This window comes from Pseudomonas sp. FW305-E2 (genome assembly GCF_058782925.1).
The window spans coordinates 1-46,612 of the sequence record NZ_JBYSYE010000045.1 but is presented as its reverse complement, the minus strand read 5'-3'; the positions used below and the strand labels follow the sequence as shown (position 1 = coordinate 46,612).

Annotated in this window: 50 protein-coding genes, 1 pseudogene and 1 riboswitch; of the genes and pseudogenes, 27 read left to right on the top strand and 24 right to left on the bottom strand. The window is 62.4% G+C overall.

Features of this window, described 5'->3' with window-relative positions:
• Positions 1 to 326 precede the first annotated feature (326 nt).
• Together AC3WLP_RS23875 and AC3WLP_RS23870 are read right to left on the bottom strand one after the other, a co-directional pair.
• A complete protein-coding gene (locus tag AC3WLP_RS23875; protein ID WP_003252855.1) occupies positions 327 to 707 on the bottom strand; it encodes a hypothetical protein in 381 nt (126 codons plus the stop codon).
• A gap of 215 nt (positions 708 to 922) precedes the next feature.
• A complete protein-coding gene (locus tag AC3WLP_RS23870; protein ID WP_088513080.1) occupies positions 923 to 2,110 on the bottom strand; it encodes an MFS transporter in 1,188 nt (395 codons plus the stop codon).
• A gap of 106 nt (positions 2,111 to 2,216) precedes the next feature.
• Between AC3WLP_RS23870 and AC3WLP_RS23865 the strand changes: the two genes are divergently transcribed.
• Complete coding sequence (locus AC3WLP_RS23865; RefSeq protein WP_012053333.1) at positions 2,217 to 3,101, top strand: LysR family transcriptional regulator; 885 nt, start codon at positions 2,217 to 2,219, stop codon at positions 3,099 to 3,101.
• Between the two features lie 38 nt (positions 3,102 to 3,139).
• Here the strand turns inward: AC3WLP_RS23865 and AC3WLP_RS23860 are convergent, their stop codons facing one another.
• A complete protein-coding gene (locus AC3WLP_RS23860) occupies positions 3,140 to 3,889 on the bottom strand; it encodes a 3-oxoacyl-ACP reductase family protein (RefSeq protein ID WP_003252861.1) in 750 nt (249 codons plus the stop codon).
• A 118-nt stretch (positions 3,890 to 4,007) separates the two neighbouring features.
• Here AC3WLP_RS23860 and AC3WLP_RS23855 point away from each other — a divergent pair, with 118 nt between their 5' ends.
• Positions 4,008 to 4,946: a LysR family transcriptional regulator gene (locus AC3WLP_RS23855; protein ID WP_012053332.1), complete on the top strand. Its 939-nt coding sequence runs from the start codon at positions 4,008 to 4,010 to the stop codon at positions 4,944 to 4,946.
• A 114-nt stretch (positions 4,947 to 5,060) separates the two neighbouring features.
• Here AC3WLP_RS23855 and AC3WLP_RS23850 read toward each other — a convergent pair whose 3' ends face one another.
• Together AC3WLP_RS23850 and AC3WLP_RS23845 are read right to left on the bottom strand one after the other, a co-directional pair.
• Entirely contained in the window at positions 5,061 to 5,531 is a 471-nt protein-coding gene (locus tag AC3WLP_RS23850; RefSeq protein ID WP_003252864.1) for a GreA/GreB family elongation factor, read from the bottom strand.
• Between the two features lie 2 nt (positions 5,532 to 5,533).
• A complete protein-coding gene (locus AC3WLP_RS23845; protein WP_088513081.1) occupies positions 5,534 to 5,932 on the bottom strand; it encodes a hypothetical protein in 399 nt (132 codons plus the stop codon).
• Positions 5,933 to 6,061: 129 nt separating this feature from the next.
• On the opposite strand from AC3WLP_RS23845, the gene earP reads away from it, so the two are divergent.
• Both earP and efp read left to right on the top strand, forming a co-directional pair.
• Positions 6,062 to 7,195 (top strand): elongation factor P maturation arginine rhamnosyltransferase EarP, encoded by a 1,134-nt coding sequence (gene earP, locus AC3WLP_RS23840; protein WP_088513082.1) that lies wholly within the window; start codon positions 6,062 to 6,064, stop codon positions 7,193 to 7,195.
• Between the two features lie 48 nt (positions 7,196 to 7,243).
• Positions 7,244 to 7,813 carry an elongation factor P gene (gene efp / locus AC3WLP_RS23835; protein WP_003252871.1) on the top strand — a complete coding sequence of 190 codons (570 nt, stop codon included), beginning with the start codon at positions 7,244 to 7,246 and terminating at the stop codon, positions 7,811 to 7,813.
• Between the two features lie 233 nt (positions 7,814 to 8,046).
• Here the strand turns inward: efp and AC3WLP_RS23830 are convergent, their stop codons facing one another.
• The 3 genes from AC3WLP_RS23830 to AC3WLP_RS23820 form a co-directional block, all read right to left on the bottom strand.
• Positions 8,047 to 8,475 (bottom strand): organic hydroperoxide resistance protein, encoded by a 429-nt coding sequence (locus AC3WLP_RS23830; RefSeq protein WP_012053329.1) that lies wholly within the window; start codon positions 8,473 to 8,475, stop codon positions 8,047 to 8,049.
• A 140-nt stretch (positions 8,476 to 8,615) separates the two neighbouring features.
• Positions 8,616 to 9,071 (bottom strand): MarR family winged helix-turn-helix transcriptional regulator, encoded by a 456-nt coding sequence (locus tag AC3WLP_RS23825; RefSeq protein WP_012053328.1) that lies wholly within the window; start codon positions 9,069 to 9,071, stop codon positions 8,616 to 8,618.
• Between the two features lie 58 nt (positions 9,072 to 9,129).
• Positions 9,130 to 10,083, bottom strand: coding sequence for a LysR family transcriptional regulator (locus AC3WLP_RS23820; protein ID WP_088513083.1), 954 nt, complete (start codon positions 10,081 to 10,083; stop codon positions 9,130 to 9,132).
• Between the two features lie 113 nt (positions 10,084 to 10,196).
• Here AC3WLP_RS23820 and AC3WLP_RS23815 point away from each other — a divergent pair, with 113 nt between their 5' ends.
• The gene (locus AC3WLP_RS23815) at positions 10,197 to 10,946 is read left to right on the top strand and encodes a sulfite exporter TauE/SafE family protein (protein WP_003252877.1); all 750 of its coding nucleotides are present in this window, start codon (positions 10,197 to 10,199) and stop codon (positions 10,944 to 10,946) included.
• Between the two features lie 28 nt (positions 10,947 to 10,974).
• Here AC3WLP_RS23815 and AC3WLP_RS23810 read toward each other — a convergent pair whose 3' ends face one another.
• The gene (locus AC3WLP_RS23810) at positions 10,975 to 11,826 is read right to left on the bottom strand and encodes a LysR substrate-binding domain-containing protein (RefSeq protein WP_003252879.1); all 852 of its coding nucleotides are present in this window, start codon (positions 11,824 to 11,826) and stop codon (positions 10,975 to 10,977) included.
• 96 nt (positions 11,827 to 11,922) lie between these two features.
• On the opposite strand from AC3WLP_RS23810, the gene AC3WLP_RS23805 reads away from it, so the two are divergent.
• Positions 11,923 to 12,141 (top strand): DUF1127 domain-containing protein, encoded by a 219-nt coding sequence (locus AC3WLP_RS23805; RefSeq protein ID WP_003252881.1) that lies wholly within the window; start codon positions 11,923 to 11,925, stop codon positions 12,139 to 12,141.
• Between the two features lie 773 nt (positions 12,142 to 12,914).
• Here AC3WLP_RS23805 and AC3WLP_RS23800 read toward each other — a convergent pair.
• Positions 12,915 to 13,020 (bottom strand): annotated as a pseudogene (locus tag AC3WLP_RS23800) (3-deoxy-7-phosphoheptulonate synthase); the annotation flags it as partial.
• Positions 13,021 to 13,809: 789 nt separating this feature from the next.
• Here AC3WLP_RS23800 and hemA point away from each other — a divergent pair.
• The 6 genes from hemA to AC3WLP_RS23770 all read left to right on the top strand — a co-directional run bounded on the left by hemA (position 13,810) and on the right by AC3WLP_RS23770 (position 19,160).
• Positions 13,810 to 15,087, top strand: a complete 1,278-nt coding sequence (gene hemA, locus AC3WLP_RS23795) for a glutamyl-tRNA reductase (protein WP_003247394.1) — start codon at positions 13,810 to 13,812, stop codon at positions 15,085 to 15,087.
• A complete protein-coding gene (gene prfA, locus AC3WLP_RS23790; RefSeq protein WP_003247392.1) occupies positions 15,084 to 16,166 on the top strand; it encodes a peptide chain release factor 1 in 1,083 nt (360 codons plus the stop codon). Before hemA ends, prfA begins: the two co-directional genes overlap by 4 nt.
• Positions 16,166 to 16,996: a peptide chain release factor N(5)-glutamine methyltransferase gene (prmC, locus tag AC3WLP_RS23785; protein ID WP_004575885.1), complete on the top strand. Its 831-nt coding sequence runs from the start codon at positions 16,166 to 16,168 to the stop codon at positions 16,994 to 16,996. Before prfA ends, prmC begins: the two co-directional genes overlap by 1 nt.
• A complete protein-coding gene (locus AC3WLP_RS23780; RefSeq protein WP_014755324.1) occupies positions 16,990 to 17,745 on the top strand; it encodes a molybdopterin-synthase adenylyltransferase MoeB in 756 nt (251 codons plus the stop codon). Before prmC ends, AC3WLP_RS23780 begins: the two co-directional genes overlap by 7 nt.
• Positions 17,738 to 18,535, top strand: coding sequence for a glutamate racemase (gene murI / locus AC3WLP_RS23775; protein WP_088513049.1), 798 nt, complete (start codon positions 17,738 to 17,740; stop codon positions 18,533 to 18,535). The genes AC3WLP_RS23780 and murI overlap by 8 nt, the downstream gene beginning before the upstream one ends.
• A 106-nt stretch (positions 18,536 to 18,641) precedes the next feature.
• Positions 18,642 to 19,160 carry an acyloxyacyl hydrolase gene (locus AC3WLP_RS23770; RefSeq protein ID WP_003247385.1) on the top strand — a complete coding sequence of 173 codons (519 nt, stop codon included), beginning with the start codon at positions 18,642 to 18,644 and terminating at the stop codon, positions 19,158 to 19,160.
• A 123-nt stretch (positions 19,161 to 19,283) separates the two neighbouring features.
• Here AC3WLP_RS23770 and AC3WLP_RS23765 read toward each other — a convergent pair whose 3' ends face one another.
• The 5 genes from AC3WLP_RS23765 to AC3WLP_RS23745 all read right to left on the bottom strand — a co-directional run bounded on the left by AC3WLP_RS23765 (position 19,284) and on the right by AC3WLP_RS23745 (position 24,359).
• On the bottom strand, positions 19,284 to 19,982 hold the full coding sequence (locus tag AC3WLP_RS23765) for an SDR family oxidoreductase (RefSeq protein WP_088513048.1): 699 nt from the start codon (positions 19,980 to 19,982) through the stop codon (positions 19,284 to 19,286).
• A gap of 11 nt (positions 19,983 to 19,993) precedes the next feature.
• Positions 19,994 to 21,421 (bottom strand): deoxyribodipyrimidine photo-lyase, encoded by a 1,428-nt coding sequence (gene phrB / locus AC3WLP_RS23760; protein WP_088513047.1) that lies wholly within the window; start codon positions 21,419 to 21,421, stop codon positions 19,994 to 19,996.
• Positions 21,412 to 22,311: a MerR family transcriptional regulator gene (locus AC3WLP_RS23755; protein WP_047605069.1), complete on the bottom strand. Its 900-nt coding sequence runs from the start codon at positions 22,309 to 22,311 to the stop codon at positions 21,412 to 21,414. The genes phrB and AC3WLP_RS23755 overlap by 10 nt, the downstream gene beginning before the upstream one ends.
• Positions 22,301 to 23,269, bottom strand: a complete 969-nt coding sequence (locus AC3WLP_RS23750) for a YbgA family protein (RefSeq protein ID WP_003247377.1) — start codon at positions 23,267 to 23,269, stop codon at positions 22,301 to 22,303. Before AC3WLP_RS23750 ends, AC3WLP_RS23755 begins: the two co-directional genes overlap by 11 nt.
• Positions 23,270 to 23,372: 103 nt before the next feature.
• Positions 23,373 to 24,359, bottom strand: coding sequence for an NAD(P)/FAD-dependent oxidoreductase (locus tag AC3WLP_RS23745; protein WP_014755328.1), 987 nt, complete (start codon positions 24,357 to 24,359; stop codon positions 23,373 to 23,375).
• A 187-nt stretch (positions 24,360 to 24,546) separates the two neighbouring features.
• On the opposite strand from AC3WLP_RS23745, the gene AC3WLP_RS23740 reads away from it, so the two are divergent.
• Positions 24,547 to 25,452: a TIGR01777 family oxidoreductase gene (locus AC3WLP_RS23740; protein WP_012051189.1), complete on the top strand. Its 906-nt coding sequence runs from the start codon at positions 24,547 to 24,549 to the stop codon at positions 25,450 to 25,452.
• 13 nt (positions 25,453 to 25,465) lie between these two features.
• Positions 25,466 to 26,482 (top strand): ferrochelatase, encoded by a 1,017-nt coding sequence (gene hemH, locus AC3WLP_RS23735; protein WP_088513046.1) that lies wholly within the window; start codon positions 25,466 to 25,468, stop codon positions 26,480 to 26,482.
• A 35-nt stretch (positions 26,483 to 26,517) separates the two neighbouring features.
• Here the strand turns inward: hemH and AC3WLP_RS23730 are convergent, their stop codons facing one another.
• Both AC3WLP_RS23730 and upp read right to left on the bottom strand, forming a co-directional pair.
• On the bottom strand, positions 26,518 to 27,783 hold the full coding sequence (locus AC3WLP_RS23730; RefSeq protein ID WP_070096898.1) for a uracil-xanthine permease family protein: 1,266 nt from the start codon (positions 27,781 to 27,783) through the stop codon (positions 26,518 to 26,520).
• A 2-nt stretch (positions 27,784 to 27,785) separates the two neighbouring features.
• Positions 27,786 to 28,424, bottom strand: coding sequence for a uracil phosphoribosyltransferase (gene upp, locus AC3WLP_RS23725; protein WP_003247366.1), 639 nt, complete (start codon positions 28,422 to 28,424; stop codon positions 27,786 to 27,788).
• A gap of 162 nt (positions 28,425 to 28,586) precedes the next feature.
• Here upp and AC3WLP_RS23720 point away from each other — a divergent pair, with 162 nt between their 5' ends.
• From AC3WLP_RS23720 to AC3WLP_RS23705, 4 genes are all read left to right on the top strand, one after another.
• Positions 28,587 to 29,144 carry a hypoxanthine-guanine phosphoribosyltransferase gene (locus AC3WLP_RS23720; protein WP_010951990.1) on the top strand — a complete coding sequence of 186 codons (558 nt, stop codon included), beginning with the start codon at positions 28,587 to 28,589 and terminating at the stop codon, positions 29,142 to 29,144.
• A 2-nt stretch (positions 29,145 to 29,146) separates the two neighbouring features.
• Positions 29,147 to 29,620: a WbuC family cupin fold metalloprotein gene (locus AC3WLP_RS23715; protein ID WP_088513045.1), complete on the top strand. Its 474-nt coding sequence runs from the start codon at positions 29,147 to 29,149 to the stop codon at positions 29,618 to 29,620.
• 51 nt (positions 29,621 to 29,671) lie between these two features.
• Entirely contained in the window at positions 29,672 to 30,142 is a 471-nt protein-coding gene (locus tag AC3WLP_RS23710; RefSeq protein ID WP_003247361.1) for a hypothetical protein, read from the top strand.
• A 68-nt stretch (positions 30,143 to 30,210) separates the two neighbouring features.
• Complete coding sequence (locus AC3WLP_RS23705) at positions 30,211 to 30,501, top strand: PA4642 family protein (RefSeq protein ID WP_003247360.1); 291 nt, start codon at positions 30,211 to 30,213, stop codon at positions 30,499 to 30,501.
• Between the two features lie 177 nt (positions 30,502 to 30,678).
• On the opposite strand, the gene mqo is transcribed toward AC3WLP_RS23705, so the two are convergent.
• Both mqo and AC3WLP_RS23695 read right to left on the bottom strand, forming a co-directional pair.
• Positions 30,679 to 32,187 carry a malate dehydrogenase (quinone) gene (mqo, locus tag AC3WLP_RS23700; RefSeq protein WP_003247357.1) on the bottom strand — a complete coding sequence of 503 codons (1,509 nt, stop codon included), beginning with the start codon at positions 32,185 to 32,187 and terminating at the stop codon, positions 30,679 to 30,681.
• Positions 32,188 to 32,788: 601 nt separating this feature from the next.
• Positions 32,789 to 33,022, bottom strand: a complete 234-nt coding sequence (locus tag AC3WLP_RS23695; protein ID WP_014755333.1) for a hypothetical protein — start codon at positions 33,020 to 33,022, stop codon at positions 32,789 to 32,791.
• A 145-nt stretch (positions 33,023 to 33,167) separates the two neighbouring features.
• On the opposite strand from AC3WLP_RS23695, the gene AC3WLP_RS23690 reads away from it, so the two are divergent.
• On the top strand, positions 33,168 to 33,752 hold the full coding sequence (locus AC3WLP_RS23690; RefSeq protein WP_010951995.1) for a YajG family lipoprotein: 585 nt from the start codon (positions 33,168 to 33,170) through the stop codon (positions 33,750 to 33,752).
• 74 nt (positions 33,753 to 33,826) lie between these two features.
• On the opposite strand, the gene AC3WLP_RS23685 is transcribed toward AC3WLP_RS23690, so the two are convergent.
• A complete protein-coding gene (locus AC3WLP_RS23685) occupies positions 33,827 to 34,033 on the bottom strand; it encodes a hypothetical protein (RefSeq protein ID WP_003247353.1) in 207 nt (68 codons plus the stop codon).
• A gap of 160 nt (positions 34,034 to 34,193) precedes the next feature.
• On the opposite strand from AC3WLP_RS23685, the gene AC3WLP_RS23680 reads away from it, so the two are divergent.
• A complete protein-coding gene (locus AC3WLP_RS23680; protein WP_012051192.1) occupies positions 34,194 to 34,454 on the top strand; it encodes a hypothetical protein in 261 nt (86 codons plus the stop codon).
• Between the two features lie 123 nt (positions 34,455 to 34,577).
• On the opposite strand, the gene AC3WLP_RS23675 is transcribed toward AC3WLP_RS23680, so the two are convergent.
• Complete coding sequence (locus AC3WLP_RS23675) at positions 34,578 to 35,747, bottom strand: 1-acyl-sn-glycerol-3-phosphate acyltransferase (protein ID WP_003247351.1); 1,170 nt, start codon at positions 35,745 to 35,747, stop codon at positions 34,578 to 34,580.
• A 122-nt stretch (positions 35,748 to 35,869) separates the two neighbouring features.
• Between AC3WLP_RS23675 and AC3WLP_RS23670 the strand changes: the two genes are divergently transcribed.
• From AC3WLP_RS23670 to AC3WLP_RS23655, 4 genes are all read left to right on the top strand, one after another.
• Positions 35,870 to 36,055: a CPXCG motif-containing cysteine-rich protein gene (locus AC3WLP_RS23670; RefSeq protein WP_003247349.1), complete on the top strand. Its 186-nt coding sequence runs from the start codon at positions 35,870 to 35,872 to the stop codon at positions 36,053 to 36,055.
• Positions 36,055 to 36,315, top strand: a complete 261-nt coding sequence (locus AC3WLP_RS23665; RefSeq protein ID WP_003247348.1) for a putative signal transducing protein — start codon at positions 36,055 to 36,057, stop codon at positions 36,313 to 36,315. The genes AC3WLP_RS23670 and AC3WLP_RS23665 overlap by 1 nt, the downstream gene beginning before the upstream one ends.
• 15 nt (positions 36,316 to 36,330) lie before the next feature.
• The gene (locus tag AC3WLP_RS23660; RefSeq protein WP_003247346.1) at positions 36,331 to 36,951 is read left to right on the top strand and encodes an SOS response-associated peptidase; all 621 of its coding nucleotides are present in this window, start codon (positions 36,331 to 36,333) and stop codon (positions 36,949 to 36,951) included.
• Positions 36,952 to 37,178: 227 nt separating this feature from the next.
• The gene (locus tag AC3WLP_RS23655) at positions 37,179 to 37,997 is read left to right on the top strand and encodes a M48 family metallopeptidase (protein ID WP_003247344.1); all 819 of its coding nucleotides are present in this window, start codon (positions 37,179 to 37,181) and stop codon (positions 37,995 to 37,997) included.
• A 43-nt stretch (positions 37,998 to 38,040) separates the two neighbouring features.
• On the opposite strand, the gene AC3WLP_RS23650 is transcribed toward AC3WLP_RS23655, so the two are convergent.
• The 3 genes from AC3WLP_RS23650 to AC3WLP_RS23640 all read right to left on the bottom strand — a co-directional run bounded on the left by AC3WLP_RS23650 (position 38,041) and on the right by AC3WLP_RS23640 (position 40,912).
• Entirely contained in the window at positions 38,041 to 38,625 is a 585-nt protein-coding gene (locus AC3WLP_RS23650) for a TMEM165/GDT1 family protein (protein ID WP_003247342.1), read from the bottom strand.
• A gap of 87 nt (positions 38,626 to 38,712) precedes the next feature.
• Positions 38,713 to 38,853, bottom strand: a riboswitch (yybP-ykoY riboswitch).
• 40 nt (positions 38,854 to 38,893) lie between these two features.
• Positions 38,894 to 39,892 (bottom strand): methyltransferase, encoded by a 999-nt coding sequence (locus AC3WLP_RS23645; RefSeq protein WP_014755338.1) that lies wholly within the window; start codon positions 39,890 to 39,892, stop codon positions 38,894 to 38,896.
• A 54-nt stretch (positions 39,893 to 39,946) separates the two neighbouring features.
• Positions 39,947 to 40,912, bottom strand: coding sequence for a 2-hydroxyacid dehydrogenase (locus AC3WLP_RS23640; protein WP_010952003.1), 966 nt, complete (start codon positions 40,910 to 40,912; stop codon positions 39,947 to 39,949).
• Positions 40,913 to 41,205: 293 nt separating this feature from the next.
• Between AC3WLP_RS23640 and AC3WLP_RS23635 the strand changes: the two genes are divergently transcribed.
• From AC3WLP_RS23635 to AC3WLP_RS23625, 3 genes are all read left to right on the top strand, one after another.
• Complete coding sequence (locus tag AC3WLP_RS23635) at positions 41,206 to 42,888, top strand: fatty acid--CoA ligase (protein WP_012051196.1); 1,683 nt, start codon at positions 41,206 to 41,208, stop codon at positions 42,886 to 42,888.
• Positions 42,889 to 43,219: 331 nt separating this feature from the next.
• Entirely contained in the window at positions 43,220 to 45,106 is a 1,887-nt protein-coding gene (locus AC3WLP_RS23630; protein ID WP_012051197.1) for a DUF1302 domain-containing protein, read from the top strand.
• Between the two features lie 25 nt (positions 45,107 to 45,131).
• Positions 45,132 to 46,496: a DUF1329 domain-containing protein gene (locus AC3WLP_RS23625; RefSeq protein ID WP_014755342.1), complete on the top strand. Its 1,365-nt coding sequence runs from the start codon at positions 45,132 to 45,134 to the stop codon at positions 46,494 to 46,496.
• The last annotated feature ends 116 nt before the right edge of the window (positions 46,497 to 46,612 follow it).

The following is a 46,612-nucleotide window of genomic DNA, read 5'->3' as shown; positions in this document are numbered from 1 at the left end:
GGCGGGGGTGATGCGGGGGCATGCGGTGGGGCTCCTGGATGCGCGATACCTGTACTGGCCCTTTCGCGGGTAAACCCGCTCCTACACTGGTTGGTGGTACACCGGTTGGGATACACCCGTTGGTGATGCACCGGGCGGCGGTACACCCGTTGGTGATGCACCGGGTGGCGATACACCGGTTGGTGATGCACCAGGTGGTGATACACCGGTTGGTGATACCCCTGTAGGAGCGGGTTTACCCGCGAAGAGGCCGGCACAGGCCATGAAAAAGGCGGCATCTTACCAGCCGCCCTCTACATAAAACGATCCAGGCCCGGCGTATTCAGTCAGCCTGTCTTGATCGGCCGCTTGTGCTGCCGCCAGTTGTCATCGATCTTCGACCACGTCTTGCCATCGGTAATGGCCATCAGCTTGCGTCCATCCTTGAAGGTGGCCAGAAAGGTTGCTTCTTCTTCCTTGCCACCCAACCACAGCCCGGCCAGCAGCCCTACTGGCCCTGCCACCAGGGCGCCGGCCACGCCCCAGCCCAAGGCGCTGCCAAGGCTGCGGTTGGTTTCCAGGCTGGCCAGCCGCAAGTCGCTGATGCGTGCCAGGGAAATCCGCTCACCGGGTGAGGGGCTGCGCGCGGTCTTGAGTGTGAGCGATCCATTGCGATACTCGCCTTCACCTTGCAAGAAATCGCCGGACTGTACCGTGAGTCTTGTCATAAATTCATCCTGTCAGGGAAAGGGCATTCCAGCGCTTAATGAGCGCTGCCCCGGCAGGCAAGTCAACGGCATTGCGACGGAGGGTAGTGCGGTACTTTGTCGCCGTGGCTGGCCTCTTGGCGGGCACACCCGTACCCACAGGCGTATCAGTGCCCTGAGGTTTGTGAGGCACCTGTGGGAGCGGGCGTGCCCGCGAAGAATCCAGCGAGCGTTTTTCAGGCCACCTGCAAGGCATTCTTGCGCTTGCGTTCGGCCCATCCCCAGGCCAGCAACGCCAGCACGCCAATCACCAGCCCGGCCACCACGATCCCCATCCAGCCCTGGCGCTGGAACAGCTGGGTGCCCAGCAACGACCCAAGCGCCCCGCCAATGAAGTAGCAGGTGATATAACCGGCATTCAGCCGCGTACGTGCCTCGGGCCGCAGGGCGATCACTGCGTTCTGGTTGCTCACATGCACCAGCTGTACCGCCAGGTCGAGCATCAGCACCCCCAGCAGCAAGGCGAGCAGGGACTGTTCGGCAAACCCCAGCGGCACCCACGACAGCAGCAACACCACCAGGCCCACGGTGGTACCCAGCGCGCCCTTGCCGCGGTCTGCCAGGCGCCCGGCCCAGTTGGCCGACAACGCACCCGCCGCACCGGCCAGGCCGAACAGGCCGATCACTGCATCCGAATAGTGGTAGGGGCCTTTCGCCAGCAGAAACGCCAGGGGTGTCCAGAACAGGGCGAACAGGCTGAATGCCAACAGACCGAGCAGCGAGCGCAGGCGCAGCACGGGCTCTTCGATGAACAGACGGAACACGGAGCCGATCAGCGCCGGGTATTTCAGCCCGGCGTGGCTGTGGTGCTGTGGCAGGCTGCGGTACAGCGCCACGGCGGTAACTGCCATCAGCACGGCGGCCAGCACGTAGATACTGCGCCAGCCACCCAGCTCGGCCATAAAGCCGGCAGCAGTACGCGCCAGCAGGATGCCCAGCAGCAGGCCGCTCATCAGTGTGCCGACCGCGCGCCCACGCTGATGCGGCTCGCTCAGGGTCGCTGCCATCGGCACGAGGATCTGTGCCACCACCGAGAACAGCCCGGTCAGCGCCGTGCCGAGCAGCAGCCAGGGCAGGCTGGGTGCACAGGCGCTGATGACCAGGCCCAGGGTGGAGACAACGGTCATCACGGTAATCAGCCGGCGCTGCTCGAACAGGTCGCCCAACGGTGCCAGCAACAACAGGCCGGCGCCATAGCTGAGTTGCGCGGCAATCACAATGCTGCCGGCGCTGGCGGTGCTCAAGCCAAACTGCTGGGCGATGCTGTGCAGCAGCGGTTGGGCGTAATAGTTGCTGGCCACGGCCAGGCCTGTGGCGGTGGCCATCAGCAGGATCAAGGCGCGGCTGAGAGTGGGGGTGTGCATGCAATTCTCGTGGGGGCAGTGGTGTGTGGTGATGATTATCAGGAAGTGTCAGGCATGACACCAATGTATAGTTTTCAACCTATTCATCTTGAAAGCAGATAAATCGATGAACCTCAAGCAGCTCGAATATGCCCTTGCCGTGGCCGACACCGGCAGTTTTACCCGCGCGGCGGAGCGCTGCCATGTGGTGCAGTCGGCGCTTAGCCATCAAGTGGCGCGGCTGGAGGCGCAGCTGGGGGTGAGCCTGTTCGAGCGTAGTTCGCGGCGGGTACGCCTGACACCTGCGGGGGAAGCCTTTGTACTCAGTGCACGGCCCGCGGTGGAGGCGGCCCGGCGCATTGCCGATGACGTGGCAGCGGCCTGCGGCCAGGTGCGCGGGCGGCTGGCGATTGGTGAAATCAGCTCGCTCACTGCGCTGGACCTGGTCGACCTGTTGGCGGTGTTTCACGGTCGTTTCCCGGATGTGGATGTACGCTGGCTCACGGCCAAGAGCGAATTGCTGATCGCTGATGTGCTCGAGCGGCGCCTGGACGTGGGCTTTATCGGGCTGTGGCAGGGCGAGGTGCTGCAGGGGGTGCAGCATCGGTTGCTGGCTCGGGAAGAACTGGTGGCGGTGTTGCCGTTGGGGCATCGCCTGGCGGGCAGGGCACAGCTGGCGCTGGCTGACCTGGCAGGTGAAGTGTTGGTGGATTTCCCCGAAGGCACCGGGGCGCGACGACAGACCGACGAGGCGTTTCAGGCGGTGGGGTTGCAGCGCAGGGTGCAGTTCGAGATCGGGCATGTTCGTCTGGTGGAGAAGTTCGTGCAGCGGGGCATGGCCGTCGGCCTGGTGCCCGAGCGGGTGGCTCAAGGCATCGAAGGTGTAGCAGTGGCGCGGTTGGTGGATGCGCCGGTGCGGCACTTGTATGCGGTGTGGTCGTCCAGCCCCACACCGGCTGCCCGGGCTTTTCTGGACGTGATGGAGCAGTGCCTGGGGGCACAGAAAGGCTAGCCTGTGCCGGCGTTGTCGCGGCACAGGCAACCGTTCAATCAGGCTGCAAACCCACCATCTACAGTCAGGCTGGCCCCGGTGATATACCCGGCTTCAGGGCCGGCCAGGTATGCCACAAAGCTGGCAATTTCTTCCGGCTCGCCATACCGCCCAATGGCCATCAGCGGAATTAGGCTCTCGGCAAACTCGCCACTGGCCGGGTTCATGTCGGTGTCCACTGGGCCGGGCTGCACATTGTTCACGGTAATGCCCTGTGGCCCGAGGTCGCGTGCCATGCCGCGGGTCAGGCCAACCAGTGCCGACTTGCTCATGGCGTACGGTGCACCACCGGCAAACGGCATGCGTTCAGCGTTGGTGCTGCCAATGTTGATGATACGACCCCCCTGGCCCATATAGCGTGCGGCGGCCTGGCTGGCGACGAACACGCTGCGTACGTTCACGGCCAGCATGCGATCGAAGTCGGCCAGGTCGAACTCTGTCACCGGGGCCACTGCCAGCACGCCGGCGTTGTTGACCAGGATATCCAGCCGGCCCAAGGCTTTTACGGTGTCATCCACCGCCAGTTGCACGGCCGCGGCATCAGCGCTGTCAGCCCGCAGGGCCAAGGCTTTGCCGCCGTTTTCGGTAATTTCTCGAGCCAGTTCTTCAGCCGGGCCGGCAGAGCTGACATAGGTGAAGGCCACTTGCGCGCCTTCGCGGGCCAGGCGCCGCACGATGGCTGCACCAATGCCTCGGGAACCGCCCTGAACCAGGGCCACTTTGCCTTCGAGTGTAAGTTGCTTGGACATGCTGTTCTCCTGCTGGAAGCCAGGCCGAAATGCCTTGGATGGGCACAGTATCGGCGCTCGATTGCCTACTGATAAGATGGTAATCACTATCAGCAGAGTAAACCTTTGGTTGCTAATCATGGCCATGGAATCATTCAGCGCGTTGGAGTGCTTCATCCGCAGTGCCGAGGTCGGCAGTTTTGCCGAAGCCGCCAGGCGCCTGAGCCTTACCCCGGCTGCCGTGGGCAAGCACGTTGCGCAGCTGGAAGCGCGCCTGGGTGTGCGGTTGTTCCAGCGTAGTACCCGCAAGCTGACCTTGACCGAAGCGGGGCAGCGTTTTCTTGGCGAGGTCAGTGACAGCTTTCGCACCATTCAGTACGCCGTGGCCAACCTGGCCAGTGCAGAAGGCCAGCCGGCCGGGTCGTTACGGGTGAGTATGGGCACGGTGTTCGGGCGTTTGTACGTGCTGCCGTTGCTGGGGGAATTCTTGCGCCGTTACCCGGCGATTACCCCGGATTGGCATTTCGACAACCGCCAGGTCGACCTGATCGGCCAGGGTTTCGATGCAGCGATTGGCGGTGGTTTCGAACTGCCGCCAGGGGTGGTGGCGCGCAAGCTGACCCCCGCGCACCGGGTGTTGGTGGCGGCGCCGGCTTATCTGCAGCGGCACGCGCCGATAGAAGACCCGCAGGCGCTGCAACGCCATGACGGCATCCTGGTGCGGTCACCGCAGACCGGGCGGGTGCGCTCGTGGCCGTTGACCAGCCGTTGGCAGGCGCAGCAGCCGCTGCAATTGCGTCAGGCGATGACCATGAGCGATTCGGACGCGGCGTGCGCGGTTGCCGAGCAGGCGCTGGGCATTGCCCTGGTGAGCCTGCCGTTTGCCGTGCCCTATTTGCTGGCCGGGCGCCTGCTGCGGGTGTTGCCGGACTGGTATGTGGATGATGGGCATATCAGCCTGTATTTCGCCGAGCACAAGCTGTTGCCGGGTAAGACCCGGGCGTTCATCGATTTTGTGGTGGAGCAGTTTGCCGAGCAGGGGCTGGCGGTGCGGTTCGATGCCTTGCAGGCCCTTTAGAGAATTATTGCCTGTGCCGGCCCTTTCGCGGGCCCGCCCGCTCCCACAGGGATATCTCAGCCCTGAAGGCAGTGGGATCCTTGTGGGCGCGGGCGGGCCCGCGAAGAGGCCGGTTCAGACAACATCGACAATGAACGATACCTGTGCGCCCAGGTTCACCTCGTCATCCACGCGCTTGCCCAGCAGTTGCTGCCCCAGCGGCGATCGTGGGGTAATCACCGTCACCAGTCCGTCACCCTCGCCAATCTTCAACCCCGCTGCCTCAGGCCCGAGAAACAGCCGGCGTTGCGCGCCATCTTCATTTTCCAGGGTCACCAGGTTGCTTACCTGCACACCGCGCGCTGGGTCGTAATCACGCAGCAGCAACTGCTGGTAGATCACCAGCGCCTGGCGGATCTCGGCACTGCGGCGGGCCTGGCCGGTGGCCAGGTACGAGGCCTCCAGGCCCAGCGTGTCATACTTGTTCTCGGCAATGTTCTCTTCGGCGGTGGCGGCCTCGTAGGCGGTTTGCGCCGCGCGGGTCAGCACGTCCAGGTCATGCGCGAGGGTGGCGACAATCAGCGCCAGCAGGTGGGGCTTGTCCATGGTCAGTAACAGAACTCCAGCACGTTGGCCTGGCTTTTTTCGGTGGGCGCGGTACGGTTTTGCTGCAGCCAGAACTGGCACTTGGGGCTGTTGAGGTTGCGCGGGTTGCCTTGGGCGACATCGGCGGCCTGTTGCAGCGCCTGTTTGTGCAGGATGTCCTTGTAGCGTTCGAACATCTCGGCCTGGGCATCCTGGGCAGTGGCCGGTGCAGGCGTTGCAACGGGGCGGCCTGCGTGCGGGGCTACAACCTGGGCCAGAGGTTGCACCTGCTGTGGCCACAACTGCTGGGCCAGCCACAGGCTCACGGCAATGGCCATGGCGCCCAGCCACAGGCCCAAGGCAACGCACATGATCAACGGCAACGGCTTGAGGGTGATCTTCAATTCACGGTGGCGCGGCATGGCAGCCTCCTGGCAGCGTGGTAGGGGGGCATTGTCGCATGCGCTTGGGCATTTTTCTGCGCAGGTGCTTTTGTCTGCGCCAATTTATGCGCAGAATTCGCTGTTTTTGCACCCGCACGGGAGGGGCGCATGAAAGCCACCTGGGACATCTTCTGCAGCGTCGTCGACAACTACGGCGATATTGGCGTGACCTGGCGCCTGGCCCGGCAGTTGGTGGCCGAGCACGGCCTGGCGGTGCGCCTGTGGGTGGATGACCTCAACGCTTTCACGCCCATGTGCCCTGGCGCCGATGCCACGGCGGCGCAACAGTGGCAGCACGGTGTGGATGTGCGCCACTGGCCGGCAGCGTGGTTGCCGGTGGCGCCGGCCGATGTGGTGATCGGCGCGTTTGCCTGCCAGTTGCCCACAGCGTATGTCGAGGCCATGCGCGCCCTTCCGCAGCCGCCGCTCTGGCTCAACCTCGAGTACCTGAGTGCCGAGGACTGGGTGGAGGGTTGCCATGGTTTGCCTTCGCCGCAGCCCAACGGTTTGCGCAAGGTATTTTTCTTCCCGGGTTTTACTGACAAAACGGGTGGTTTGCTGCGCGAGGGTTCGCTGCTGGCCCGGCGTGACGCGTTCCAGCAGTCGGCGGAGGCGCGCCGTGCCTTTTTGCAGGGGCTTGGTGTAGACCTTGTGCCGGATGCGCTGCTGATCTCGCTGTTTGCCTATGAAAACCCGCAGCTGGGCAACTGGCTTGATGCCCTGGCTACAGCTGACCAGGCCTGCCACCTGTTGGTCCCGCAAGGGCGCATCGTCGCGGGGCTCAGCCAGTGGTTGGGCGAGGGGCCGCTGCACGTGGGTGATGTGCGCACCCGTGGGGCGCTGACCGTTCAGGTGCTGCCTTTCGTCAGCCAGGACGACTTCGACCGGCTGTTATGGAGCTGCGATTTCAATGCCGTGCGTGGCGAAGACTCGTTCGTGCGTGCGCAGTGGGCGGGGCAGCCGATGCTGTGGCACATCTATGTGCAGGACGAGAATGCCCATTGGGAAAAACTCGAAGCGTTCCTCGCGCATTATCGCTGCGGCCTGTCAGACGATGCCGATGCAGCCCTGCTGGGCCTGTGGCGTGCCTGGAACATGAATATCGACATGGGCCAGGCCTGGCGGGCGGCCCGCCAGCATTGGCCGGAACTGCAGCAGCATGCCCGCCTTTGGGGGGCGCGACAGGCCGCTCAGCCGGACCTTGCCACAGCGCTAGTACACTTTTACCGAAATTCGCTATGATACGCGGCCTCGATTTTTATAAATCCATCCAGATTCGGATACTTCGTAATGAAAACTGGTAAAGAACTGAAACCCGGTACCGTCCTGCGGATCGACAACGACCCGTGGCTGGTTCAAAAAGCTGAGTTCACCAAGTCGGGCCGTAACAGCGCGATCATGAAGACCAAGCTGAAGAACCTGCTGACCGGCTACAAGACCGAAACCGTATACGGTGCGGACGACAAGCTGGACGACGTGATCCTGGATCGCAAAGAAGCGACCCTGTCGTTCATCAATGGTGACGAGTACACCTTCATGGACACCACCGACTACACCATGTACGAGCTGAACGCCGAGGACATCGAAGCCGTTCTGCCGTACATCGAAGAAGGCATGGAAGACGTCTGCGAAGCCGTGTTCTTCGAAGGCCGTCTGGTGTCGGTTGAGCTGCCGACCACCATCAGCCGTAAAGTTGTCTACACCGAGAACGCTGCTCGCGGTGACACCTCCGGCAAAGTCATGAAGCCTGCCAAGCTGGCGAACGGTACCGAGATCTCGGTTGCTGACTTCATCCAGATCGACGAGTGGATCGACATCGACACTCGCGACAACAGCTTCAAAGGCCGCTCCAAGAAGTAATGCTTCTTGCGAGACGCAAAAAACCCGGCGCAAGCCGGGTTTTTTTATGCCTGTGCTTTCCCAATCCTCAGCGCGTGCTTGTGCTCGCGCTTTTGTGGGAGCGGCCTTGCGTCGCGATAGGGCCGCAAGGCGGCCCCGGCAATTTCTGCCTACATGCCGAACGCCTGGGGCCGCTTCGCGCCCCGTTCGCGACGCAAGGCCGCTCCCACTGGGGGGCGGCCAGCCTTTGCGCCTTAGACGGTTACGTGCAGGCGCACATCCACATTACCGCGGGTGGCATTGGAGTACGGGCACACCTGATGCGCCTTTTCCACCAGCCCTTCGGCATCGGCCTGGGCCAGGCCCGGCAGGTTGATGTGCAGGTCGATGTCCAGGCCGAAACCGCCCGGGATCTGGCCGATGCCCACCTTGGCGGTGATCGAGGCATCTGCCGGCAGGGCTTTCTTCTCTTGCCCGGCCACGAACTTCAAGGCGCCGATGAAGCAGGCCGAGTAACCGGCGGCGAACATCTGCTCGGGGTTGGTGCCGTCACCGCCCGCGCCGCCCAGCTCTTTGGGGGTGCTGAGCTTGACTTCCAGCTTGCCGTCGCTGGAGCGGGATTTGCCGTCGCGCCCACCGGTGGAGGTTGCTTCTGCGATGTACAGCGGAGTGACCTTTTGCATCTTGAGCCTCGCTAATGTGCTGTGCGCTCCCGTTTGCAGGAGGGCGGGGGTTGGTGTGGGATTTAAATTAGCGCGCAATTAGTTAGTGCGCAAGATAAATCATCGCCGTTCATCGGAACGGCCATTTCACAGCATAGCGCTCAGAGGTTTTTCTGCAGGTTTTCGCGCAGGTTCAGCAGGTCGGCTTGCAGTTTCTGCAACTGCTCAAGGCTCCGCCCGCTGGCCTTGAGAATGCACGGCGGCACCTCTTTGGCCTGCTGTTGCAGGGCGCGGCCTTTGTCGGTCAGCTGTACCATCACTACCCGTTCATCTTCGCGGCTGCGGTTGCGCTGCAGCAGGCCTTCGCTTTCGAGGCGCTTGAGCAGCGGGGTCAGCGAGCCTGGGTCGGTCAGCAGGTGCTGGCTGATTTCGCCCACGGTCAGGCCGTCACGCTCCCAGAGCACGAGCATGGCAAGGTATTGCGGGTAGGTCAGGCCCAGCGCCTGCAGCAGCGGCTTGTAGACCTTGGTCATCAGCAACGAGGTGGAGTGCAGGGCGAAACAGACCTGGTTGTCCAGCAGCAGCTCGTCACAGGAGGCTTGGGTGTCGGCGTTCATGCAGGTCCTTGAAAGTCATCAATGGAAAATTCTGGCACGCTGATCATCAGTGCGCGAATTAATCGCGCAGTTCACTGCGCAAGGCCAGGTCCCAGGGTGGAATCGGGCTGAAGCGGCTCTTGAGGAATTCGAGCAGCAAACGGCTGCGAGAGTTCGTTTCATGTGCCAGGCGTAGCGCATAAATGCCGCTGGTCTCGGCTTCAGGCATGCCGCCGTCGCAAAACAACGGGATCAGCTCGCCGCGCAGCAGGTACTCACTGATCAGCCAGGTGGGCAGGTGGGCTATCCCCAGGCCGGCGAGGGCGCCGAACAGCAGGGTTTCGGCATTGTTGGCAGCCATGCGCATGCGCGCGGGGCGGTACAGGCGGGTTTGCCCGGCCACACTGAAGCGCCAGGCGAACGGCGGCGCCAGGCCATCCCAGTCCAGCCCGTCATGCCCGGGCAGTTCGCTGGGGCAGGTGGGGATGCCGCGGCTGGCCAGGTAGGCGGGGCTGGCGCAGGCAATGCGCACCATGTAGGCGAGCGGCGTGGCGACCAGACGGGTGTCGGCCAAAGGGCCGGCGCGCAGCACCAGGTCGACCTCGCCCAGGTGGCTGCCCTGCAGGTCGACGAAGCTGTCGATCAACCGCAGTTGCACGTCCAGGCCCGGGTAGGCCACCAGGAAGTCGGCAATGGCCGGGGCCAGGTGGCGGCGGCCAAACGCGGCAGGGGCGTCGATGCGGATCAGGCCTTCCGGGGCATTGCTCAGTGACACCGCTTCAGCCCGGGCCAGGCGCAACTCCTCGATGATGCGCCTGGCCCGCTCGGCAAAGGCGTTGCCTGCAGGCGTGGCCCGCACCGCGTGGGTGCTGCGGGTGAACAGGCGGCTGCCGACGGCGCTTTCCAGGTTGTCGACACGCCGTGCTACCGCAGACGGGGTCAGCGGGTGGCGACGGGCGGCGGCAGAAAAGCTGCCGGTTTCCAGCACATCGAGGAACAGGCTCAATTGGTCGGTCAGGGTATCGGGGTTCATGGCTGCCTTGCTTTTGCGAAAAACGCACAGCCATTGTGCGCTGCTGTGCGTTTCCCCGCCAGCGCACACTCGTTAGCATGCTCGCATTATTGGTACAGGCGGACGAGGCCCTGATGATCGAGTGGTTGTTGTATATCGTGCTGGGCGCTGCCCTGGGCACCATGGGGGGCTTGTTCGGCATTGGTGGCGGGCTGATTGCGATTCCGGCATTGGGCGTGCTGTTTGGCCTGGACCAGCAGTTGGCGCAGGGGACCGCGTTGGTGATGGTGGTGCCCAATGTGCTGCTGGCGCTGTGGCGGTATCACCAGCGCAACCGCATCGCGTTGCGCCATGCGTTGCCGCTGTCGGCGTGCAGCTTCTTGTTTGCCTGGCTGGGGTCGATCTGGGCGGTGGGGCTTGATGCGCATTCCATGCGCCTGGGTTTTGTCGGCTTCCTGGTAGCGTTGGCGGTGTGGAACGTGGTGCGGATGTTCATGAAGGTGTCGCCGCCGAGTGCCGAGCTGCGTCATGCCTGGCCGTGGCTGGGTGTGCTGGGCAGCTTTGCCGGCACCATGGGCGGCTTGTTCGGGGTGGGTGGGGCCGTGGTGGCCACACCGATCCTGACCAGTGTGTTCGGCGCTACTCAGGTGGTGGCGCAGGGGCTGTCACTGGCGCTGGCGGCGCCGAGTACCTTGGTCACGCTGGTGACCTATGGCGTGCACCATAGTGTTGACTGGGGGGTAGGGATTCCCTTGGCGGTGGGGGGCTTGCTCAGCATCAGCTGGGGCGTGAAGCTGGCCCACGCGTTGCCGGAGAAGGTATTGCGGGCGATGTTCTGTGTGTTCCTGGTGGTCTGTGCGGTGATGCTGGGGTTCGAGCTTTGAGAGGTTGGGGCCGTTTTTTGGCCCTCGATCACTTGAAACCCTCAACGATGTAGTCGGCCATGCAGTCGGTGATTGGCGAGGGGGTCTGCGTACTGCGCACCAGCATTACATTGGCCATGGGCAACTGTGGCAGCCCTTCGCTCTCACCCAGAATGCGGATGTTGCCCCCGATCAGGCTCTGCAGCTGCGCGGTCACTGCCAGCCCGGCGGTGACGATGGCAAAGATTGCCGCCAGGCTTGGGCTGGTGTAGGCAATACGGTAATCGATGCCCTGTGCCTCCAGCGCATTGCAGGTCCAGGCGCGACAGAAGCAGTCGGTGTTGAACAGCGCCACCGGCATCGGCCGCTGTTCGTGCGGGCAAAAGCCTTCTGCCGCGGCCCAGACCAGGCGTTCCTGGCGTAGCAACTGGCCAATCTCGTTGCCGGGCTCGCGGGTGACGATGGTCAGGTCCAGGTCCTGGCGCAGCATCAACTGCTTGGACGAATCGCAATGCACTTCCACCTGCACCAGCGGGTAGGCTTGGGCAAAGCTCGACAAGATGGTCGGCAGGAAGCGCATGGCGTAGTCGTCTGGTGTGCCGATGCGCACCAGCCCAACCATGTGTGGCATGCGCAGGGTGTTGAACACCTCGCCATGCAACTTGAGAATGCGTCGGGCATACCCCAGCAGTACCTGGCCTTCGGCGGTCAGCCGCACCTGACGGCCATCACGTTCGAATAGCTGGCGCTGCAGAATGTCTTCTTCCAGGCGTTTCATCTGCATGCTGACCGCTGACTGGGTGCGGTTGACCACTTCGCCTGCGCGGGTAAAGCCGCCTTGCTCGGCAATGGCGACGAAGGTGCGCAGAACGTCCGCGTCGAGGCTCTGGTACTGGGACATTGCATCAATCTCCGAGATGCATCGCATCAGAAACATTCGTTGGATTGATCTTATGCCTGGCGTGAGACTGAGGCCATCAACACGGAGGGCTTCACGATGAAAGGTCATGTCAGCAGCATCCAGCAACCTGCCTTTTCCCTGAGCTACCTGTGGCATGCGGCCTTGCAGCGTCCGGCGCGCTGGCTGCAGTTGTACCGACAGCGTCAGGAGCTGGCCAGCCTCAGTGATGCAACCTTGCGCGACTTGGGGTTGAGTCGGGCGGATATCCAGCAAGAGGCCGAGCGGCATTTCTGGGATGATCCATTGAGGAAGTGATGCCATGCGTGGCAGTCGCTTCTGCTCCAGTTCCAGCTCCAGCTCCAGCTCTTGCTCTTGCTCTTGCTCTTGCTTTGGCTTCTAAGCGCGCGGTAGTTCAGGCGACGCAGATTGCGACTTCAGGAGGCCGAGCGCAGGGCTTGCGGAGGGAGGTGACGGGCATGGATGCCCGTCAAGCGCTGGGCCCCAGGATGGGGCCTGCAGCGCGGTCCTCCCGGGAGCAAGCCCGGAGCGAGGGGACCCCGGAGCGCAGCGTAGGGGCCGGATGATAGGAGCCGACGGTTTTGGTTACTTTGGCCACGACCAAAGTAACCCGCCGGAAGGGCGGAAAGGTGAATAGGCGCCTACATCGTGAATGAATGTCTACTTGATGTGAAAGCGCACAACCCAAAGGCCCAAAAGCTCAAAAGCTCAAAAGCTCAAAAGCTCACAAGCTTAAGCGCTGGTTCTGATCGGGCGTACAGTCCGTTTGCGATGGCGACGCCGACTCACCTTTCCGCCCTTACGGCGGGTCCCTTTTTGTCGTGGCAAAAAGGGACCAAAAACCGTCGGCTCCCATCATCCGGCCCCTACGCTGCGCTCCGGGGTCCCCTCGCTCCGGCCTTGCTCCCGGGAGCACGCGCTGCAGGCCCCATCCATGGGGCCTCAGCGCTTGACGGGCATCCATGCCCGTCATCTCCCTCCGCAATGCCTCCACTCGGCCTCCTGAAGTCGCAATCTGCGTCGCCTGGCCTACCGCGCGCTTAGAAGCAAGATCAAAAGCGAGAAGCGAATTCGGTGATCGGCCGGCACCGCCGATGCATTCGGTGAGGTTCTGCCCAGTCATCTGGATAAGGATACGCCGGCATGGCTGCCCTCGGCCTGGTGTACCTGGAAGAACGCCGTTGCTCTTGCTCTTGCTCTTGCTTTGGCTTTTGCTTCTAAGCGCGCGGTAGTCCAGGCGACGCAGATTGCGACTTCAGGAGGCCGAGCGCAGGGCTTGCGGAGGGAGGTGACGGGCATGGATGCCCGTCAAGCGCTGGGCCCCAGGATGGGGCCTGCAGCGCGGTCCTCCCGGGAGCAAGTCCGGAGTGAGGGGACCCCGGAGCGTAGCGTAGGGGCCGGATGATGGGAGCCGACGGCTTTGGTTACTTTGGCCACGACCAAAGTAACCCGCCGGAAGGGCGGAAAGGTGACTACGCGCCACCTTCGCGAATGAATACCTACTTGATGTGGATGCTCACATCCAAGAAGCAAGAAGCAAGAAGCAAGAAGCAAGAAGCAAGAAGCAAGAAGCAAGAAGCAAGAAGCAAGAAGCAAGGAGCGAAGTGGTCTGTTTTGACTCGGCGAACCGTCATTTGCGATGGCGACGCTGACTCACCTTTTCGCAAAAGGCTTAAGGCAGTTAGCTCTGTAACCAGCTTCTTGGCGTCCGTTGTCACGGGGCAAGCCCACCAAAAAACGCTGCGCTCCCATCATCCGGCCCCTGCGCTGAGCTCCGGGATCCCCTCTCACCGGCCTCCTGAAGTCGCGAAGATCAAAAGCGGGAGTGAAACCTGAAATCAACGTTGATGCTGGCCCGCGAGCGGCGATAGCCGCAGGACTATCAGCACAATAGCGAACGGTGGTTGTCCTGAAACCTGCGAAAGAGGACAATTATCGGCTTCCCGTCACAACCAGCGACCTTGCATGGCCTTTCTTGCACTTGGTATCAACCATAAGACTGCCTCGGTAGACGTACGCGAGCGCGTGGCGTTTACCCCAGAGCAGCTGGTAGACGCCCTGCAGCAGCTCTGCAGACTGACGTCCAGCCGCGAGGCGGCGATCCTGTCGACCTGCAACCGCAGTGAGCTCTATATAGAGCAGGACCACCTGTCCGCCGACGCCGTGCTGCAGTGGCTGGCCGACTATCACCGCCTCAGCCTCGACGAGCTGCGCGCCAGCGCCTACGTGCATGAAGAGCACGAAGCCGTGAAGCACATGATGCGCGTGGCCTCGGGCCTGGACTCGCTGGTTCTCGGCGAGCCTCAGATCCTGGGCCAGATGAAGTCCGCCTACGCCGTGGCCCGCGAAGCCGGTACTGTCGGGCCGTTGCTTGGGCGCCTGTTCCAGGCCACCTTCAGCGCCGCCAAGCAGGTGCGTACCGATACGGCCATCGGTGAAAACCCGGTTTCGGTTGCGTTCGCCGCGGTCAGCCTGGCCAAGCAGATTTTCGCCGACCTGGGCCGCAGCCAGGCCCTGCTGATCGGTGCCGGCGAAACCATCACCCTGGTCGCCCGCCACCTGCACGAGCAGGGCGTACGCCGTATCGTGGTGGCCAACCGCACCCTGGAGCGCGCCAGCATCCTGGCCGAGCAGTTCGGTGCGCATGCCGTGCTGCTGGCAGACATCCCCCAGGAACTGGCCAACAGTGACATCGTGATCAGTTCCACCGCCAGCCAGTTGCCGATCCTGGGCAAGGGCGCGGTCGAGAGCGCACTGAAACAGCGCCGACACAAGCCGATCTTCATGGTCGACATCGCTGTACCTCGCGATATCGAAACCGAAGTAGGCGAGCTGGACGATGTCTACCTGTACACCGTCGACGACCTGCACGATGTAGTGGCAGAAAACCTCAAGAGCCGCCAGGGGGCGGCTCAGGCGGCCGAAGAGCTGGTATCCGTGGGCGCCGAAGACTTCATGCTGCGCCTGCGCGAACTGGCGGCAGTGGACGTGCTCAGGGCCTATCGCCAGCAAAGTGAGCGCCTTCGCGACGAAGAACTGCAAAAGGCCCTGCGCCTGCTGGCCAATGGCGGCAACCCCGAAGACGTGCTGGCCCAGCTGGCCCGGGGCCTGACCAACAAACTCCTGCATGCGCCCAGCGTGCAGCTGAAAAAGCTCTCGGCCGAGGGCCGCCTCGATGCGCTGGCCATGGCCCAGGAACTCTTTGCCCTCAATGAGGGCTCCACGGACAAATCCCCGCAATGAAAGCGTCGCTGCTGAACAAACTGGAAATCCTCCAGGACCGTTTCGAAGAACTCACCGCCCTGCTCGGTGACGCCGAGGTTATTTCCGACCAGACGCGTTTTCGCGCCTACTCCCGCGAGTATGCCGAGGTAGAGCCGGTCTACGCTGCTTATAAAGAGTGGCGCAAAGTCCAGGACGACCTCGAAGGTGCCCAGGCGCTGCTCAAGGACAGTGACCCGGACCTGCGTGAAATGGCCGTGGAAGAGGTGCGTGAAGCCAAGGAGCAACTGCTGACGCTGGAGGCGCAGCTGCAGCGCATGCTGCTGCCCAAAGACCCCAACGACGGTCGCAACGTGTTTCTGGAAATCCGCGCCGGTACGGGTGGCGACGAGGCAGCCATCTTCTCTGGTGACCTGTTCCGCATGTATTCGCGCTACGCCGAAAAGCGCGGCTGGCGCCTGGAAATCTTGTCCGAGAACGAAGGCGAGCACGGCGGCTACAAGGAAATCATTGCCCGCGTCGAGGGCGAGAATGTCTACGGCAAGCTCAAGTTCGAGTCCGGTGCACACCGGGTTCAGCGTGTGCCCGAGACCGAGTCCCAAGGCCGTGTCCACACTTCCGCGTGCACGGTGGCGGTGCTCCCCGAGCCGGACGAGCAGGCCGCCATCGAAATCAACCCGGCCGACTTGCGCGTGGACACCTACCGTGCCTCCGGTGCCGGCGGCCAGCACGTCAACAAGACCGATTCGGCGATCCGTATCACCCACTTGCCCACCGGTATCGTGGTCGAATGCCAGGAGGAGCGCTCGCAGCACAAGAACCGCGCCCGCGCCATGTCCTGGCTGTCGGCCAAGCTGAACGACATGCAGACCAGTGCCGCGCAGAACGCCATTGCCAGTGAGCGCAAGCTGCTGGTGGGGTCCGGTGACCGCTCCGAGCGCATCCGCACCTACAATTATCCACAGGGGCGGGTGACCGACCACCGCATCAACCTGACCTTGTATTCGTTGGACGACATCCTCAGCGGTGGCGTAGACGCGGTGATCGAACCGCTGCTGGCCGAATACCAGGCCGATCAACTGGCCGCCTTGGGGGACTGATGACTGTCATCGCCAGCCTGTTGCGCAACGCGCAGTTGCCTGAATCGCCCACTGAGCGCCTGGATGCCGAACTGCTGCTGGCTGCGGCCATCGGTAAATCGCGCAGCTACCTGCATACCTGGCCCGAGCGTATTGTCAGCAGCGAAGATGCCGAGACCTATGCCGGCTACCTGCAGCGCCGCCGTGGCGGCGAGCCAGTGGCCTATATCCTTGGGCTGCAGGGCTTCTGGAAGATCGACCTGGAGGTTGCGCCGCATACCCTGATCCCGCGGCCGGATACCGAACTGCTGGTCGAGACGGCGCTTGAGCTGCAACCCGCTTCGCCAGCCAAGGTTCTCGACCTGGGTACGGGTACGGGGGCCATCGCTCTGGCGCTGGCCAGCGAACGCCCGGCCTGGCAGGTGACAGCGGTTGACCGGGTGGAGGAGGCTGCTGCCCTCGCCGAGCGCAACCGCCAGCGGTTAGGCCTGGCCAACGCTCGGGTACGGCTAAGCCACTGGTTCGACAGCCTGGCCGGGGAGCGTTTCGACCTCATTGTCAGCAACCCGCCCTACATCGCCGCTGAAGACCCGCACCTGGTGGCCGGCGACGTGCGCTTTGAGCCCAGCAGTGCCCTGGTGGCCGGTGCCGATGGCCTGGACGACCTTCGCGTGATCGCCGCCCAGGCCCCCGCGCACTTGTTGCCAGGTGGTTGGCTGCTGCTGGAACATGGCTACGATCAGGCGGCAGCGGTACGTGCTCTGCTGGCTGAACATGGCTTTATCGAGGTGGCCAGCCGCACGGACCTGGGCGGCCATGAACGCATTACCCTGGGGCGACTGCCATGCTGAGTGATCAGGAACTGCTGCGTTACAGCCGCCAGGTGCTGCTGTCCCAGATCGACATCGATGGCCAGCTGCGGCTCAAGCAGAGCAAAGCGCTGATCATCGGGCTGGGTGGCCTGGGCTCGCCAGTCGCCCTGTACCTGGCCGCCGCTGGCGTGGGTGAGCTGCATCTGGCCGACTTCGACACCGTCGACCTGACCAACCTGCAACGCCAGGTCATCCACGACAGTGCCAGCGTCGGCATGAGCAAGGTCGACTCTGCCTTGCAGCGCTTGCAGGCAATCAACCCGGAAGTCAGCCTGGTTGCTCACCGCCAGGCACTGGACGAGGACTCGCTGACGGCTGCGGTGGCGGCAGTCGACCTGGTACTGGACTGCTCCGACAATTTCTCTACCCGCGAGGCGGTCAACGCTGCCTGTGTCGCCGCCGGCAAGCCGCTGGTCAGCGGAGCGGCAATCCGTCTGGAGGGTCAACTGTCGGTGTTCGACCCGCGGCGCGACTACAGCCCGTGCTACCACTGCCTGTACGGGCATGGTAGCGAAGCCGAACTGACCTGCAGCGAAGCTGGCGTCATTGGCCCGCTGGTGGGGCTGGTGGGTAGCCTGCAGGCGCTGGAGGCGATGAAGCTGCTGGCTGGCTTCGGTGAGCCGTTGGTCGGCCGCTTGCTGTTGATCGATGCCCTCGGCACCCGTATCCGCGAGCTTCGTGTCAAGCGCGACCCGGCGTGCACGGTCTGTGGCAAGCGCGATGGCTGAGCGCTCTGCGCCGGTCGGCGTCATGGACTCGGGGGTTGGCGGTTTGTCGGTGCTGGCCGAGATCCAGCGCCTGCTGCCCAACGAAACGTTGCTGTATGTGGGCGATTGCGGGCATATACCCTACGGTGAGAAGTCGCCGGACTATATCCGCGAGCGCTGCCGGCACATTGCCGGGTTCTTCCATGAACAAGGCGCAAAGGCCATGGTGTTGGCCTGCAACACTGCCACGGTGGCGGCAGTGGCCGACCTGCGCGAGTTGTATCCGTCCTGGCCGTTGGTGGGCATGGAACCGGCCGTCAAGCCTGCAGCGGCAGCCACCCGCTCGGGCGTGGTCGGTGTGCTGGCCACCACCGGTACCCTGCAGAGTGCCAAGTTCGCAGCCTTGCTCGACCGCTTCGCCAACAACGTACAGGTTATTACCCAGCCTTGCCCGGGGCTGGTCGAGCTGATCGAAGCCGGTGACCTTGTAAGCCCAGCGGTGCGCCAGCTGCTGCAAGGTTATGTGCAGCCGCTACTGGCTGCAGGTTGCGATACGCTGATCCTCGGCTGCACCCATTACCCTTTTCTTCGCCCATTGCTGGCCGGCATTGTCCCGGATGACGTGGCCATCATCGACACCGGCGCGGCCGTGGCGCGTCAGTTGCGACGGCTGCTGGGTGCCAATGATCTATTGGCCGAAGGCCCGGCCGGCGCTGCACGCTTCTGGACAAGCGCTGACCCAGAAGCCTTAAGAAAAATCCTACCTGTGCTGTGGCATAAGTCCGACGATGTGCAAAGCTTTGCGTTGTGAAAAAAACGTGAAAAAAGGCTGAACTATCGTTCCACTTCTGCTTTCTACCGCTTTGCCTGAGATGAGGCGGACACTAACAACAGCATCAGAAAGAAGGATGTTTCTTATGAGGAAACTGCTCGGCTTGGCAGCGGCTGCTGCCTTTGTTTTGGGGCAAGCGATGTCGGCACAAGCTGCCGATGTTTCGTTTTCGGTGGGGCAGACCGGCGATTCGACAATGGTTTACCGGCTAGGGCTGCAATCGAATTGGGATGCGAGTTGGTGGCAGACCAGCGTTGGTCGGCTGACCGGCTATTGGGATGGGGCCTACACCTACTGGGATGGCGACGAGACCGCAAGCAATCACAGCCTGTCCTTCGCGCCCGTGTTCGTCTATGAATTTGCCGGGGAGTCGGTGAAGCCTTACATCGAAGCCGGGATAGGGGTAGCGGCGTTCTCCAGCACCGAGCTGGAAAGCAACGAGCTGGGTTCGGCTTTCCAGTTTGAGGACCGCATCGGCTTTGGTTTGCGCTTTGCCGGCGGGCATGAGATTGGGGTGCGGGCGATTCACTATTCCAACGCGGGCATCAAAGAGCCCAATGATGGTGTAGAAAGCTACAGCCTGCATTACAGAATGGCGCTCTGAGTTCGCCTGCATTCGCCACTTCGCGGGCAATGCCCGCTCCTGCCGGCATACCACAGCACTCAAGGTCTGGGTAATTTGCAGGAGCGGGTTTCCCCGCGAAGACGGTAATGCTGATTTCAGGTGTTAACGCGCCAGCGGCCACAGGCTACTGAGGTCCAGCGTCTCCAGGATCAGTTCGGGTTCTCTCTGAGGCCAACGCCGCAGCAACTCCTCTGCGGCACTGCCGGGCGTCCACTCCTCCGGTATCGCCTGTGCCGACGTTAGCGTAACCTTCAACGATTGTGGCCCTACAATGGTCAGTGCTACCCCTTGGTCCTCAAGGGCCTTGCGTTGCTCACGCATCCATTGCGGCAAATTGTTCCAGCCCGCAGTCACCTGTGTCGGTGCAAACAGCTGCAACGCCGAATAGCGGTTGAAAAGCGCCATCACCTGCGGCGACCGACCCTTTTCCAGCAACGGCAGCGCTTTGCTCAGGCAATGCTCTGCGGCCAGCTGGTTGGTAGTGACGATCGCTTCGATCAGTTCACTGTCACTGGCATTGTCTGGCAGGTAATCGGTGGTGCCGGTGTTGAGGATCAGCCCGTCCAGCGAACACCAGGCATGGCAAATTTGTTGGCACGCATGGGTGACGTGTTGTTCTTCCTGCAACTGCCAAGGCAAACGCAACAATTGGCTGCCGTAGCGTGTCCCCAAATCATCCAGTGCATCGCTATCCTTGCCACTCGCGGCAACGCGATGTCCTTCATCGAGCATCCGCTCCACCAAAGCCAAGCCAAGTCCGTTGCTTGCGCCCGTAACCCAGAAACTGCGTGAGTTAATCAAGACGTTATCCCCTAATTCTGCCGGCGTGGCAGCCCTTTGAACGCTTCCAGGGCCCGCTGGCGACTGCTGCTGAGATCTACGATTGGACTTAGGTAAGAAGTATTACCGAAAAGGTCCGTCGATTTAATGGGCTGATGGATGGCTTTTTCATCGAGTGCTTGTAGTTCTGGTACCCAGTGGCGAATGAAATGCCCCTGAGGATCGAAGCGCTGCGACTGCGAAACCGGGTTGAAGATACGGAAATAGGGCACCGCATCGGTGCCGGTGGACGCACTCCACTGCCAACCCCCGTTGTTGGCGGCCAGATCGCCGTCTATCAGGTTTCGCATGAAGTGTCGCTCGCCCTTGCGCCAGTCAATCAGCAGGTTCTTGCTGAGGAACATGGCCACGATCATGCGCAAGCGGTTGTGCATCCACCCGGTGTGCAGCAACTGGCGCATGGCGGCATCGATGATCGGGAAGCCGGTGCGGCCCTGCTCCCAGGCCTCCAGGTCTGCCGGGGCGTCACGCCAGGGCAAGGCTTCGGTTTGGGCGCGGAAGGCGCGGTGGCGCGAGACCTGTGGATAACCGCTCAGGATGTGCTTGTAGAACTCCCGCCAGAGTAGCTCGTTTATCCAGGTCTGCACGCCCATGCTGCCACTGTCGAACTCGCCCCGGTTGCTGGCCAGTGCACCGTGCAAGCATTGGCGGGGCGAAATCACGCCGGCGGCCAGGTAGGGGGAAAGCTGGCTGGTGCCGGGCTTGGCTGGCAAATCACGCAAGTGCTGGTAGTCGTCGATGGTTTCGTCGAGGAAGCGTGACAGACGGGACTGTGCCTCAGCCTCACTTGCTGGCCAGTGGTCGCGCAGTGCGTGCGTGGTTTTTCCGAATCCCTCTACGTGTTGCGGGATCGGGTCGCTGCCGATGTTCAGCGGGGCCTGGCGCTTCACCCGCCCTGCCAGGGCCGGCAGGCTGCGGTGCAGATGCTCCAGGCAGGTTTTCTTGAACTGGCTGAACACCTGGAAGTAATCGCCACTGCGAGTCAGTACGGTGCCCGGACGGAAGAACAGCTGGTCGAGGTAGCTGTGCGCCTGGATGGCCGACTTTTCCAGCAGTGCCCGGGTGGCATCATCCCGGCGCTGCTCATTGATGCCGTACTCCTCGTTCCAGTGCACGCTTTGCACCTGATGTTGGCGACAGACATCGAGCACCGCCTGTGGCGCCTGGTCCCAGGTATCGATTGTGCGGATCAGCAGGGGTATGTTCAGCTTTTCCAGTGATTGGCGCAGGTCATGCAGGTTACGCAGCCAGAAGTCGACTTTGCAGTCGGCATCGTCATGGGCTTGCCATTGTCCGGGGCTGACCAGCCACAGGGCGATGGTCGGGCCGCGCTCGGTGGAGGCGCTGAGTGCAGTGTTGTCATCGATACGCAGGTCGCTGCGCAGCCAGGTCAGGTGCATGGGGCATTTATCTCTACAGGCTGTCGATCATGGGCTTGAAGCACGCGCAATGCCGCCTGCGGGGTGTCGAACAGGAAAAGGTCGGGTAGCTCAAAAGCCTTCAAGCGGGCTTCATGCAGCGCCAGCGTGGCACCACCCAACAGCTTGGGGATTGGTAAGCCTTGCAGGGTGCGCAGCAACGCCTTGTCGTCGATGCGTGGGCCCAAGTGCAGGAGTAAGGCGCGTGGTTTGAGCGTGTTGACGGCGCTTAGCAATTGCGGGCCTGCGACGGGCTGCTCGAGCACCTCGACCGGGAAGCCATTGCTGGTGAGCAGCCAGGCGCACAACCATAAGTCTGGGCTGAAGGTGCGTTCGCTGTCTTCGGCCAGCAACACGGCGGGCCCTTGCAGCAGCTGGTTGTCGTGGTACACGCGGGCACCGAGCTTGCTGCGCAGCCAGCTGTGGAAAAACACCTGCTCCAGCCGAGCGTTGAAGTAATTGCGCCAGCGCTGGTCGAGCATGTCGAGCAGCGGCAGCAGCAGTTGTTCGCACAGGGTGACTGCCGGGTACAGCGCCATGGCCTGGTTAAGTTGCTGGTCGAGGGCGCGCTGTGAAAGGCCGGCGATGGCTTCGATCAGCTGGAATTGCCTGGCTTGCCAGTCCCCCTTCGGTGGGGTGCTGGCGGGTTTGTCGAGCAACTCGCGGACTTGGCCGACCGACGCGCCACGCTGCAGCCAAGCCAGGACCGCCTCGACGCGTTCGACCTGCTCAAGTGGGTACAGGCGATGCCCCTTGGCGGTGCGCTGTGGCTTGAGCAACCCATACCGGCGCTCCCAGGCGCGCAGGGTGACCGGGTTTACGCCGGTGCGACGGGCAAGTTCGCCGATGGGCAGCAAGTCCTCAGACCGCATTGCGCAAGCCCAGGCTCTCGGGGTGCGGCTGCAGGTAGGCTTGTTGCTGCAGGTAGGGGTCTGGGTGCTTGCGCAAATGGTGTTTGAGCAAGGTCAGTGGCACTACCAGTGGTACCACGCCTTGTTGGTATTGGCCGATGACTGCCTGCAACTCGGCCTTGTCCTGCTGCGTCAGGGCATCCTTGAAGTAACCGCTCAGGTGCTGCAGCACGTTACTGTGGGTGCCGCGGCTCGCGCAGCGGCGCAGGGCTTGCATCAGCTGGCTGAAATAGCGCGGGCCGATGCTCTGTGGTTCATCAGCCTTGCTCATGCTGCCAAGCAGGCGGCCGAGGGTGCGATAGGCCTGGGGGTTATTGGCCATCAGCAAATACTTGTAGCGCGAATGAAAGCGTACCAGCGCGCCACGGTTTAGGCCCTCGGCCAGCAGGCGCTGCCAGTCGGCGTAGGCGTAAACGCGGCTTATGAAGTTCTCGCGCAGCACGGGGTCATGCAGGCGGCCTTCTTCCTCTACTGGCAGGTCCGGGCGCAATGCACAGAAAGCCTGGGCATAGACGCCGCGCCCACCATGCACGGCCGGGTGGCCATTGTCCTGATAAACCTTTACCCGTTCCAGGCCGCAAGAAGGTGACTTCTGCATGAAGATGTAGCCGCAGATGTCGTCAAGTTCGTTGGCCATCTGCTCGCCATAGGTGCGCAGCGGGTCGGTCAGGTCCTTGCCGGGGTCGCGGGTGCCGACCACTTCGGGTTGCTCGGGGTTGCCGACCAGGCGAATCGGGTCGCGCGGAACACCCAGGCCGATTGCCACTTCCGGACATACAGGTAGCCAGTCGAAGTGCTGTTCCAGTTGTTTACGGCACAGGTCGGAGGCCTTGTGGCCGCCGTTGTAGCGCACGCTGTGCCCGGTCAGGCAGGCGCTGATGGCGATACGCGGCTTGCGGTGGGCGGAAGGGTCGTGCATGGCTGCCTCCGAAAATAAACCTGTACGTGACTCGAAACTTGTACAGGTTTATTTCAGCACAGCGCTGAAGTTATGCAAACTAGTATTTTTGTATAGTTCGGCATCACTCAAGGTGTTCGAGCAAGCGCCGCGCCGCTTCCTGGCCACTGAGCCATGCGCCTTCGACGCGGCCGGACAGGCACCAGTCCCCACAGGCGTACAAGCCCTGGTCGGCATCGGCCAGTGCGCCCCACTCATGGTTGCTACTGGGGCGGGCATAGAGCCAGCGGTGAGCCAGGGAGAAGGTGGGCGGCGGTACCACGCAGCCGACCAGTTCGGCGAATTCACCCCACAACTGTTCGATCACTTCTTCCTTGGGCAGGTCGATGTGTTGCCGGCTCCAGTCTGACGTCGCGTGCAGTACCCAGGTGTCCAGGTGCTCGTCGCGGCCGGGCTTGCTGCGATTGCGGGCCAGCCAGTCCAGCGGGTTGTCCTGCACGAAGCAGCCTTGCATTGGCGTATCCAGCGGTGCCTGGAAGGCGAGGGCCACGGCCCAGGTAGGTTCCATTTGCACGCCAGCGGCCACGGCCGCCAGCTTCGGTGTGGCGGCCAGAAGTGGCGTGGCCTGCGGTGCCGGTACGGCGATGACCACACGGCTGTAGGGGCCGTGGCTGCAACCTTCGGTATCTTGCAGGTGCCAGTACTGCTTGCCGCGAAACACTTCCGCTATGCGGCAGCCGAAGTTGACCGTGACGTCCTTGAGCAAGCCGCGGGTAATGGCGCTCATGCGTGGCACGCCTACCCAGCGCGTCTGCTCGTCAGGGGAAGGGGTGAGTTCGCCGTCACGGTAGTTATACAGTTGAGGCTTCCATTGTTCGGCCCAGCCGGCGGCCACCCATTGCTGCACCTGATCGACAAAGCGTCGGTCACGGGCAGTGAAGTACTGTGCGCCCAGGTCGAGCGCGCCGGCTTCGCTGCGCTTGCTGGCCATGCGCCCGCCACTGCCGTGGCCTTTGTCGAACAAGTGCACGGATTGCCCGGCCTTTTGCAAAGCCTGGGCGGCTGACAAACCGGCGATGCCGGCCCCGATGATGGCGATAGGTATTGTCATGATGGCCTCTTCAAACCTTGCTGTGAGCAGACTACGCTGTCAGGCAAACCTGTACAATGCAAAAATTCTGTATAAGGTTATTCCGTGTTAGCGGGCAGGTTGGCCTATGTTTATCCGAGAGCGTCGGGTCAAAAAAGTGCCTTGCTGTTAAAAATAGACCACCGACGCATTCTGCGAGGACACAGCCATGCATATATTGCTGACAGGTGGCACCGGTTTGATTGGCAAGCATCTGTGCCAGTACTGGCTGGGCCAAGGGCATCGGCTTACGGTTTGGAGCAGGCGTCCTGAACAGGTGGCAAAAATCTGTGGTAGCGGGGTGCGCGGTATCGCGCGCCTGGAGCAGTTGGAGGCCGACGATCATCTTGATGCGGTGGTCAACCTTGCGGGTGCGCCGATTGCCGACAGGCCCTGGACGGCCGCCCGGCGCAATGTGCTGTGGGCCAGCCGTGTCACCCTTACCGAGCAATTGCTGGCTTGGTTGGGCACCCGTGAGCAGCGCCCGGAGGTGTTGATCTCCGGCTCTGCGGTAGGTTGGTACGGAGACGGTGGCGAACGCGAACTGACCGAGGCTTCACCCCCGGTGCGTGAAGATTTCGCCAGCCAGTTGTGCATTGCCTGGGAAGAGACCGCCCAGCGTTCGCAAGCGCAGGGGATCCGCGTGGTACTGGTCCGTACTGGCCTGGTGCTGGCCAGCGATGGCGGCTTTTTGTCGCGCCTGCGCATACCCTTCAAGCTGGGGGTGGGCGGGCCTTTGGGCAATGGGCGGCAGTGGATGCCCTGGGTTCATATAGACGACCAGGTCGCCCTGATTGATTTTCTCTTGCAGCACAAGGATGCCAGCGGTCCTTATAATGCCTGCGCGCCGGAGCCTGTGCGCAACCGTGAGTTTGCCAGGCGACTGGGCCGCGCCCTGCATCGGCCGGCGCTGTTGCCAGTGCCGGCATTGCTGCTCAAGGCCGGGCTTGGCGAGATGTCCACCTTGCTGCTGGGAGGCCAGCGGGCGCGCCCGGTACGCTTGCTGGAAGCCGGCTTCACCTTCCGCTTCAACGATCTGCAATCGGCGCTGGACAACCTGTCCAGTGGCCTCTGACATAGGACGCTGCATGACCGATCACGCCCTGCTGCTGGTCAACCTGGGTTCCCCGGCCTCCACCTCGGTGGCCGATGTGCGCCGTTACCTCAACCAGTTCCTCATGGACCCGTACGTGGTCGACCTGCCGTGGCCGGTGCGGCGCTTGCTGGTGTCGCTGATCCTGATCAAGCGGCCAGAGCAGTCGGCACACGCCTACGCTTCGATATGGTGGGAGGAGGGCTCGCCTCTGGTTGTGCTGACCCGTCGCCTGCAGGCAGCGATGGTCGAGCACTGGCCCCATGGCCCAGTGGAAATTGCCATGCGCTACGGCCAGCCAGCGTTGCCTGATGTGTTGGAGCGGCTGGCCGCCCAAGGTGTGCGCAAGGTGACTTTGGCGCCGCTTTATCCACAGTTCGCCGACAGCACGGTGACCACGGTGGTCGAGCTGGCAAAACAGACCGTCAGCGAGCGTCAGTTGCCGTTGCAGATGCGTGTGCTGCAGCCGTTCTACGAGCACCCGGCGTACATCGAGGCACTGGCTGCCAGTGCCCGGCCGTACCTTGAGACGGGTTACGACCACCTGCTGCTGAGCTTCCATGGTTTGCCGGAACGGCACCTGAAAAAGCTGTTTCCGAAAGGGGTCAAGCACGACCTGCGTGCTGCCGATTGCTGCCACGGTGCAACCGCCGAAGTACGTTCGGTTTGCTATCGCGGGCAATGCCTGGCTACGGCCAAAGCCTTTGCGCAGAAAATGGGCATACCTGATGGCAAGTGGTCGGTATCGTTCCAGTCGCGGCTGGGCCGGGACAAGTGGATCGAACCCTACACCGAGACGCGGTTGGATGAACTGGCCAAGGCCGGTGTGAAGAAGCTGCTGGTGATGTGCCCGGCATTTGTGGCGGATTGCATCGAGACGCTGGAAGAGATAGGCATGCGTGGCAGCGAGCAGTTTGTCGAGGCGGGTGGCCGGGAGCTGGTGCTGGTGCCGTGCCTGAATGATCACTCGGAGTGGGTGAGGGTGTTGGCTGATATGAGTGAAAAGGCCTGAATCGAAGGGGCCGCCTTGCGGCCCCTACCGACCGTTTATACATCCAGCTTCTTGTGCTTCCAGCTGTCATTACCCGGCAGAATCAGGTTCAGCGCAATAGCCACAATGGCGCACAGGGCGATGCCCTTCAGGCCCCAGTCATCCGGGCCGTCACCGCTGCCGATCAGCACGCCGCCGATACCGAACACCAGTGTCACCGAGACGATCACCAGGTTGCGTGCTTCGCCCAGGTCAATCTTGTGGCGGATCATGGTGTTCATGCCCACCGCTGCAATCGAGCCGAACAGCAGGCACAGAATACCGCCCATCACCGGCACCGGGATGCTCTGCAGCAGCGCGCCGAACTTGCCGATGAACGCCAGGGTAATGGCGAAGACCGCCGCCCAGGTCATGATCTTCGGGTTGTAGTTCTTGGTCAGCATCACCGCGCCGGTCACTTCGGCATAGGTGGTGTTGGGCGGGCCGCCGAACAGGCCGGCTGCAGTAGTCGCCAGGCCGTCGCCCAGCAACGTCCGGTGCAGGCCAGGCTTCTTCAGGTAGTCACGGCCGGTCACGCTGCCCACTGCAATCACCCCGCCGATATGCTCGATCGCCGGCGCCAGCGCAACCGGGACGATGAACAGAATGGCCTGCCAGTTGAACGCAGGGGCGGTGAAATTGGGGATTTCCAGCCACGGTGCGGCAGCGATCCTGGCGGTGTCGACCACGCCAAAGGCGAACGACAGGGCAAAGCCCACCAGCACGCCGGAGATGATGGGCACCAGGCGGAAAATGCCCTTGCCGAATACGGCAACGATCAAGGTTGTCAGCAGCGCTGGCATCGAGATCAGCATGGCCGTCTTGTATGGCATCAGCGCCGTACCGTCCCCACCTTTGCCCATCGCCATGTTGGCGGCGATCGGTGCCATGGCCAGGCCGATGGAGATGATCACCGGGCCGATCACCACCGGCGGTAGCATGCGGTCGATGAAACCGGTGCCGTTGATTTTTACCATCAGGCCCATGAAGGTGTACACGAAGCCAGCAGCCATTACGCCGCCCATGGTCTCGGCCAGGCCGAACTGGCCTTTGGCGAGGATGATCGGCGTGATGAAGGCAAAGCTCGAGGCCAGGAACACCGGTACCTGACGTCCGGTGACCAGCTGGAATAGCAGGGTGCCGATGCCGGCGGTGAACAGCGCGACGTTCGGGTCGAGGCCGGTGATCAGGGGCATCAGCACCAGCGCGCCGAATGCCACGAAGAGCATCTGCGCGCCCGAAACGACCTGGCGCCAGAGCGGGTCGTTGAAGCCGTCCTGCATGGTCAGGCGTCCTTTTGCTTGGTGCCGAAGATCTTGTCACCGGCATCACCCAGGCCTGGCACGATGTAGCCGTGCTCGTTCAGGCGCTGGTCGATCGAGGCGGTGTAGATCTTCACGTCCGGGTGGGCTTTTTCCACCACCTCGATGCCTTCTGGTGCGGCGACCAGCACCATGGCGCGAATCTCTTTGCAGCCGGCCTTTTTCAGCAGGTCGATGGTGGCAACCATCGAGCCGCCGGTGGCCAGCATCGGGTCGATGATCAGGGCCAGGCGCTGGTTGATGTCCGGCGCGAGCTTTTCCAGGTAGGTGTGGGCTTCGAGGGTTTCTTCGTTTCGGGCAACGCCGACGGCGCTGACCTTGGCACCCGGGATCAGGCTGAGCACGCCGTCGAGCATGCCGATGCCGGCGCGCAGGATCGGTACTACGGTGATCTTCTTGCCGGCGATTTTTTCAACCGAGACCTTGCCACACCAGCCGTCGATCTCGTAGGTTTCGAGGGGCAGGTCCTGGGTGGCTTCATACGTCAGGAGCGCGCCGACTTCCTGGGCGAGTTCGCGAAAATTTTTGGTGCTGATATCGGCACGGCGCATCAGGCCAAGCTTGTGGCGGATCAGCGGATGGCGGATCTCACGAGTGGGCATAGGGGAGGGCTCCGAAAGGCGGGCAAAAAAACCGCGCTAGATTAATCTATTCAGCCTGTGCTGTCGTCTGGTCATTCTGGACGTTAGTCCATAAATGCTTGATCTGTGACGAGCGGATGCGTACCTTTGCCCGCTTTTCCAAAATGCCCCCCGGAGCGCGCCATGTCCGCCGATCTCGAGCATATCCGTCAAGTCATGCATGAAGCTGACTGCCTGTACACCGAAGCCGAAGTCGAAGCGGCCATCGCCAAAGTCGGCGAACAGATCTGCAAGGACCTGCACGACAAGAACCCGGTTGTGTTCTGCGTGATGAATGGTGGCCTGATCTTCTCCGGCAAACTGCTGACTCACCTGCAGTTCCCGCTGGAAGCCTCCTACCTGCACGCTACCCGCTACCGCAACCAGACCAGCGGCGGCGAGCTTTTCTGGAAGGCCAAGCCGGAAGTGTCCTTCATCGACCGTGACGTGTTGATCGTTGACGATATCCTCGACGAAGGCCACACCCTCAGCGCCATCATCGAGTTTTGCAAGCATGCCGGCGCCCGCTCGGTGTACACCGCTGTGCTGATCGACAAGGATCACGACCGCAAGGCAAGCCCTGACCTCAAGGCCAACTATGTGGGCCTGCCTTGTGTCGATCGCTATATCTTCGGTTACGGCATGGACTACAAAGGGTACTGGCGCAATGCTAACGGCATCTTCGCCGTAAAGGGGCTGTAACCGTGCGCCAGCCTGCGTTCATCGACCAATCGCTGTTCGTCGGGCTGGCCGAAAAGGCCGCAGCCAACCCGCGCGGGCGGCAGCATCACACCTTCCACGAAATGGAAGAGCCCTGCCATCGCATGGCGGTCGGGCTGCAACCAAGCACCTACATTCCGCCGCATCGCCATGTGAGCGCCGACAAGGCTGAAACCTTGATAGCACTCAAGGGGTGCTTTGGCCTGCTGATCTTCGATGAACAGGGCACGGTTGCAGACAAGCGGGTGCTGCAGGCCGGTGGCGACTGTCTGGGTGTGGATCTGGCGCCTGGTACCTACCATGGCTTGGTGGTGCTGGAGCCCGACAGCATCCTGTTCGAGTGCAAGGCTGGGCCATACCGACCAGTGAGCGAGGGCGAGCACGCACACTGGGCGCCGCGCGAGGGTGAAGCCGGCGTGGCCGATTACCAGGCCTGGATGCGCGCGCAGTTCGATTGATATCGGCTGCACCCGGCATGCTAGAGTGCTCCTTCATACAAGGAGCCTCACATGCGTGCGATTCTTCCCCTCCTGCTGGCGGTCAGCCTGCCGCTCGCTGCCGCACCGCTGCACAGTCAGTTCCTGCCACCTGATGACCAGTCCCTGCGCCAGGAAGCGCCGACCAGCCAGCAATTGCTGCAAGTGACTGACTATTCGGTGGTCGTAGGGGCCCAGCGCCAGTCCGATCAGCAGCCGATTCCGATCACATCGTCGTTGCAGGTGCGCCTGAAGGGCAAGCCGCTGAGCAAGGGCGCAACCATTGCCCAGGTGCTGCTGACGTTCGATGGTGAAGCGGCCAAAAGCCTGAAAAAGCCTGTGTATGACGCTAAAACCCGCACCTTGAGCCTGAATTACCCAGTCAGCAACTACCGGGTGGTCATGGACCTGCTGCGTAACGAAACCCTGTACGTGCAGTTTCTGACTTACGGCAACGGCCATATCTGGGCCGACCTGCACACCGGGACGGTACGTACGCGTTGAGGCGCGAAGCCTGCGGGGGGTAAACTGCCGGCCTTCGAAATTCCGTGATGGTCCAGTTGGAGTCGGCAATGCGTAAAGACAAGAAACAGGTAATCGGTGACGAAATCAGCGACGACTACATCAAGTCGTTCCTTCAGTTCGAGCCGGCCGATGGTGTGACTTCGCCGTCGCTGCACAAGCTGGTCAAGGCTTACCGTGGCCTGCGCGTGGACGACTTTGAGCGCTTTGTAGGCTTCTTCGTCGAGGCTGGCCTGGACCTGGATGGCAAGGACGAGCACGGCAAGACCTTCGTCGAGCAAATTGCCGACCAGCGCAATGCCCCTGAGTACATCGAGATCATCGATAAAGCCCGCGGCTGATCTGTAGCCAGTGCCGGCCTCGTCGCGGGCGCGCCCGCTCCCACAGGAGTCGCGCCGCACCTGCGGGCATTACCGAACCTGTGGGGGCGGGCATGCCCGCGAAGAGGCCGGTACAGGCTGATCAAGCGCCAGGCACAAAAAAACGCCCCGAGGGGCGTTTTTGCGTTTCAGGCCGGCTTAGGCGTAATGCTTGGCCGCCGGGCTGCTTTCTGCCAGGTCCAGGGCTGCGTCGTTATCGGCACTGATCTTGTGGTACAGCGCAGCATCGGTTGCCAGGGTCTTCTCGCGAGCCGGGAAGATTTCCTTGAGCTTGGCAGCCCAGGCACCCTTGGCCTGCTCGGGGAAGCAGCGCTCGATCAGTTCCAGCATGATCGACACGGTCACCGAGGCACCCGGCGATGCGCCGAGCAGAGCTGCCAGGCTGCCGTCCTGGGCCGAGACCAGCTCGGTACCGAACTGCAGCACGCCGCCTTTTTTCGGGTCTTTCTTGATGATCTGCACGCGCTGACCCGCCACTTCCAGGCGCCAGTCTTCGGCCTTGGCCTGCGGATAGAAACGACGCAGGGCTTCCAGACGCTGCTCCATCGACTGCATCACTTCGCTGACCAGGTACTTGGTCAGGTCCATGTTGTCGCGGGCCACGGCCAGCATCGGGCCAATGTTGCCCATGCGCACCGACAACGGCAGGTCCATCAGCGAGCCGTGCTTGAGGAACTTGGTAGTGAAGCCGGCATACGGGCCGAACAGCAGCGAAGTCTTGCCGTCCACGACGCGTGTGTCCAGGTGCGGTACCGACATCGGCGGGGCGCCGACAGCGGCCTGGCTGTAGACCTTGGCCTGGTGCTGCTTGACGATTTCCGGGTTGTCGCAACGCAGCCACTGGCCGCTGACAGGGAAGCCGCCGAAACCTTTGCTTTCCGGGATGCCGGACAACTGCAGCAGTGGCAGGGCCGCGCCGCCGGCGCCGAGGAAGACGAAGCGGGCGTCGACTTCACGGCTGCCGCCGCTGTTGACGTCCTTGATGCTCACGGTCCAGCCGCTGCCGTTACGGCGCAGGCCGACAACCTTCTTGCTGTACTTGACCTGCGCGTCCGGCGAGTCGCCCAGCAGCTTGAGCAGCTTGTTGGTCAGTGCGCCGAAGTTGACGTCGGTGCCTTTGGCCACGCGGGTAGCGGCGATGTGCTGGTCGGCCGGGCGGCCAGGCATCATCAGCGGCATCCAGTCGTTCATCACGGCCTTGTCTTCGGTGTATTCCATCTCGGCGAAGGCGTGGTGCTGCTTGAGCAGCTCGAAGCGCTTCTTGAGGAAGGAAACACCCTTGTCACCCTCGACATAGCTCAGGTGCGGGACAGGGTTGATGAAGGCACGCGCCGAGCCGAAGTTGCCCTTCTTGCTCAGGTAGGCCCAGAACTGGCGCGAAACCTCGAACTGGGTGTTGATGTGCACGGCCTTCTTGATGTCGATGCTGCCATCGGCGGCCTGCGGCGTGTAGTTCAGCTCGCACAGGCCGGCGTGGCCGGTGCCTGCGTTGTTCCAGGGGTTGGAGCTTTCCGCGGCCCCGGAGTCCATCGCCTCGACGACCTCAAGCTTCAGGGTCGGGTCAAGCTCCTTGAGCAGTACGGCCAGGGTGGCACTCATGATGCCCGCGCCTACCAGTACCACATCAACCGATTCGTTCTGCGCCATTTAACGCGTCTCCACAATCTACAGCTACCTAATTGACAGCATAGGACCTGGGTTTGCCAGGGTCGCCATGTCCGACTTTTCGCAGTTCTTGCAACTTCCGCGGACACCGCCAATCAGTCTTCGGGTTCGTGTATTGAACGCCGTTTGCCACAGGTGCGGCAATTCGACTTATGGTCAAGGTGTCGTGCGTGCGTTATGGAACGGTTCAGACACTCATACGGGATGAGCGCATCTGCCGCCTGTTCAGGGCTGTTCGGGACACATCTGCCGCTTTTGCACATGCCAGACTGTTCATTTGCTCGCCACACTCTTGTGAAGTTGTGAAAACCGTTTTTTCACGCTCTTTTGGAGACGTGAACCTCAAAAGGGGACTGCGCGATGGCAACCCGCAGGTTCATGCAGTGTGAAGGGCCGGAAAAAGCAGGCACGACAGCCGATGCAAGACCTGAGTGGAAGGCTCTCTGTGGGCGAAGCGGTGAAGTTGCCGGGGTCAATCGGCGAGTGCGGGGCCCGATCAGGAGACGTCCTTATAATCGGGGGGAGATTATAGCGATGTCGCGGGCAGAAATGTCGCCATTCGTGGTTTTTATTGCAGCGTTTGTCAGGCAACGAGGAGGCGCTGGTGCCAACGGCGGTTTGCGCGGGCGCAAACCCGGGCTTCGGCGGGCAGCTCGCGCCCCAGCCAGGCCAGCTGAATTTCGCTGATCTGCACCCAGTCGATGCCCCGTGGTGCCTGGCTGCATTGCTTGAAGGCCAGGCATTTGCCATCCGCGTCAAGGCGGGCATAAGCGTTGTGACGCGACCGTTGGAAGAGCTGAGTCCAGAGCGAGGTCATGGTGGCGAGTCCTTTGCGTTAGGGCTTGGCGCAAGGATAAGGGTGTGGCGATGAAACGATTGTGACAAGCGGGCCGGGCCGATGACTGGTCTGTGCCTGGCTAGGTATACTGTGGGCCTTTGCCGCATTTTCTGGAGAAACGCGCATGTTGCAACGTCTGTTGTTCGGTTTGATCGCCGTGGCCAGCCTTAGCCTGGTCGGTTGTGCCCACAGCCCGCAACAACTCAACCCGCAACCCACGCTCAAGGCCCAGCTGGCCCCGGTCGGCCATGGCCAGCCGGTGGTGGTCCGGGTAGTTGATGGCCGGCCTTCACAGTCCCTGGGTACCCGCGGTGGCATGTACCCCGAGACCAGCACCATCAGCGTCAGCGGTAACGACGTGGTGCCCAAGCTGCAGGCTCAGGCTGAAGCCGCTGTGCGCCTGCTCGGCTTCACCCCAACCCCGAACGCCGGCAATGCGCCGCAGCTGACCGTGACCCTCGCCGAACTGAAGTACCAGTCGCCGAAAGACAACCTTTACGTGACCGAGGCCACCATCGGCGCCACCTTCCGCGCTGATGTGACCAATGGCGGCCGCCGTTACAGCGGCCGTTATGGCGCTTCGCTGGACCAGCGTTTCGGCATGGCGCCGAATCAGGACACCAACACCCAGCTGGTGGGGGATGTGCTGAGCGATGCCCTGACCCGCCTGTTCAAGGACCCGAGCATTGGGCAGGTGCTGGGTCAGTAAGCTTCAGGTTGTGTCAGAGAACCCGCTGCCTGAGTGACAGGCAGCGGGTTTTTTGTTGCCTGGACGGCACAGATTTACGCCGCTTCTATGTGGAAATCCAGCAAGCTGAACCCTGTGCCTGCATCCACTTCGGGCAAGTCCTCATGCACATGTCCGCCAAGCGCACAGTAGACCAGCCACTGGCGGTCCTGCACATTGATGGCAAAACCATCGATCAGCGCCTGTTGTTCATCGCTCTGGGCAACGAGGTAGAGGCGGTCCTGGTTTTCGGCGTGCAACATGAAAAAGCTCCGGGTCATCAAAAGGTCGACAGGGTCGCCTGTATGGATGACGAGCGGATGACAGATGAAATTTAATGACAGTTTGTCGCCAAGGCCGGGCGCCACGGTGCGACTTGGGTAGAATGCTGGCCTTTGTCACTGCTCACATCGAGGTCGCGTGATGTCCTTGCAAGTGCTCTGGGGGTTCCTGGCCGCCCATCCCACCAAGCTGATCAACCTGCTGGCGCTGCTGCTGACCTGCCCGGGCGGTTTGCTGCTGCACAGTGCGCGGCGGCGCGAGGCCGAAACCCGCGCGTACATGGCAGTAGACGAGGGGGTAGTGGACGCTTTCGAACTTCGGGTGCCGAAATACTTCTACATCCTGGGCTTTTCGTGCCTGGCGATGGCGCTGCTGCTGTCCTGGTTCAGCACCTGGGTCTGAGAACCATCGGGGCCGCGTTGCGGCCCAATCGCGACACAAGACCGCTCCCACAAGGGTGGACGCAATTCTCTGTGGGAGCGGCCTTGTGTCGCGTTTGGGCTGCAACGCAGCCCCCGGGATCGATCAGGCGACCGGCGTCTGCTGCCGGACCTGGTACTGGTTGCGCACCGGCGTCGCATACTGCAACACCAGGTACGGCCGCTGCTCTTGCGGGCAGGCATCCAGACGCCGTTGCCATTCTTCCTTGGCCTTGGCCAGCTCATCCGCCGGGAACACCTTCTCGGCGCTTGGCACCTGCAGGGCTTCGTCCTTGCCTTCCCACATCGCATACGCCAGGTAATGCACCGGGAACAGTCGGTAGCCCCCCAGAATCTGCCGGTCAATCTCTGCCGCCAGCTGTTTTGTGTCTTCGTGGTACTCGGTTACCGGCGGCGCGAAGTTGATGTGGACTCGGCCCTTGTAGCCGGTAATGCCTTTGGCAATGCTGTTGTCATCTTCGCCCGGCGCCTTCTTGTAGGTGCCGGTTGTGGCGCGGATGTACAGCTCGCGGGCCTTGGCCTGATCGCACGGGTCGTATTCGTAGCTGATCGACACCGGGGTCAGGTTCAGGCTCTGGATAACCGCACCGAACGGCTCGTCCTTGCGGCTCATGTGGAACATCTTGAGGATCGCCGAGTCGGTACGGTCGTCACCGTCCTTGGCCCGACCTTCGGCCTGGGCAATCCAGATCGAGGTGGCATCGTTGCGGATCGAGTGGTTGATGTAGGCCGATAGCAGTTGGTAGGCAGCCAGTTTTTCGCGCCGCCCGCTGATCGAACGGTGCACGATGAAGCTTTTGTTCAGGCGCATCATGTCGCTGACAAAGGGCTTTTGCAGCAGGTTGTCGCCAATGGCGATGCGCGGCGTGGGCAGGCCGGCGTGGTACACGGCATAGTTGACGAAGGCCGGGTCCATGACGATATCACGGTGGTTGGCCAGGAACAGGTAGGCGGTGCCGGCCTTGAGCTGTTCCACACCCGAATAGGTGACGCCGTCGGTGGCGCGATCGATGGTCTGGTCGACGTAGTACTCGACTTTGTCCTGCAGGGTCGAGACACAGGTAACGCCGGCGAATTCCTTGCGCAGGCGGCGTGCGATCAAGGGCTTGAGCAACCAGCCGAGAGCACCGGCCGCACGCGGAAAGCGGAAGTGAGTGAGGATATCGAGGAATGCCGGGTCGCTGAGCAGGCGTGCCAGAACGGCAGGGACCTCAGCGTCGTCGTACGGTCGGATGGCATCGAATTCGCCCATCATGCTCTCTTGTTGGAAACGGCTAGGGTAATAAGGTAGGGACGGGCTCCGAAAAACGGCTCGGACGCACACAGACCCTGTAAACAGACCGGCAATTATACGCATAAGTCACTGCGGAGGCCGCGATGCTGGAAACCGACTTCTATGATTGCCCTTATTGTGGCGAACGTGTGGAAACTACCGTCGATCTGTCTGCGGGCGACCAGGTTTATACCGAGGATTGTCAGGTGTGCTGCCAGCCTGTGGTGTGCATTCTGCAGGTGCATGGTGACGAATGGATGCTTGAAGTCCGCCGCGAGGACGACGCCTGATGCAGCGCATCTACGAACCGGAAAGCCTGCTCGAGGCGCAAATGCTGGCAGGCATGCTTGCCAGCGAGGGGATCGATGTACACGTGGTCGGCCGTGACCTGCTCGGTGCCGCCGGCGAGCTGCCCTTGCAGGGCCTGTTGGGGCTTATCGTGGCTGATGAGCAGGCCGAATGCGCACGGCAGCTGATCGATGCGTACAATGATGCCCAGCCACTGGTTGGCGACGAGCCGGAGCATGTCCCCGGTACCTTGATCTGCTAGGTTCTGAATTCCCCCATGTGTGGACGTTATGCCCTGTTTCGCTGGCCCCAGGCCCTTGCCAGTCTGCCGGGTTTTCCCGTCGGCCAGCCGGCCCAATGGAATATATCGCCAGGGGCGTCGGTGCTGATCCAGCGCCAGCTTGATGGCCAGCAGCAACTGGCAAAGGCGCGCTGGGGGTTGACCCCGGCCTGGCTCACCGACCTGTCCCGTACCCCCGCCCATGCCCGGGCCGAAACGCTGGCCGAGCAACCGATGTTTCGCGATGCATTTCGCCAGCGTCGCTGCCTGATGCCGGCCAACGGCTTTTACGAATGGCGTGGCAACGTGCGCAAACGCCCGTTCTGGTTGACCCCGGGGGAGGGCGCGTCGCTGTATTTTGCGGCGGTGTGGGAGGCCTACCCGGTGCAGGACCAGGTATGGTTGAGTTGCGCGGTGGTGACCCAGGCGGCCATGAACCAGCGTCGGCCGCTGATACTGGACGAGGCCGGACAGGCGGCCTGGCTCGACCCGGACACGCCGGTTACCCGCTTGCACGAGCTGCTGGCCAGCCCACCTGCGACGTTGCGTGAGCGGGCCTTGGCCAATTTCGTCAATGACCCGAAGCTGGATGCGCCGGAGTGTCTTACCCCGGCTTGATGGGGGGCTGTGCCGGCCCTTTCGCGGGCAAGCCCGCTCCTACAATGATCGTGTTACCCCTGCTGTAGGAGCGGGCAAGCCTGCTCCTGCCCTCGGTCGTGTTACCCCTGTAGGAGCGGGCTTGCCCGCGAAGAGGCCGGTACAGGCGACGAAAATCTTCCCTGCGGCTATGGCAGCCACTGGCGACTCGGCCTAGGATACGCCGCATGTGGATAGGGAGTGTTTTCATGCGTAAGTCTTTTGTCGTCAGCCTACTGAGTGCTGGCATCCTGCTGGCCGGCTGCCAGGCGGTGAATACCACCAGCGGCGGTGCTGTTGGCGTCGAGCGCCAGCAGTACATGTTCAGCATGCTCTCGACCGATGAGGTCAACCAGATGTACGCGCAGTCGTATCAGCAGACCCTGGGTGAAGCGTCGAGCAAGGGTGTGCTCGACAAGTCCAGCGCCGATGCCAAGCGTGTGCAGGCCATTGCCAACCGCCTGATCGCCCAGGCGCCCAAATTCCGCCCGGATGCCGCGCAGTGGGACTGGCAAGTCAACGTGATCAAGAGTGATGAACTGAACGCCAACTGCGGCCCGGGCGGCAAGATCATCGTCTACACCGGGCTGATCGATCAGCTCAAGCTCACCGATGCGGAAATTGCCGCAGTGGTGGGGCACGAGATTGCCCACGCCTTGCGCGAGCATAGCCGCGAGGCCATGTCCAAGGCATACGGTGTGGAAATGGCTCGTCAGGGTGCCGGTGCCATCTTCGGCCTCGGCCAGAGCAGCATGGCCATGGCCGACACGGTGGTGAACTACGCCATGACCTTGCCAAACAGCCGGGCCAACGAGAACGAGGCCGACCTGATTGGCCTGGAGCTGTCGGCGCGTGCCGGCTACGACCCGAATGCCGCGATCACCTTGTGGAACAAGATGAGCAAGGCTTCCGAAGGTGCACCGCCTGAGTTCATGAGTACTCACCCGGCGTCCGCGAGCCGCATTGCTTCGCTGCAGGCGGCGATTCCGAAGGTGATGCCGCTGTATCAGGCAGCAGCCAAGCAATAAATGCCTGAATCGTGGGGCTGCATGGCAGCCCCCGGTTTTCCCTTTATCCAATCCAGCCACTGGCCTTCATTGCCGAATAGACGGCCACGATCGCCAGCACGAAGAACGCCGTTGCCGCCAGGCGGCGAATCAGCGTCAACGGCAGTTTGTCAGCCGCGAAGTTACCCGCCAGTACCACCGGCACGTTGGCAATCAGCATACCCAGGGTAGTGCCGATAATGACCATGATCAGGTGCGGATACTGCGCAGCCAGCATCACGGTGGCGACCTGGGTCTTGTCACCGATTTCGGCCAGGAAGAACGCAATCAGTGTCGTCAGGAACGGCCCGAAACGGCGAGCCGGGTTCTCGTCGTCATCCATCTTGTCCGGTACCAGGGTCCACAGTGCGGTGGCGGTAAAGCTCGCGGCCAGGATCCAGTGCAGTGCCGAATCGCTGAAGAAGCTGCCGACCCAAGCCCCCACGGCACCGGCTGCGGCATGGTTGGCCAAGGTGGCGGCGATGATGCCGGCGATGATCGGCCAGGGTTTGCGGAAGCGGGCAGCGAGAATGAGTGCGAGCAGTTGCGTCTTGTCGCCGATCTCGGCCAGGGCAACGATAGCGGTGGGGACCAACAGTGATTCCAGCATCAGGATTCCTACGGGGGCGGGTCGACACGGCTATGACACGTACAGCCTCCCCGCCCCGGGTAAGGTGTGCGTGTCATAGGTCTTGTCAAACCCTCGATCCGTCTATGCGGATCTCGCCATGCAGGCGTGCATGGTGGGTCGCACGCGCCATGGTCTGTGGACCAAGTATGTTGACGCGTACCGGGCGAGCTGGGTGCTCGCGGGAGACTACTCCCCTAGGACGGTGCGGATTCTGCCTAGGCAAAACGTTTTCGGCAAGCGCTGTTTTTTATCCGCGAGTTGCCTGGTAGATGCGGAAACCGTCGGCCTCGTCACGTACCTGGCAGTTGCCCAACGCCCCTTCGATCAGTGGTTGGTAGCGCAGGAAACTGTTGGCAACCAAGCGCATTTCGCCACCTTTTCGCAGATGAAAGGCGGATTTTTTCAGCAAGTTTTCCGAAGCCTGATAGTTGGTATGAACGCCGGTGTGGAATGGCGGGTTGCTCAGGATAAGGCTCAGTTCGGTAGGGGCGGCGTCGATGCCATCGCCACTGATCACTTCGCCTTCCAGGCCGTTGGCAGCCAGCGTCAGGCGGCTGGCGGCCACGGCGAAGGCATCCACGTCCAGCAAGGTCACCCGGCTTTGTGGGTAACGGCGTTTGAGCGTGGCCCCCAGTACCCCGGCACCGCAGCCAAAGTCCAGCATGTGACCACCGGGCAGGCCGTCAAGATGCTTCAGGAGCAGGGCCGTACCTCGGTCGAGTCGGCCATGGCTGAATACCCCAGGCAGGCTGATCACCTGCAGCGGGCCGTCTTCCAGGGCCAGCTCGAAGCGCTCGGCCAGGCTTTCCAGCGGTTTTGCCTGCGGTGCCTGGTCGATGGTCACTTGCCACAGCTGGCAGTGCCGGGCGCTGTCGAGCTTGCGTGGCTTGCCAAAGGCCGCCAACTGCTTGGCCGCGCCCTCGATGCCACCGCGCTTCTCACCGACCAGGTACAGCTCGCGGCCAGCCAGGCGCGACGCCAGGGTATTGAGCAGATAGGCGGCCAGCTCGCGGGATTTGGGCAGGAACAGCACGGCGCTTTCGAATGCTGCTTCAGGGGCCTCGACGCCGTAATGGCTGCGGCCTGCGAAGCGGCTTTCGAGCATGGCCTGATCGCCGGCATGCCAAGTCCAGGCCTGGGCCTGAGGCAACTGGCCGAGCAGGTCGTCGGCGGGGGCGCCGGCGATCAGCAGCGGCCCCTGAAACAGCTCTGCCTGGCGGAGCAACACTTCACTGCGCGGGTCCATGGACGACGTCTCCTGGAAAAAAGTGGCGCAGTGTAGCAGAGGCAGGCGCCTGGCTCAGCTGACCACGCGGCGTGGCTGCCCGGCGAAGAAGGCCTGGGCGTTCTCACTGAGCTGGCCGACGATGCGCTGGCGCGACTCTACGGCACCCCAGGCGCTGTGCGGGGTGATGATCAGGCGCGGGATGCCGGGCTCCAGCAGCGGGTTGCCGTTGACCGGCGGCTCCACGCTCAGCACGTCGGTCGCCGCGCCGCCCAAGTGACCACCGCGCAGGGCATCGGCCAACGCCTGTTCGTCGATCAGGCCGCCACGGGCGGTGTTGACCACCAGCGCGTTGGGTTTGAGCAGGGCCAGTTCGCGGGCACCGAGCATATGCCGGGTGTGCTCGTTCAGCGGGCAGTGCAGGGTCAGGGCATCGACTTGCGGCAGCAACTCGTCCAGCGGCAGCCGGTCGGCGCGCTCCGGGCGGCCAGGGATCTGCCCGCTCAGCACACGCATACCGAAGGCTTCGGCCAGCCTCGCCACTGCGCCGCCCAGTTCACCGTGGCCGAGCAGGCCGAGGGTTTTGCCCTCCAGTTCGACGATAGGAAAGTCCAGCAGGCAGAACTGGCTGGCCTTGGCCCACTGGCCATCGGCCACCGCCTGGTTGTAGTCGCACAGCCGAGTGGCCAGGGCCAACAGCAGGGCCAGGGTATGCTGGGCGACAGACGGCGTGCCGTAGCCCTGGCAGTTACACACGGTGATGCCCTGGGCGCGGGCGGCGGCCAGGTCGACATTGTTGGTGCCGGTGGCGGCCACCAGGATCAGCTTCAGTTGCGGGTTGGCAGCCAGGGTAGCGGCGTCGAGCATGACTTTGTTGCTGACCACTGCCACGGCGCCCTGCAAGCGTTCCGCGACCTGTTCCGGGCGGGTGGCGGCGAACAGTTCGAACTGGTCGAACTGCTGCTTCAGGGGCGAAAGGTCGAGGTCGCCAAGGTCCAGGGACTGGTGATCGAGAAACACGGCGCGACGCGGGCTGGGCATGAAGATCTCCGGTGGCAGGGAGGGATAAGGGCGTTGTGGCCATTCGCAGGCACGCCCGCGCCCGCAAGGTCACCACAACCCTTGCAGGCGCGGGCTTGCCGGCGAAGAGGCACTCGGCTTCGGCGCAAACCTGAAGCCGCCGCCGCAGTGTCTAGCTCAACCTTGCTGCCCGTCAACGCCCGCCACTCATACCTTTGCCGCGCAAATCATTCCTTCGGCTGATTTGGCCGTCACATTGGCGAACTACAGTAAACCCAGACTTGTCCGGCCCGCTTTTCAGAAAAGGGATCCCCATGTTGCAGACACGCATCATCAAGCCCGCCGAGGGCGCCTATGCCTATCCATTGCTGATCAAGCGCCTGCTGATGTCCGGCAGCCGCTATGAAAAGACCCGGGAAATTGTCTACCGCGACCAGATACGGCTGACGTATCCACAGCTCAACGAGCGCATTGCCCGCCTGGCCAATGTGCTGACCGAGGCCGGGGTCAAGGCCGGTGATACCGTAGCGGTGATGGACTGGGACAGCCATCGCTACCTGGAATGCATGTTCGCCATCCCGATGATCGGCGCTGTGGTGCACACCATCAACGTGCGCCTGTCGCCCGAGCAGATCCTCTACACCATGAACCACGCCGAAGACCGCGTGGTGCTGGTCAACAGCGACTTCGTGGGCTTGTACCAGGCCATCGCCGGGCAGCTGACCACTGTCGACAAGACCTTGCTGCTGACCGATGGCCCGGACAAGACTGCCGACCTGCCCGACCTGGTCGGGGAGTATGAGCAGCTGCTGGCGGCGGCCAGCCCGCGCTACGACTTCCCGGACTTCGACGAGAACTCGGTGGCCACTACCTTCTACACCACTGGCACCACCGGTAACCCCAAGGGCGTGTATTTCAGCCACCGCCAGTTGGTGCTGCACACACTGGCCGAGGCCTCGGTCACCGGCAGTATCGACAGCGTACGCCTGTTGGGCAGCAACGACGTGTACATGCCCATCACCCCGATGTTCCACGTGCATGCCTGGGGCATCCCCTACGCCGCCACCATGCTCGGCATGAAGCAGGTGTACCCGGGCCGCTACGAGCCGGACATGCTGGTCAAGCTGTGGCGTGAAGAGAAGGTCACCTTCTCCCACTGCGTACCGACCATCCTGCAGATGCTGCTCAACTGCCCGAACGCACAGGGGCAGGACTTCGGCGGCTGGAAGATCATCATCGGCGGCAGTTCGCTCAACCGTTCGCTGTACCAGGCCGCCCTGGCGCGCGGCATTCAGCTGACCGCTGCGTATGGCATGTCGGAAACCTGCCCGTTGATCTCCGCAGCACACCTGAACGATGAACTGCAGGCCGGCAGCGAGGATGAGCGCGTCACCTACCGTATCAAGGCCGGTGTGCCGGTGCCGTTGGTCGAAGCGGCCATCGTCGACGGCGAAGGCAACTTCCTGCCCGCCGATGGTGAAACCCAGGGTGAGCTGGTACTGCGTGCGCCGTGGCTGACCATGGGCTACTTCAAGGAACCGGAGAAGAGCGAAGAGCTGTGGCAGGGTGGCTGGCTGCACACCGGTGACGTCGCCACCCTCGACGGCATGGGCTACATCGACATCCGCGACCGCATCAAGGATGTGATCAAGACCGGCGGCGAGTGGGTTTCCTCGCTCGACCTGGAAGACCTGATCAGCTGCCACCCGGCCGTCCGCGAAGTGGCGGTGGTGGGGGTGGCGGACCCGCAGTGGGGTGAGCGCCCGTTTGCCCTGCTGGTGGTACGTGACGGCCACGCTATCGACGCCAAGGCACTGAAGGAACACCTCAAGCCGTTCGTCGAGCAAGGTCATATCAACAAGTGGGCGATTCCAAGCCAGATCGCCGTTGTTACTGAAATTCCCAAGACCAGTGTCGGCAAGCTCGACAAGAAACGCATCCGCCAGGACATCGTCCAGTGGCAGGCCAGCAACAGCGCGTTCCTTTCCACGTTGTAACCGTTGTGCGGGTCGCGCACGTCAGAGCGTGACCCGCATGCTAGAGAGCCCGCCGCCTTGCCAAACGACAGAAATGCGCCATCCTTGAGCACTGCCAGCCCGCAACCGGAGCAAAACTGCAGCGAGTTGGTGGCATGGAGCGCAAATCACACTTTAGAGGGATCAAGCGCCTGTGCCTGCTGGCTATAGTCGGGGCCAGGGGATTTTCAGGAATGGGGGAGGGCGACATGCGCAAGCTGTGTCGCCGCGGGTGCAAGCCTGCAAACCGGTCGCTCGGGCCGTTCTTGAAAGGACTCACTGCCATAACAAAAAAGTACATGGAGTAGCGTCGATGAAATCTGCAAACCTGTTCTGGCGCCGGGCCAAGCTGCCCTTGGCCGTCAGCCTTGCTTCCACGCTCGCAAGTCCTGCTTTCGCTGTCAGCTTCAACATTGGTGAAATCGAAGGCCAGTTCGACTCGTCGCTCTCCATCGGCGCCAGCTGGTCGACGGCCAACCCCAACAAGAACCTGATAGGGGTGAACAACGGCGGCAAGGGCCTTTCACAGACGTCCGACGATGGCCACCTGAACTTCAAGAAGGGCGAAACCTTCTCCAAGATCTTCAAAGGCATTCATGACCTGGAGCTCAAGTACGGCGACACCGGTGTGTTCGTGCGCGGCAAGTACTGGTACGACTTCGAGCTGAAGGACGAGAACCGCGAGTTCAAGGACATCAGCGACTCCAACCGCAAGGAAGGCGCCAAGTCGTCCGGCGCCGAGCTGCTCGACGCCTTTGTCTACCACAACTACTCCATCGGCGATCAGCCTGGCTCGGTGCGGTTTGGCAAGCAGGTAGTGAGCTGGGGTGAAAGTACCTTCATCGGCGGCGGCATCAACTCGATCAACCCCATCGACGTGTCGGCGTTCCGCCGCCCCGGGGCCGAGATCAAGGAAGGCCTGATTCCCGTCAACATGTTCTACATCTCGCAGAGCCTGACCGACAACCTGTCGGCCGAGGCCTTCTACCAGCTCGAGTGGGACCAGACGGTCGTCGACAACTGCGGCACCTTCTTCTCCCAGCCGGACATCATTGCCGATGGTTGTACCGACAACTTGCGCGTGCTCAATAGCAGCCGCACGGTGCCGGGCGCTGCGCAGCAGTTCCTCGCCTCGCGGGGCGTGAACATCAACGAAGAGGGTGTGATGGTGCGCCGTGGTGCCGACCGCGATGCGCGTGACAGCGGCCAGTTCGGTGTGGCCATGCGCTATATGTTCGAGCCGTTGGACACGGAGTTCGGCGCCTACTTCATGAACTACCACAGCCGTGCACCCATCTTCAGTGCCACAGGGGCTCCGCCGTCCGTGTTCGCCGGGCTGAGCGCCCTGCCTGCACAGCTGCGCGCATTGGCGCCTCTGATTGTGGCGGGTAATTCCGAGTACTTTGTGGAATACCCCGAGGATATCCGCCTCTATGGCTTGAGTTTCTCCACCACGTTACCCACTGGCACTGCCTGGAGCGGCGAAGTCAGCTACCGCCCTAACGCGCCAGTGCAGCTCAATACCACGGATATCCTGTTCGCCGGTGTCCGTCCCATTGGCGGCGCGTTGAGCAACGCATCGTTGCTGACCGGTACGCCGGGGCAAGACCTGCATGGGTATCGCCGCAAGGAGATCACCCAGTTCCAGACCACCCTGACCCATTTCTTCGACCAGGTGATGGGCGCCAGCCGGATGACAGTAGTCGGTGAAGTGGGTGTCACCCATGTCGGCGGCCTGGAGAATGCCCACGATACCCGCTACGGTCGCGACCCGGTGTTCGGCCCAGGTCCATTGCCATCCACCGGTGGCGCCGATACCTGCCAGGCGCTCAATGGCAGCACCATCGCTGGCGCGGGTGCGGGGACATCCACCACCAACCTGAACCGCAAATGCGAGAACGACGGCTACACCACCAGCACTTCCTGGGGTTACCGCGCCCGTGTCATCTGGGACTACAACGACGTATTCGCGGGTATCAACCTGAAGCCGAGCGTGGCCTGGTCGCATGACGTGTCCGGCTATTCGCCGGGCCCTGGTGCCAACTTCGAGGAAGGCCGCAAGGCAGTCAGTCTGGGCCTGGACGCCGAGTACCAGAACACCTACACGGCCAGCCTGTCGTACACCAACTTCTTCGATGGCAAGTACAGCACCGTGGATGACCGTGACTTCGTCGCGCTCAGCTTCGGCGTGAACTTCTAAGCATACAGATCCAGGACGACACGACATGAACAAGACCAGAAGTCTGCTGCAAGCCGGTGTACTGGGCCTGTCCCTGCTGGCGACCAGCGTCATGGCTGCGGTATCCGCCGACGAGGCGGCCAAGTTGGGCAGTACCCTGACCCCGATGGGGGCTGAAAAGGCCGGCAACGCCGATGGCTCGATCGGCCCTTGGGAGCCGCTGTCGAAGAGTGCGGGCAGCGTCGACGGCAAGGGTTTCCTGGCCGACCCGTATGGCAGTGAAAAGCCGCTGTTCACCATCACTGCGCAAAACGCCGAGCAGTACAAGGACAAGCTTTCGCCGGGCCAGATGGCCATGCTCAAGCGCTACCCGGACACCTTCAAGATCCCTGTATTCAAAACCCATCGCGGCTCCACGGTACCTGCGGACGTGTTCGCCGCCATCAAGAAAAACGCCACCCAGACCACGCTGACGGAAGGCGGCAACGGTTTGAACAACTTCAACACGGCGGTGCCGTTCCCGATCCCGAAAACCGGCCTGGAAGTGATCTGGAACCACATCACCCGTTACCGGGGGGGTAGTGTCAGCCGCCTGGTGATCCAGGCCACGCCGCAGCAGAACGGCTCTTTCAGCCCGGTTTACTTCTCCGACCAGTTCGTCTTCCGCGACAAGATGAAGGATTACGACCCGAACAACCCAGGCAACATCCTGTTCTACTTCAAGCAGGAAGTGACCGCGCCAGCGCGCCTGGCCGGGACCGTGCTGCTGGTGCACGAAACCCTCGACCAGGTGAAGGAGCCGCGCAAGGCGTGGATCTACAACGCCGGCCAGCGTCGCGTTCGCCAGGCGCCGCAAGTGTCGTATGACGGCCCGGGTACCGCCGCCGACGGCCTGCGTACGTCGGACAACCTGGACATGTTCAACGGTGCGCCAGACCGCTACGACTGGAAGCTGGAAGGCAAGAAGGAAATGTACATCGCCTCCAACGCCTTCAAGCTGGATGACCCCAAGCTGAAGTACGCCGACATCATCAAGGCCGGGCACATCAACCAGGACCTGTCCCGTTACGAGCTGCGCCGCGTCTGGCACGTGGTTGCAACCCTGAAGCCGGGCCAGCGGCACATCTACGCCAAGCGGGACTTCTACATCGATGAGGACACCTGGCAGGCCGCAGTGATCGACCAGTACGACGGCCGTGGCCAACTGTGGCGCGTGTCCGAGGCCCATGCTCAGCCTTATTACAACGTGGAAGTGCCTTGGTACACCCTGGAAACCATCTACGACCTGCAGTCCGGTCGTTACCTGGCCCTGGGCATGAAGAACGAAGAGAAGCGCGCTTACGACTTTGGCTTCAGTGCCAGCAAGGCCGATTTCCAGCCTGCAGCGCTGCGTCAGTCGGGTATTCGCTAAGCTGAAATCACTGAACGCCGTCTGATCCCCAGAACGCCCCGGCTTGCCGGGGCGTTTCTATTTCCTGAACCGGCCTCTTCGCGGGTGAACCCGCTCCTACGCGGAACCTGTAGGAG

Excerpts from the sequence above, each read along its gene's own strand:
- AC3WLP_RS23875 (WP_003252855.1), bottom strand. The coding sequence starts at position 707 with ATGACAAGACTCACGGTACAGTCCGGCGATTTCTTGCAAGGTGAAGGC.
- AC3WLP_RS23870 (WP_088513080.1), bottom strand. The coding sequence starts at position 2,110 with ATGCACACCCCCACTCTCAGCCGCGCCTTGATCCTGCTGATGGCCACC.
- AC3WLP_RS23865 (WP_012053333.1), top strand. The coding sequence starts at position 2,217 with ATGAACCTCAAGCAGCTCGAATATGCCCTTGCCGTGGCCGACACCGGC.
- AC3WLP_RS23860 (WP_003252861.1), bottom strand. The coding sequence starts at position 3,889 with ATGTCCAAGCAACTTACACTCGAAGGCAAAGTGGCCCTGGTTCAGGGC.
- AC3WLP_RS23855 (WP_012053332.1), top strand. The coding sequence starts at position 4,008 with ATGGCCATGGAATCATTCAGCGCGTTGGAGTGCTTCATCCGCAGTGCC.
- AC3WLP_RS23850 (WP_003252864.1), bottom strand. The coding sequence starts at position 5,531 with ATGGACAAGCCCCACCTGCTGGCGCTGATTGTCGCCACCCTCGCGCAT.
- AC3WLP_RS23845 (WP_088513081.1), bottom strand. The coding sequence starts at position 5,932 with ATGCCGCGCCACCGTGAATTGAAGATCACCCTCAAGCCGTTGCCGTTG.
- earP (WP_088513082.1), top strand. The coding sequence starts at position 6,062 with ATGAAAGCCACCTGGGACATCTTCTGCAGCGTCGTCGACAACTACGGC.
- efp (WP_003252871.1), top strand. The coding sequence starts at position 7,244 with ATGAAAACTGGTAAAGAACTGAAACCCGGTACCGTCCTGCGGATCGAC.
- AC3WLP_RS23830 (WP_012053329.1), bottom strand. The coding sequence starts at position 8,475 with ATGCAAAAGGTCACTCCGCTGTACATCGCAGAAGCAACCTCCACCGGT.
- AC3WLP_RS23825 (WP_012053328.1), bottom strand. The coding sequence starts at position 9,071 with ATGAACGCCGACACCCAAGCCTCCTGTGACGAGCTGCTGCTGGACAAC.
- AC3WLP_RS23820 (WP_088513083.1), bottom strand. The coding sequence starts at position 10,083 with ATGAACCCCGATACCCTGACCGACCAATTGAGCCTGTTCCTCGATGTG.
- AC3WLP_RS23815 (WP_003252877.1), top strand. The coding sequence starts at position 10,197 with ATGATCGAGTGGTTGTTGTATATCGTGCTGGGCGCTGCCCTGGGCACC.
- AC3WLP_RS23810 (WP_003252879.1), bottom strand. The coding sequence starts at position 11,826 with ATGTCCCAGTACCAGAGCCTCGACGCGGACGTTCTGCGCACCTTCGTC.
- AC3WLP_RS23805 (WP_003252881.1), top strand. The coding sequence starts at position 11,923 with ATGAAAGGTCATGTCAGCAGCATCCAGCAACCTGCCTTTTCCCTGAGC.
- hemA (WP_003247394.1), top strand. The coding sequence starts at position 13,810 with ATGGCCTTTCTTGCACTTGGTATCAACCATAAGACTGCCTCGGTAGAC.
- prfA (WP_003247392.1), top strand. The coding sequence starts at position 15,084 with ATGAAAGCGTCGCTGCTGAACAAACTGGAAATCCTCCAGGACCGTTTC.
- prmC (WP_004575885.1), top strand. The coding sequence starts at position 16,166 with ATGACTGTCATCGCCAGCCTGTTGCGCAACGCGCAGTTGCCTGAATCG.
- AC3WLP_RS23780 (WP_014755324.1), top strand. The coding sequence starts at position 16,990 with ATGCTGAGTGATCAGGAACTGCTGCGTTACAGCCGCCAGGTGCTGCTG.
- murI (WP_088513049.1), top strand. The coding sequence starts at position 17,738 with ATGGCTGAGCGCTCTGCGCCGGTCGGCGTCATGGACTCGGGGGTTGGC.
- AC3WLP_RS23770 (WP_003247385.1), top strand. The coding sequence starts at position 18,642 with ATGAGGAAACTGCTCGGCTTGGCAGCGGCTGCTGCCTTTGTTTTGGGG.
- phrB (WP_088513047.1), bottom strand. The coding sequence starts at position 21,421 with ATGCACCTGACCTGGCTGCGCAGCGACCTGCGTATCGATGACAACACT.
- AC3WLP_RS23755 (WP_047605069.1), bottom strand. The coding sequence starts at position 22,311 with ATGCGGTCTGAGGACTTGCTGCCCATCGGCGAACTTGCCCGTCGCACC.
- AC3WLP_RS23750 (WP_003247377.1), bottom strand. The coding sequence starts at position 23,269 with ATGCACGACCCTTCCGCCCACCGCAAGCCGCGTATCGCCATCAGCGCC.
- AC3WLP_RS23745 (WP_014755328.1), bottom strand. The coding sequence starts at position 24,359 with ATGACAATACCTATCGCCATCATCGGGGCCGGCATCGCCGGTTTGTCA.
- AC3WLP_RS23740 (WP_012051189.1), top strand. The coding sequence starts at position 24,547 with ATGCATATATTGCTGACAGGTGGCACCGGTTTGATTGGCAAGCATCTG.
- hemH (WP_088513046.1), top strand. The coding sequence starts at position 25,466 with ATGACCGATCACGCCCTGCTGCTGGTCAACCTGGGTTCCCCGGCCTCC.
- AC3WLP_RS23730 (WP_070096898.1), bottom strand. The coding sequence starts at position 27,783 with ATGCAGGACGGCTTCAACGACCCGCTCTGGCGCCAGGTCGTTTCGGGC.
- upp (WP_003247366.1), bottom strand. The coding sequence starts at position 28,424 with ATGCCCACTCGTGAGATCCGCCATCCGCTGATCCGCCACAAGCTTGGC.
- AC3WLP_RS23720 (WP_010951990.1), top strand. The coding sequence starts at position 28,587 with ATGTCCGCCGATCTCGAGCATATCCGTCAAGTCATGCATGAAGCTGAC.
- AC3WLP_RS23710 (WP_003247361.1), top strand. The coding sequence starts at position 29,672 with ATGCGTGCGATTCTTCCCCTCCTGCTGGCGGTCAGCCTGCCGCTCGCT.
- AC3WLP_RS23705 (WP_003247360.1), top strand. The coding sequence starts at position 30,211 with ATGCGTAAAGACAAGAAACAGGTAATCGGTGACGAAATCAGCGACGAC.
- mqo (WP_003247357.1), bottom strand. The coding sequence starts at position 32,187 with ATGGCGCAGAACGAATCGGTTGATGTGGTACTGGTAGGCGCGGGCATC.
- AC3WLP_RS23695 (WP_014755333.1), bottom strand. The coding sequence starts at position 33,022 with ATGACCTCGCTCTGGACTCAGCTCTTCCAACGGTCGCGTCACAACGCT.
- AC3WLP_RS23690 (WP_010951995.1), top strand. The coding sequence starts at position 33,168 with ATGTTGCAACGTCTGTTGTTCGGTTTGATCGCCGTGGCCAGCCTTAGC.
- AC3WLP_RS23685 (WP_003247353.1), bottom strand. The coding sequence starts at position 34,033 with ATGTTGCACGCCGAAAACCAGGACCGCCTCTACCTCGTTGCCCAGAGC.
- AC3WLP_RS23680 (WP_012051192.1), top strand. The coding sequence starts at position 34,194 with ATGTCCTTGCAAGTGCTCTGGGGGTTCCTGGCCGCCCATCCCACCAAG.
- AC3WLP_RS23675 (WP_003247351.1), bottom strand. The coding sequence starts at position 35,747 with ATGATGGGCGAATTCGATGCCATCCGACCGTACGACGACGCTGAGGTC.
- AC3WLP_RS23670 (WP_003247349.1), top strand. The coding sequence starts at position 35,870 with ATGCTGGAAACCGACTTCTATGATTGCCCTTATTGTGGCGAACGTGTG.
- AC3WLP_RS23665 (WP_003247348.1), top strand. The coding sequence starts at position 36,055 with ATGCAGCGCATCTACGAACCGGAAAGCCTGCTCGAGGCGCAAATGCTG.
- AC3WLP_RS23660 (WP_003247346.1), top strand. The coding sequence starts at position 36,331 with ATGTGTGGACGTTATGCCCTGTTTCGCTGGCCCCAGGCCCTTGCCAGT.
- AC3WLP_RS23655 (WP_003247344.1), top strand. The coding sequence starts at position 37,179 with ATGCGTAAGTCTTTTGTCGTCAGCCTACTGAGTGCTGGCATCCTGCTG.
- AC3WLP_RS23650 (WP_003247342.1), bottom strand. The coding sequence starts at position 38,625 with ATGCTGGAATCACTGTTGGTCCCCACCGCTATCGTTGCCCTGGCCGAG.
- AC3WLP_RS23645 (WP_014755338.1), bottom strand. The coding sequence starts at position 39,892 with ATGGACCCGCGCAGTGAAGTGTTGCTCCGCCAGGCAGAGCTGTTTCAG.
- AC3WLP_RS23640 (WP_010952003.1), bottom strand. The coding sequence starts at position 40,912 with ATGCCCAGCCCGCGTCGCGCCGTGTTTCTCGATCACCAGTCCCTGGAC.
- AC3WLP_RS23635 (WP_012051196.1), top strand. The coding sequence starts at position 41,206 with ATGTTGCAGACACGCATCATCAAGCCCGCCGAGGGCGCCTATGCCTAT.
- AC3WLP_RS23630 (WP_012051197.1), top strand. The coding sequence starts at position 43,220 with ATGAAATCTGCAAACCTGTTCTGGCGCCGGGCCAAGCTGCCCTTGGCC.
- AC3WLP_RS23625 (WP_014755342.1), top strand. The coding sequence starts at position 45,132 with ATGAACAAGACCAGAAGTCTGCTGCAAGCCGGTGTACTGGGCCTGTCC.